Here is a 57,671-nt window from a genome sequence, read left to right as displayed (position 1 = left end):
ACCGTGCACGGTCTCGTTCCCGCCGATCCCCGCACCAGCTGACAACCGGGCGGGCCGCAGTCGAATCGGGCGGCCACCGAATCAGGCGAGAACCGCCGCACCCGCACCGATCAGTGCGAGCGCCAGGACGGCGAGTCCGGCTACCGCACCCCATCCGATCCATCGGATCGAATCGCGCGTGCGCGCCCGCAGCCATTCCGGCAGGAACAGGATTCCGGCGGCGGCGAGCGTGCCCGCCACCAATCCACCGAGGTGGCCCCACAGCGAGATGCCGGGCAGGGACACGCTGATGAGCAGGTTGATCGCGATCAACACCAGCATCTGCACCGGACTCTGCCGCAGCCGCAGCAGAATCACGGTCATCGCGCCGAACAGACCGTAGATGGCGCCGGAGGCACCGGCCGTGGCGGAATCGGTCGCCAGCCACATGACCGCCGCGGATCCACCGAGCAGCGACACCAGATAGATCGCGAGGAAGCGCGAACGTCCCAGCACGAGTTCGGTATCGCGGCCGAGAATGTAGAGCGCGAACATGTTGACCACAAGATGCAGCGGCCCGTAGTGCAGGAATCCGGAACCGAGGACGCGAATCCACTGCCCCTGGGCAACCCACTGCGGTGCGAGCACCCAGTCGAAGAACAGCCGCGACAGATGATTGTCGGTGACACTGTGCGCTTGACTCGCGGTGACGGCGAAGACCGCGACGTTGATCGCGATCAGCGCATAGGTGACATACGGCGTGCGGCGAGCGGTGGCGAACGGACCGCCGACGGTCGGCTGTACCGGCCGAATATCGGTGCGGCCCTGCGCGACACACTCCGCACAATGCTGTCCGACGGCGGCCGGTTGCAGACATTGTGGGCACGCCGGCCGCCCGCACCGCGTGCATGCCAGTCCGGTGGTGCGATCGGGATGGCGGTAGCAGGTCGGTACGGGCGGTTGCGGATTCACGAAACTCCGATGGGTCAGCTCAGGGTGATGCTCGAGATGACGACCGGCTCCTTCGGCCGGTCGTTGCGGTCGGTCGCGATGGTCGCGATGGCGTCGACGACCTTGCGCGAATCGGCGTCCACCACTTCGCCGAAGATGGTGTGGCGACGGTTCAGGTGCGGCTGCGGACCGACGGTGATGAAGAACTGCGAACCGTTGGTGCCGGGTCCGGCGTTGGCCATGGCCAGCAGGTAGCCACGATCGAAGCGCAGTTCGGGGTGGAATTCGTCGGCGAATTCGTATCCCGGCCCACCACGGCCGGTACCCGTCGGGTCACCGCCCTGAATCATGAAACCATCGATCACCCGGTGGAATACGCTGCCGTCGTAGAACGGTCCGGAGGTGCCGCCGCCGGCGTTCTTCGTCGTGTAGGCCGCGCTGCCGTCGGCCAGGCCGACGAAGTTGCGCACCGTCTTCGGGGCGTGGTTACCGAAGAGCGAGATCTTGATGTCGCCGAGGTTGGTGTGCAGGACGGCCACGGCGGTCTGATTCGGTGAGGTCACGCCGAATATCGTGCCATGTCGGCTGTCCGTACTCGCGGGGCGCGCCTAGCCGGTGTGCGCCGCGTCGTCGGTGGAGGCCGCCGTCTCGGGCGCGGTCGCTTCGCCCGCATATCCCAGCCGCGGCGGTTCGGCGGCCGGCTCCGGAAGCTGCGGGCGACGCGAGGCGGCCACCCATGCGGCACCGCCCGCGGCGGCGGCAACGCCCGCCGCGATGAGCCGATTACGCAACCGACCGGATTTCCGGGAACTCCCCAACTGCATGGCACCATGCTGTCACAGGCACGGGCCGCCCGCAGTAGCGCCAGGTGAGAGGTTCACCGGCTGACGGACCGCTTGAACTGACGCAGCGCCAGCGGCACGAAGATCGCCAGGATCGCCACCACCCAGATCAATGTCGTCGCCACCGGATGCTGCAGCGACCACACATCCGGCGTCGGATTCGTCGGACTCGTGTTGCCGAACAGATCGCGCGTCGCCTGCGTCACCGCCGATACCGGATTCCATTCCGCGACGACGCGCAGCGGCGTCGGCAGCACCTCGCTGGGCACGAAGGTGTTGGCGATGAAGGTCAGCGGGAAGATCACCATGAAACTGGCGTTGTTGAACACTTCCGGCGCCCGCACCAGCAAACCGACCACGGCCATGATCCAGGAAATCGCGTAGGCGAACAGCAACAGCAAGGCATAGGCGAGCACGGCCTCGAGGAAGGATCCGTGGATGCGCCAGCCGACGAGCAGACCGGTCACCGACATCACGACCAGGCTCACCACGTTGATGGCGACATCGGCCACGGTGCGCCCGACCAGCACCGCCGACGGTGCCATCGGCAGTGAGCGGAACCGGTCGATGATTCCGCGCTGCATATCCTCGGCCAGGCTGGTACCGGTGAACGTGGCGCCGAAGACCGAGGTCTGGGCGAAGATGCCGGCGATCAGGAATTCGCGGTACGAAGTGCCCTGCACGCTGATCGCCGAGCCGAAGATGTAGGCGAACAACAGGACGAACATGATCGGCGACAGCGTCGAGAAGATCAGCACGTCGGGCACTCGTTTGATCTTGATGACATTGCGCTTGGCAATGGTCAGGCTGTCCCCGGCCACGGTGGCCGCGCGTTCGGCCAGGGTCGGTCTGCGGGTGTCGGCCGCGGCGGTGATCATCTGCTCTGTCCTTCCGTGGCTTGTTCGAGGGTCTGCGCGGCATCGGCCGGGTCGACGGAGTCGGCGGCCTCGTGCCCGGTCAGGGTGAGGAAGACGTCGTCGAGCGAGGGCCGTCGCAGGCCCACGTCCTGGATGCGCACCCGGTGCGCGGACAGCCGCTCGATGGTGTCGACCAGGGCCTGCGAGCCGTCGTCGACGGGAATGGTGAGCCGCCGCAACCCCGGTTCGACGTGGATATCGCCGACCGCCAGCCCGGCCAGTGCCTGCTGGGCGACGGCGAGCGCGTCGACATGCTCGACCGTCAACTCGATCCGATCGCCCCCGACCGTAGCTTTCAGCTCGTCGGCGGTGCCGCGCGCGATGACCGAGCCGTGATCGATCACCACGATGGTGTCGGCCAGCCGGTCCGCCTCTTCCATGTACTGCGTGGTCAGCAGGAGGCTGGTACCACCGGCGACGAGTTCCTCGATCACATCCCACAGGTCCATCCGGGCCCGTGGATCGAGCCCGGTGGTCGGCTCGTCGAGGAACAGCACCGGCGGATTCGCCACCAGAGCTCCGGCCAGGTCCAGCCGGCGCCGCATGCCGCCGGAGTAGCCCTTCACCGGCCGATCGGCCGCCTCACTGAGCCGGAAGCGCTCGAGCAGTTCCCGGGCACGCTGTTTACTGCGCTGAATGCCCAGGTGGTACAGCCTCCCCACCATCTCCAAATTCTCGAAGCCGGTGAGATATTCATCCACGGCCGCGTACTGACCGGAGGCACCGATGTGGGCGCGTAACCGCTGCGGTTCGCGCAGCACATCGATACCGGCGACCGTGGCGCGGCCGGCGTCGGGGGTGAGCAGTGTGGTGAGCACCCGGACCGTCGTGGTTTTCCCGGATCCGTTGGGGCCGAGCAGGGCGGTCACCGTCCCCTCGGGAACCGCTAGGTCGAGCCCGTCGAGTGCGACGAGCCGACCGTACTTCTTGACCAAACCCTCGGCGATGATGGCGTCGGGCATGCTTTTCCCCTGCCGTTCGATGTGGATGTGAGGTTCGCTACTTGCCGTGCAGTATTGCCCACACCACCGACAAGTTCATCCGAATAAACCCATATCGGACATCGACCGAGCGAGGAGCCCCGACCGGGCAGAGAGCGGAGGTGGTCGCATCCCGGGGATCCGGCGGTGCTCGGGGGTGCCGGCGGGATGCGACCGACTCGATACTCCCGCGCCCGGCCCCGAAGGTCGCGAGTAGCGCGCTACTCGAGTGCGGCCCGCACGGCTACCTGCCGTGGCGCTCACGGGCCCCGAGGGTGTGAAAACGCCCACCGTCGTGCGCCGCCACACCCGCACAGCTACCGAATTCGACGCTCACGAAGGCGGCCCGCCGCGCCCGATCGTTTCACGTGGAACAAGTTTATTCCTTTGCGTTACAACGTAATTCACGAATGCCTCCCCGCCGACTATCAACCCTCCGGCAAACCGGATGACGCGCCCCGCAACACGCCAGAGAAAAAAATTCCGAAACTAGCGCCCCTCATGCAGACACAAACGAGAATCGTCGCGTAGGATCAGTCACGTCGGCCCCTCCCCCCCGGGCCGACCCTACGCGGGCCTCGGCTAACTCCCCCCCTTCGCCGAGGCCCGCTTCCAATTCCGGGACTTTTCCGGTCGGCGTCTGCGCCGCCTCCACCCTTGTGCGACAGCGTTTTCGGATCCGACGACAGAGGCGGTCAGCTACCGTTCCGCCGCAGCACGTGCGAACCCAAACGGTTGATTCCGCGCACCCGCACAGTGCGCAGATGCCGCAGCGAGAACTCGGGCTCGTCCGCCAATTGTGTTGCCGCGCCGTCGTCCACCAGGACCGTGCCCGGCCGGGCGACTCCGGTCAGCCGCGCCGCGGTATTCACCACCGACCCGTAGAGATCACCGAAACGTTGCAACACTTGGCCGTAAGCCAGCCCGACCCGCAGTTCAGGGGTGGTTCCGGCACTCGTCGTGGCCTCCTGGATCGCCAATGCGATCCGGGCGGCCGCCACCGCCGATTCGGCCGCGAACATCACCTCGTCGCCGACATTCTTGATGGTCCAGCCGCCGTTCGCGGTGATCGCGTTCGTGGTGACGGATTCGAACGACTCCAGCAGATCGTCCAGTTCGTCGGCTTCCAGATGCCGGGTCAGCCGGGTGTAGCCGACCATGTCCGCGAATCCGACGGCCAACTCCCGCAACGTTTCTCCGGTGCCGTCACCAGCCAGCGACCGCGTCAGCGCCGCCGCGAGATGGCGCCGCCACGCGTAGGCCTGCAGTTGCTGCAGCGCCGACACCACCTCGGCGGTCGCCTCCCGGGCGACCTTGTCCTGGTCCACCGCGGGATCGCCCGCCGTGATCGAACGGATCCGGTCGGCGATCTCCTCCGCGACCAGATCGACCTGCCATTCCGCCAGCCGCGCCATCGACTGCCCGAGGGTGCGCGCGGCCGCCTGCTGCCGGCGCACATCGGCGCCGGCCAGCGCGTCGAGACTTCTGAAGTTCCGGACCGCGTTGACATCGCCGTCGGTGAATTCGACCGCGGCGTCGTCCTCATGAGCCGGGAACCCGAGCGAAACCCACAGCCGCCGCGACAGATCGGCCGGTACGCCCGACAGTTCCGCGACCTCGACCCGGTTGTAGCGGCGAGATCCCTCCAGTAGATAGGGCTCGACCACCGACTGAACCAGCTTCGACAGCTCCGGAGAGGCCATAATTCCGACGATACGGATCCCGCCGAGGCCGGGCCGCCGGCTGATGATTCGTCACAGCCGGTTGTCACAGCCCGGCGAAGCGGGAATCAGACGCGGTCCGGGCCGGGCTGCCAGGTGGCGACCGCCCAGATGACCACGACATTCAACGCGATCACCAGGATCGACCATGCCGGGTAGTAGGGCAGCCACAGGAAGTTCGCGAGGATGGACAACGCCGCCAACGTGATTGCCACGATCCGGCCCCACGTGGTGCCGGCCATCAGACCGAGGGCGGCGATGACCAGCAGGATCCCCAGCACGATGTGGATCCATCCCCAGGTCGTGGTGTCGAATTGGTAGACGTAGTCGATGCCCACGACGAAGAGGTTGTCGTTGGCGACCGCCGAAATTCCTTCCAGGATCGAGAGCACACCGACGGTGATCAGCAGGATCGCCGCGCCGATCGATGTTCCGGCGGCGATGCCCTGACGTACGGGATGCTCCTGCGGGGTTGTGGTCATGGCAGAACTCCTTCCCAGCCGAGAGGTCTTCCCCTGAATGTGCCCAGCGCGGTGCGCAATGGCTTCACCCGTGACGGGTGAGTGTCGGACGCCGTCGCCCCGTGGGACCGGTTCGCGGCCGGATCTCGAGCTCATCCCGGGCGGATGAGGCGACTACCAGCGGTTGTGCCCGAGCCTGGAGACGCGCATGCACCCCGGCCGAGGAGGTGAGTTGGTCGTTGTCGATCCGCTATCAGTTCGTCATCGATGGTGAATTGTCCGAACGGGCGCTGGCCGCATTTCCGGAATTGAGCCGCAGCGAGCATTCGTCGGCTGGGACGACCACACTGTTCGGCACCCTCTCCGACACCACGGCCATGCGTGGCGTGCTGGCACGCATCGATTCGCTCGGGCTGACACTGCTGGGGATGGCGCAACTGCCCGACTCCGCCGGCTGAACTCGTCGGCCTGGGTCGTCGGCTGGGCCCAGGTGGGGTCGCCGCCGCCTACGGTTCCTCGTCCGGATCGGGCGCCCGGTCCTGGATCAGCACGTTGACCCACCGTGTGGTCGGATCGATATCGAGCAGCAGCGCCTTCATCAGCAGCGTCAGCGGAATCGCCAGCAGCGCACCGAGCGCGCCCAGGACCCACGACCAGAAAACCAACGACAGGAACGTCACGGTCACGCTGAGGCCGACGGCATCACCCACGAATTTGGGCTGGATGATCGACTGGATCACGAAATTGATCACCGAATAGACGACGACCACCCACAGCATCAGCATCGGGCCGCTGTCGAGCAGCGCCAGCAGCGCCGGCGGAATCAGGCCGATGACGAAGCCGATATTCGGAATGTAGTTGGTGATGAAGGAGAGCAGCGCCCACAGCACCGGAAGCGGCACGCCCATCAACCACAGGGCACCGCCGTCGAAGACGGCGACGATCAAGCCGAAGACCGTGGAAACCACCAGATATTTCCGGGTGCCGATGGCGAATACACCCAGCGCATAAGCGATTTCGGGCCGCGCCTTGGCCACCACCGCCAATTTTCGATCGATCATCATGCCGTCGATCGCCATGAACAGCAGCAGTGCCAGAACGAAAAACAGATTCGAGAAGATTCCGAGCGCGTTGCTCAGTGCGACCGACAGCAGATCGACGACCTTGCCCACATCCAGACCGTTGAGGGCGTTGTGGATCTGCTCGGTGTCTACCCCGAAATCGGCGAGCGTACTCCGCACACCGTTGAGCATGTCGTCGAGTTTGTCGGAGTATTTCGGTAGTTCGGACGCCAATTGCGCGACCGAGAGCACCAGCGCCCCGATCAGTACGAGCAGAATCAGAACGACCAGGAAAAGGGCCGCCACCATCCCGATCCACGGCCGCCAGCCGCGCCGTTGCACCCAGGTCTGCACCGGCTGAACGGCCATGGTCAGCATCAGCGCCAGGAAGGTGGGACCGAGCACGCCGGCGAACGCCTTCATACCCATGACGGCCACCACGGCCCCGGCGACCGAAAGCATCACGATCAGACCGCGCGGTAGCGACCATGTCGCTCCGGACGCGGGCGGCGGAGCTTTTCGCTCGGCCCGCGCGGGCCGATCTCGTCGCAATTGCATCGGAATTACCTCGCCGCCGCAGACCGGTGTGTCGATTCTCCGACCGACACTACGGCTCCGACCGGCCCGTTACGTCCTGCGCCACGGCCGAATTCGACGGCCCGAGACCGATTCGAAATCATGATGGGACGCACATTTTGACCGAATTCAGCAAATGATTAGTGTACGTTTCAGTTTGGAGAAAGCATGCTTCACCGACACTGCCTTCGGCGAAGGCACAGCTCCGGGAGGCGCTTTGAACGCTTCGCCCAGAACAACGCGATCGCTAGCCGATAGCTCGAACGTTGCCGCCATTCGCAGTGGCCTCCAACTCGGCGTGCCGGAACTCTCCTTCGTACCGCTGTCGCTTCCCGCTGCCCACGCCCGTATCGACGAGGCGGCGGCGACCGGCGCCGGCCAGACCGTATTGATCTGCGCCCCCGCGGGAACCGGCAAGACCGTCCTGGCCGCCGACTGGGTGGCGCGACTGGCACCCCGGCATTCCGCCTGCCGGGTGGGCTGGCTGACCTTCACCGGCCGCCGCGGTGAGTCGGCCGATCTGTGGCGTGCGATCGCCGGAGTGCTCGACCTACCCGTCGGATCACCCGACCGGGACCCCACCGGCCCCCTCGCCGAACCGGCGACGCTGGTGGACCGGTTGACCGACCGAGCCGAACCGACCGTTCTGGTCCTCGACGACGCCCACCTGCTGACCGACCCGTTGGCTCTCGCGGGATTGGAATACGTCGTCGAAAACGCACCGCCCACATTGACAACCATCGTCACCGGCCGGTTCGATCCGCCGCTGCGATGGCACGGACTCGAGTTGAGTGGCCGGCTCACCCGGCTGACGGCGCGCGAACTCGCGCTCGACGACGAACACACCGCGGCCCTGCTCGATCAGCACGGCCTCCACCTGAACGCGGCCGATATCGCCGGCATTCAGCGACTGACCTGCGGCTGGGCCGCGCTGGTACGAATAGCCGCGATCTATCTGGCCGCGAATCCGCAGGACCGGCCCACCGCCTTGGCGGCATTGGCGCGCGCACCGCATGCCATCAGCGACTTCCTCGTCGGCGAGCTGCTGGGGGCGTTGCCGGACGATGCGCTGCATTTCCTGCTCGCCACGGCGGTGCCCGAGGAGTTCAGTGTCGCGCTGGCCACGGAGCTGGTCGGCGAATCCGCCCCGGCCACGCTGGAATATCTGCTGCGCAACAATCTGCCGATCACCTGCGTCGCCCGCCACGGCGAACTGTGGCACAGCTACCACCCCATGCTGCGCGCCTATCTGCTCGCCGAAGCCGCACGCTCACTTCCGGACCGGCTGCAGCGCATTCACCGCAGCTGTTCGAAGTGGTTCATCGATGCCCGGATGCCGTCCGCCGCACTGCATCACGTCCTCGCCGTGCCGGGACATCCACAGCTGTCGCGGTTCATCCGCGAACACGGCCCGAGGTTGGTGTTCGGCGGGGACGGGCCGTCCTTCTTCGCCCGATTGGACGACGTCGGCGAACTCGCCGACGATCAATTCGTCCAACTGCTGCGCATCGCCGAGGCCGTGGGCCGCGGAGACGTGGCAGCCTGCACGGCCTACCTGGATCGCCTCGAAGCAGAGCCCTGTTCGGCGTCCGCACTGGTGCCCGCGTCCTGGCTGACCGCGCTGCGCTGCGCCGTGGCCGCCGATGTCGCGGTGCTGACGGGCGCCGAACCCGCCGCTCCCGATCCGGCGACGCCCACTCCGACCGGGCATGCCGAACTGGACTGCTACATCATCCTGCAGCTGGCCAACGCGCACCTGCACCGCGGCGATATCGCGCGCGCGGAATCCGGTCTGTGGCAGGCGCTCGCGCTGGCCGAACATGCCGGACTGGGTCGCTTCGTCGTGCCGGCGGCAACGCGACTGGCGTTGTGCGGTGGTATCGGCGGCCATCTCACGGTGATGTGCAAGCGGGCCGAACATGCCGTGGAGCTCGCCGAGAAATACGGACTGCGAACACATTCCGCGATGACGCACGCACAGGCGATGATCGCGTACACCCGCTATCTGCAGGGCGATCCGATCGATGTGCACGGCCGGCTACCGCCCGCCACGACGAGCGGCCTGTCTCCCGCGCCGGCCGCCGACCGTCAGGCGCAGGCGATTCTGCGGCTGATCGAATTCGATTCCGCCACAGATCGTTTCCTGGCTGCCGATACGCTGCGGATTCAGCTGCTCGACATGCTCGCCGAACCGACACCGGCGCGCTCCTCGGGCAATCTGGTCCTGCATACGGTCCTCGCCCTGCTGCGGATCCAATCCCGCGTCGGCGCACAGACTCTGGTCGAGCGAGCGGTCGCGGTACTGGGCCATACGCCCGAGGTCGTGCTGGCGCAGGCATGCCTGTCGGAGTATGCGCAGACCTCGTCGACGACACTCGAGCTGCTCCAGCCACTGCTGCGCCGGACCGACGGACTGCCCCCGCTCACCGCCGTCACGGCATGGCTCCTGTATGCCTCCGCGGCCGCCCATCTGGACCGTCCGGTCAAGGCCTACGAGGCGGTGGCGCAGGCGCTGACGCACGCTGCCGACGACCGGATCGTGCGCCCGTTCCTGGAGGTGCCGGGAACCGTTGCGTTACTGGACGGTTCGGTCGGCCGCTTCGGTCACCACGACCGGCTGGTCGATCTGATCCGGTCGCACCCGTCGGCCCGCGGCGCGGCGCACAATCCTGGATTGACCGAAACCGAGATGTCGGTGTTGCGCCAGTTGCCGTCCGGGATGACGACGCTCAATATCGCCGAGGGCATGGGCGTTTCGATCAACACCGTCAAAACACACCTGCGCGGGATCTATCACAAGCTGGGCAGCGGTTCCCGGGCCGAGGCCATCGCGCGGGCGCGCGAGCTCGGTTTGATCTGATCGGAATCTCCGGATTCGCCGAGGAATTCGCCGATCGCGGGCCAGGTCGAGCCGGCCGCGTCGGGACCCACCATCAGGCCCAGATGTCCGCCGGTCACCTCCGCGAATCGCGCGTCGGCGGCACCGGTGAGCAGCTCGACTACGCGGCGGGTGGACCGGGCGGGCACGAGCATATCGGTGCGGCTGCCGATCAGCAGGACCCGGCAGGTCAGTTTCGACAGATCCACGACGAGATCCGAGCGCAGTCGAATCACGCCGTCCGCCAGCTCGTTTCGCAACACCGGACTGCGATAGATCTGCAGCACATCTGCCCGCTACGCGCAGTTACATCTAATACGTCCGAACGAGCCGACGAGAAATCCCGCTCACCGGCCGAACCAGCGAGTCAGCGCGGTCGCCAAACCTTCGGTGCCGTCGGTGGCGGCCCAGGCGACGTAGCCGTCCGGACGGACGAGCACGCCGGCCGCATCGCGGGAGCCGGGCCCGTCCGAGGCGTCCAACGGCTTCGCCGTGACGATCCGGATCCGGTCCTGCCACGGCGCCGCCGCGGCGCGCAACTGCGCGGAGTCGGCGAAATCGAACAGCACACCCCGACCGGTGGTGAAGTGCTCGGCCACGCGGGTCCCGTCGGACAGATCCCGATCGGGAGCGATGGTGCCGATCAGCTCGTGGTCGCCGCCCAGGTGATAGCGGTGCAGCACACCGGAGATCCGCTTGAACACGGTGGTCGCGCCGTCGCCGGTGGACAGTAGTTCCGACATCACCGCCCGCAGCGCCTTGCTGCGCCGGTCCAGTCGCATGAGCGCGACCTGCGCCCGGGTCCATTCCAGCACCCAGGCGCCGATCGGATACCGCTCGGCGGTGTAGGTGTCCAGGAGGCGCTCGTCCATCCGCCCGTCGACGACCGCGGCGAGCTTCCAGCCCAGGCAGACCGCATCGCCGATTCCGAGATTCAGGCCCTGTCCGCCGAACGGTGAATGCACATGCGCCGCATCACCGGCGAGCAACACACGGCCCTTGCGGTAGTCCGGCACCTGACGGGTGTTGTCGGTGAACCGGGTGGCCGAATGCACCGCCGAGACCCGCACGGGCACCCCGGAAACGCGGCGCAGGCTCGCCTCCAGTTCGGCGGCCGTGATCGGCGCGTCGCGATCGATCGGCGGTCCGTCGAGTTCCACGGTCAGGAAGCGACCGGGAGTCGGCCCGTAGACATAGATGCCGTGCTCGGTGTCGTGCCAACCGGGCTGCAGCCCTTCGGTTTCCGACATATCGACCACCGCCTGCCGTCCGGTGATCTCCGGCCCGATGCCCGGGAAGTCGAAGCCGGCGAGTGTGCGGACGGTACTGCGTCCACCGTCGCAACCCACCAACCACGAGGCACGTATCTCCTCGCCGCCACAGCTCCCGGCACCACCACCCTGGGCGGCCCGGCAGCGCACGGTCACGCCGTCGCCGTGGTCGGTCAGATCGGTCACTTCCACGCCCCGGCGCACCACCACGCCGAGTTCCGCGGCGCGCGCACCGAGAATCTCCTCGATGCCCTGCTGGCTCACCAGGACGGCCCGGCCCGCGGGCCCCACCCCGGCGAACGCCGGGTCTTCGGCGTCGATCAGGTCGAACGACAACATGATTCCGGCGAAATGTCCCGCGATCGGCGGCCGGTTCGCGGCCACCCTCCGGACGTCGAACGCCTTCATCCGCTCGATCGCCGCCTGCTGATGCGCCAGCAACTCGGGCAACAGTCCGCGCCGATCGAAGGCCTGAGCCGTCGGCACATTGATCGCGCCGGCCTTGATGGTCCGATCGATCTCCGTCAACCGCTCCACGACCAGCACCTCGACCCCAGCCGGCCGCAGTTCACAGGCCAGCATCAGTCCGACCGGGCCCGCACCGGCGACCACCACATCGAATGTCTCGCTCATGACATCGACCCTGCCGCCGACCGCTTGCAGCGCCCTTGCACCGCGGATGCGCGAACCGCGCAAGTCTCAGGTGAGCGCCACCAATTCGTGCAAGGTGGTGCCGGTGCGGCGGACCGGTTCCGCACCGCCGAGCACGGTGAGTTCGAAGGTGGATTCGAATCGGAAATAGCCCGGATGTCCGATCAACTTGTGCGCCAGCGGTTTCAGCAGCCGGGTGCCCACCAGCGGAATATCGTCGAGGAGATCGTGGGCGTGAATCACCCGATCCACTGTCAGCCGCAATTCGACCCGATCGGGTACGCGCAGTTCGATCCACTCCGGATAGCCGCGCCCGGCGGTCGCGTCGAAACGCGCCGGTCCCTCGCGCAGCGTCGTTTCGCCGGTCGAGAGAACGACGCGGTCGTGGTGGGCCAGCATGAGCGGCGCGATCTCGTGCGCGCCGCGTCGCTGCTGGGTCAGCACGTCGGCGAACAGCAGCGAATAGTCCTCGACGTACAGCCGTCCCCAGTGCCAGCGCTCGATGATCTTGCGCATATCGCCGACACCCCAGTTGTGATCGGCGTACCCGCGACCGGTGACGGACCGCTCGACGCCGTCGATGGTCACGGTACCACTCACCCGTGCTCGCGGCGCGCCGACAACCCAGCCGAAGGAATCACCGCCGCCGAAATGCGTCTCCCCTTTCCCGGGCATCCAGCTCGGCAGTTCGTTGTCGAAGCGCAGATCGAAAACCAAACCGTCCTCGGCCAGTCTGAGGTGATGCGTCGGCAATCCGTCGGGCCGGCATTCGGTGTAGGCCCGGTTGTCTCCGATCCGCACATCACACGATTGCGCGTCGAACGACGCCTGATTGCGGGGATATTTGCGCGAGACCTGCCGACGGGTGCCGTCCGGTTCGTAGACCATCAGCTCGACCCAGGGACGCGCGTGCGGGAAATCCTCCGGGCGGCGTTTGGTGAGGAATCCGACGACGGTATGCCCGCTGTCGAGATGTGCGTCGAAATACCAGTGCTCGAAGGCGAGCGAACTCGCCGCGGGATGCAGTGCGTTGTGGCGCGGTTCGACCGTGGTGAGTTCACCGTCCCGGCGGCCGGGACCGTTCCACGCCTCCACAATGGCTGTGTCGTTCATCGCCGCAACGCTCCGCTCGCATCGAATTCCGCTTCTCTGCCCTGCATTTGGGCCCGGTACCAGTTCTCCCGGTGCCGCACCATCACCTTCTCGTGCACCCGCCCGACCGGCGGTATCCGGCGCACGAATTCCATCGCGGTGATGAGCGGAAACCGCAGCGCCGGAATCAGCAACCAGGGAAAGGCCGGGGGCATACGATATTTGCGCCGTGTGCCGGGCGCCATGTACATCGCCGAATACACGGAGTTGATGCGGTAGTTGTAGGCGGCGCGCAGCCGGCTCACGCCGCGGTGTTCGGGGCGGGGAGCGAACGCGGCGGGATAGGACTCGATCAATTCCGCGCCGTGCGCACCGGCGTCGTAGGAACGCGAGGCGATGGTCATTGCCAGCACCCGCAGCGAGTCGACCACGGTTTCCGGATGCCACTGCAACCGCACGCCCAGCAGATATCCCATGTACTTCTGAAAGTGCAGCAGCGCACGGATTTCCGACGGCGTCGTCTGATATCCCAGCGCCCACAGCCCGAGGCCGGGTGTCACACTGCCCGCGATCAGGGTCAGCAACTGATAGGTCTGGCTGATCGGCAGCCCCCACTTGTCGATATCCCATTCGGGATGGCCGGCCACCCGTGCCCGCACCGACACGTGCATCACCCGGACCTTCAGCGCGGTGGCGCGCCCGGTCGACCCCGGGGTGAGCAGCGCATTCGGCTGCGAGACGTCCATCCAGAATCGGCAGGTCTCCAAATACCTGCGCAGCGCACTGTTTCCGGCATATCCGCCCGCCAGCGACAGCGGAGTCGCGACCGCCGATTCGGTGTACATCTCCAGTGTTTCCGCACCCGCGAAGCTGAACAGCATGGTGCCCCAGCGCCGCCAGATGGCCGCGCCCTGTTCGACCAATTCGGGACGCACCCACTCGGGCACGGTGTCGAATTCGGCGAACAGTTCGCGCATCGAATCCGGCGCCTCGGGCACAGCATCGATTCCCTCGGTTAAGGCCCGGTCCAGCAGTGCGCGGCCCTGTGCCGAACCACCGGGCCCGTGCATCACCTCGGCGACGAAACGTTCGGCGACCGGATCACCGGCGAACAGATCCTCGGTGAGAGCCCGGGCCTGCTCGTCGGTGGGAAAGAGTTCGGCCCCGGTCACTTTCCGCACGATCGCTTCCAAGCGCTGCACGGCGGGCTGCTGCTTCGCCTCCCAATACCGGAAAGCGCTGGGGCATTTCAGGGTTCGTATCTGTGTCGTCATTTCACCGCACCGTTCGGAATCGCAGCATCATGTCGTGGTCCTCGTGATCGAGCAGATGGCAGTGCCAGACGAAGCCGCGCAGATCCGAATCCCGATGCGCGGCATGCTCCGCCGAATGCGCCGCACCCGGCATGGGCGCGGTGAGTCCGGTAAAGGGCGCGTCGGGATCGAATCCGAGTTCGTCGGCGGTCGGAAATCGCACCACGATCCGGGTGACGGTGCCGCCGTCGACTCGCACCACATCCTTACGGCCGCTCTCCCACGGCGCCGGCGGCTGCGGCGGCCCGGCCAGGAAGCCCTCCGGATCGGGAGTCCACCGGGTGCCGATCGCCGGTTGGGGATGAGCGAGTTGGTAATCCACAGTGCGTAGCGGCGTACGGCTCAGGATGCGGAAATCCACCAGGTGGATGTGGATGGGATGGGGATCGGGTGTGATGTTGACGATGTTCCACACCTCGGTCGTGCCCTGCCGCGGCATTTCGATATCCGGATCCGAATAGCGCAGGTTGTTCAACGACATGATCGCGGGCGGCATCCGCAGTTCGTACGGCTGGCTGACCGTGAGGGTCCGCGACAGAGTCGGCACCGGCACCGGCGGCAGCAGCGCGGGCTGTCGCGGTCCACCGCGCAGCGTCTGCGGGACCGGCCCGCGCAACCCCGTGCGATCCTCGGCGCGGAAGCGGCAGAACACCGGCATCGCGACCTCGCCCAGGATCGACGCCTGGAACACCGGTGCTTCGTCGTTGCACAGTTCGACCGTCTCCCCCGGCGCGAGCTCGGCGAAATCCACCAGGAGATCCACCCGTTCGGCCGGAGCGAGTCGCAGATTGCGCACCGGCACCGGCGCATCCAGCAGTCCGTGGTCGTTTCCGATCACCCAGAACCGCATCCGATTGCCGAAGAACAGATTCCACGTACTGAACGAGGCGGCATTGATCGCACGGAACCGATACAGCCCGCGCGCGACCGGCAGCTGTGGCCACACCACCCCGTTCACCACTCCGACGTCGCCGACCGCACCGCCTTCCCACGAACCCGGTGGTACCACCGCGGTCGAGCGCAGACTCTGGCGGCCGTCGGGGGCGAACAACTTCTCCTGCAGCACCAGGGGTATCTCGAACTCCCCCGCCGGCAGTCCGAGCGGATTGTCCGGAGCTCCCGTGTCGAATTCGTCGCGCAGCAGCATCATGCCGGTCAATCCGGCGTACACGTTCGCCCGCGTGATCCCCATCGCGTGGTCGTGGTACCAGAGGTGACCGGCCGACTGCCGCAGCGGGAAGTCGTGATCGAGGTGTTGTCCCGGCATGACCAGTTGTTCCGGGTGCCCATCACTGGCGGGCGGAGTCACTCCGCCGTGCAAATGCAGCGAGGCGGGAACCGTGGTCCGGTAGCTCTCCGACACCCCGTGCAGGGTGGTGTCGATATCGGCCGCGAACGGATGAGCGCCGAGCCGGTTGCGGAACCGGACGGTCAGCGCTCGGCCGGCTTCGTGTTCGACGGTCGGGCCCAGATAGGTCTGATCGTTGTATCCGAAGGCGGGCACCGCGGGCATATCGCGGTGAAAACGATGGCTGGTGGTGGTCGCGACGAGGTCCAGGTGACTGCCGGTGACGACGGGCGGCCGCGGGAGTTCGTCCACGAAAGGCTGCATCGGGGGCGAGTGGAACAACAGCGGGCTCTCGAATCCGCCCGGCGCGGGATCGGCCGTGACTGTCGCCGCGTGCCCGGCCACCGCGGCCGTCAGACCTGCGCCGATACCGCGCAGCATCGCACGGCGGCCGATCGGTCGATTCATCCCTCGCACCTTCCGAGGTGACATCGATCGTCACCCGTCGCAGCGACCATACCATTGAGTACAGTGGACGGTACTCGTTTGAACGGTGCGAGGAGGTGGGCCGTGCGCATGTCGAATCCACAGCGGGCCGGCTCCCCTACGATCGGGTTATGGACCTGGGCGGCTCGGCGGTGAATGGATGACGGCACCGAAGAAGGCCCCGGTCACGTCCAAGAAGGCGGTGTCCGGAAAGGCGGTCTCCAGAAAAGCGGAGGCACAACATCGCAACCGCCGTCAGACGACGCGGCTGTCGTACGACGACTGGGTGAACGGCGCGTTGGATCTCCTCGCGCGCGAGGGTGTGACCGCGATCCGGATTCCCCGGCTGTGCGAGGAACTGGGCGTCACCAAGGGCAGTTTCTACTGGCATTTCGACGATCTCGAACAACTGATGGCCGCGATGGCCGACCGGTGGGGCGAAATGCAGAGTGAGGCGGTCCGGGCCCTCGCCGCCTTGGATTCGATTCCGGTCGAGTCCCGCATCGAACAGATGGCGGCCATGCTGGTGGATCCGCAGCACTGGATGGTGGAGGCCTCGGTGCGGGAGTGGTCACGCACCGACGACACGGTGGCGGCGGCGGTCCGGGCACTGGATCAGCGCATCTTCCGGACCGTGCAGACGGCGATGCTCGATCTGGGTTTCGAGCCGGGACAGGCGCGGCTGCGCGCGGGCGCGATGGTGTATCTGGGGATCGGGCTGATCCACGGCCGCGACAATCTGCCGACCCCGGCACCGGAGGAAGTGCAGGCGGTCATCGACCTGCTGGCCCGGCCGTGAATTTGTGGAGCTGTGGAATTTGTGGAGCTGTGGAATTTGTGGAGCTGTGGGTTTTGTGGAGCTGTGTGATTTGTGGAGCCTAGGGGAATCGAACCCCTAACCCCTGCCTTGCAAAGGCAGTGCTCTGCCAATTGAGCTAAGGCCCCGGTAAGCGTGGCGGCTCAGCGCGCGGTCACCTCGTGCCACAGATCAGCCTCGCTCCGCTTGCGAACCTTGGTGACGGCGAAGACAACTGCGGCAATGGCACCGATCGTCAGAAGAAGTTTCATGCCGTCCACCCTACTGTGCCGCGACCGCCCCGGCAGCCACGGCTTCCGGCATCGACGACGCGGTACCGGCAGCGCTGCGTGAGGTGTATCGGCGCGACAGGAACCGGCTAGAGAGACGGATCGGATCCCCCCGGATCGTGAGAAGAAGAAGTGGAGCCTAGGGGAATCGAACCCCTAACCCCTGCCTTGCAAAGGCAGTGCTCTGCCAATTGAGCTAAGGCCCCCTCGGCCGTCGTCGACGACCAGGTATGCGAATGTGGGCCTAGGAGGACTTGAACCTCCGACCTCTTCGTTATCAGCGAAGCGCTCTAACCGCCTGAGCTATAGGCCCGTAGTGTTCGTCTCGACTCGACATGCTGTCGTGACTGACTCGGTAGAGACTACACAACCCCCCGATTGCTCTCCAAAACGCCTGGTCAAAGCACCCATAAAGCACGAACGGCCGGTCCGGTGAGAACCGGCCGGCCGTTCGTCGCGGAGCGTCAGTCCGGATCGGCCAGCGTCACCTGCACGCCGCCCACCAGATCGGTGCACTGGTTGTAGATGAAGACACCCACCGTCGAGAGCGCGGTGAACAGCACCACGTTGATCAGGCCGATGACGGCCGCGTATCCGAATACGCTGCCGGCGTCGATGATCGTCGTCGCCGACGAGTTGTTGTCGTTCACCATGTCGGTGAAGGTGCTGTTCAGGCGGTCCCACACACCCATGCCGGAGAGCACGATGTAGAGGAATCCGACGGCCAGCATCCACACGAAGAACATGGCGACGCTGATCACCAGCGAAACCTTCAACGTCGACCACGGGTCGATATGGCGCACCTGCACGGTCGCGCGCAACGGCTCACCGCTGGTCACCGCCTGGGCGACCGCCGCCTGCGCGGCCGGCGAGACGGTCGGCGCCGCGGTCTTCACCGCCATCGGAACCGACTGTGCCGCACCGGCGTCCGCCTGCGGCAGCGGATGCCGCAGATCCGACAGATCGGGCAGATCCTTGATCAGTTCCGGACGGGCGATGCTGCGGGTCGGTCCGTCGATGCCGACGGATTTCACCATCGCCGCTTCCTTGCGCGCCGCCTTGGCCGCGAGGTCGGTGGTGGTACGGGCGTTCTTCACCCCGCCGCCGAGTCCGGTCTGGGGGTTCGCCCGGCCCTGCACGGGAGCCTGGCCGGGACGATTCAGGTTCGACTGCGGCTCCCGCTGCGGCAGCTGCGACCAACCCTCCTCGAAGCGAGAACCACCACGACCCTCACCGGCCTCGGCGGCCTCCGGCGCCGCAGCGCCGGATTTCGCGGAATCGCCCTGCGACTCGGGGTTTGCGGGCGAACTACCCGAGCCGTTGTCGGCCGACGACCCGGACCGCGGCGCCGGCCGCGGCGGAATCGGTGACGGTGCGATCCGCTCGGTCACACCGTTGGCGTGGTTTCGCTCGTCGTTCGGCTGATTCGGAGTGGTCAATGCAGAATCCTTCGATCCGTCGTGGCGCCGCTGCTTGTGGAGAAATTACCGCTTCCAGAACCTAACGCTAATCCGAGCCTCAGGCCTCTTCTTCCTCGGAAACCTGGTCGGGCTCATCGGCGTTACGCGCGATCGCGAGCAAGGTATCGCCCTCGCCGAGGTTCATCAAACGCACGCCCTTGGTCTGCCGGCCCGCCTTGCGTACCTGCCTCGCGGCCGTCCGGATGACACCGCCCCCGGATGTGATCGCGTAGAGCTCGTCGTCATCGTCGACGATGAGCGCTCCCACCAGGCTGCCACGCTTCGGGTCGTACTGAAGCGTCAACACACCTTTACCGCCGCGGCCCTGCGCGGTGTACTCCTCGATCGCGGTGCGCTTGGAGTACCCGCCCGCGGTCGCGACCAGCAGATAGGTGCCGTCCCGAACCACGTTGAGCGACAACAGCTCATCGTCGGCGTTGAAGCGCATACCCTGCACGCCCGAGGTGGCGCGGCCCATGGGACGCAGCACCTCGTCGTTGGCGGTGAACCGGATGGACTGGCCGTGCGCGGACACCAGCAGCAGATCGTCGTCGGCCGAACACAGTGCGGCGCCGACCAATTCGTCACCGTCGCGCAGGTTCACCGCGACGATGCCACCGGTGCGGTTGGAGTCGAAGTCGGTCAGTTTCGACTTCTTCACCAAGCCGTTGCGCGTCGCCAGCACCAGGTACGGGGCATCCTCGTAGTTCTTGATCCGGATGACCTGCGCGATCTTCTCCTCCGGCTGGAATGCCAGGAGGTTGGCCACGTGCTGGCCGCGCGCGGTGCGGTTGGCCTCGGGCAGCTCGTAGGCCTTGGCCCGGTAGACCCGGCCGAGGTTGGTGAAGAACAGCAGCCAGTCGTGGGTCGAGGTCACGAAGAAGTGCTTGACCAGATCGTCCTGCTTGAGGCCGGCGCCCTGCACGCCCTTGCCGCCGCGCTTCTGGCTGCGGTACAGGTCGGTCTTGGTGCGCTTGGCGTAGCCGGTCGCGGTGATGGTGACCACGACGTCCTCGCGAGCGATCAGATCCTCGTCGGCGACGTCACCGTCGGCCGCGACGATCTTGGTGCGGCGGTCGTCGCCGTACTTCTCGACGATTTCGGCCAGTTCGTCGCGCACGATGGCACGCTGACGTTCCGGCTTCTCCAGAATGTCCTTCAAATCCGCGATCTCGGCCTCGATACGGGCCAATTCGTCGACGATCTTCTGCCGCTCCAGGGCCGACAGGCGCCGCAGCTGCATATCGAGGATGGCGGTCGCCTGGATCTCGTCGATCTCGAGCAGTTCCATCAGGCCGGTGCGCGCGGTGTCGGTGTTGGCCGAACGCCGAATCAGGGCGATGACCTCGTCGAGCATGTCCAGCGCCTTGACCAGGCCGCGCAGGATGTGCGCCCGCTCTTCGGCCTTGCGCAGCAGATAGCGGGTGCGCCGGACGATGACGTCCAACTGATGATCGACGTAGAGCCGGATCATCTGGTCCAGCCGCAGCGTGCGCGGTACGCCGTCGACGATCGACAGCATGTTGGCGCCGAAGCTGGTCTGCAGCTGGGTGTGCTTGTAGAGGTTGTTCAGCACCACCTTCGCCACGGCATCGCGCTTGACCGTGACCACGATCCGCATACCCGCGCGGTCGGAGGACTCGTCGTGGATATCGGAGATACCCGCGATCTTGCCGTCCTTGACCTGCTCGGCGATCGAGTTGATGAAGTTGTCGGTGTTGACCTGGTACGGGAGCTCGGTGATGACGATCGTGGTGCGACCCCGATTGTCCTCTTCGATCTCGACCACGCCGCGCATCCGGATGGAGCCGCGACCGGTGGTGTAAGCGTCGTGGATACCCTGGCTTCCGACGATCAAGCCGTAGGTCGGGAAGTCCGGTCCCTTGACGCGCTCCATGCACGCCGCGAGGGTGGTCTCCTCGTCGGCGTCATAGTTGTCCAGCGCCCAGTAGATGGCATCCGCCAGCTCGTTCAGGTTGTGCGGCGGGATATTGGTCGCCATACCGACGGCGATGCCGTTGGACCCGTTCATCAACAGGTTCGGCACCCGGCTGGGGAGGACCACGGGCTCCTGGGAGCGGCCGTCGTAGTTCGGCGTGAAATCGACCGTCTCGTGATCGATCTCGCGGAGCAGTTCCATCGCCAGCGGAGTGAGCCGGCACTCGGTGTACCGCATGGCGGCGGCACCGTCGTTACCGCGGGAACCGAAGTTGCCCTGGCCGTCGACCAGCGGATACCGCAGCGACCACGGCTGCGCCATGCGCACGAGGGTGTCGTAGATCGAGGCGTCGCCGTGCGGGTGGTAGTTACCCATGGTCTCGGCGACCGGGCGCGCGGATTTCACGTAGCCGCGGTCGGGCCGGTAGCCGTTGTCGTACATCGCGTAGAGCACGCGCCGGTGCACCGGTTTGAGGCCGTCGCGCACATCCGGCAGCGCGCGGCCCACGATCACGCTCATCGCGTAATCGATGTAGCTGCTCTGCATTTCGTTCTGAATGTCGACCGGCTCGATCCGGTCGCCCGCACCACCGTTGGGCGGCAGCGTGGTCTCGGTCATGAAGTCTCCTTAGAGGGCCTGTGCATAGGGCTCGGCATGTGGACGGGCGCGCAGTGTGCTGCGCAGCGCCGGCTACACGTCGAGGAAGCGAACGTCCTTGGCATTGCGGGTGATGAAGCTGCGACGCGCCTCGACGTCCTCACCCATCAGCACGGAGAACAATTCGTCGGCCGCGGCCGCGTCGTCCAACGTCACCTGACGAAGCACCCGCACCGAGGGATCCATGGTGGTCTCCCACAGTTCCTTGGCGTTCATCTCGCCGAGACCCTTGTAGCGCTGGACACCGTCGTCCTTGTTGATCTTCTTGCCGGCGGCCAGACCGGCCTCCAGCAGACCGTCGCGCTCACGGTCCGAGTAGGCGAATTCCGGCTCGGAGCGCTGCCACTTCAGCTTGTACAGCGGCGGCTGGGCGAGATACACGTGACCGTGTTCGACCAGCGGGCGCATGAAGCGGAACAGCAGGGTGAGCAGCAGCGTCGAGATGTGCTGGCCGTCGACGTCGGCGTCGGCCATCAGCACGATCTTGTGATACCGCAGCTTCGAGATGTCGAACTCGTCGTGGATACCGGTGCCGAAGGCGGTGATGATCGACTGGACCTCGTTGTTCTTGAGGACCTTGTCGATGCGCGCCTTCTCGACGTTGATGATCTTTCCGCGCAGCGGCAAGATCGCCTGGTACATCGAGTCGCGGCCGGATTTCGCCGAGCCACCGGCGGAGTCACCCTCGACGATGTAGATCTCGGACTTGCTCGGATCCTTGGACCGGCAGTCGGCCAGCTTGCCCGGCAATCCGCCCAGATCGGTCGCGCTCTTGCGCCGGACCAGCTCACGAGCCTTGCGGGCGGCGACGCGAGCCTGCGCCGAGGACACCGCCTTCTGCACGATCGTCTTGGCATCGGCCGGATTGGCCTCGAACCAGTGCGCCAGATGTTCGTTGCAGGTGCGCTGGACGAACGACTTCACCTCGGTGTTGCCGAGCTTCGTCTTGGTCTGTCCCTCGAACTGCGGCTCGCTGACCTTGACGCTCACGATGGCGGCCAGACCCTCGCGGATGTCGTCGCCGGTGAGGTTGCCGTCCTTCTCCTTGAGGAGCTTCTTGTCCTTGGCGTACTTGTTGACCACTGTGGTCAGCGCCGCGCGGAAGCCCTCTTCGTGCGTACCACCCTCGTGGGTGTTGATGGTGTTGGCGAAGGTGTGGACGGATTCGGAGTAACCCGAATTCCACTGCATCGCGACCTCGAGTTCGTGGCCGGTGCCCTTGCTGGTGAACGAGACGACCGTGTTGTGGATCGGCTGCTTGGTGCGGTTGATGTGCTTGACGAAGTCCTCGAGGCCGCCCGGGTAGTGATAGGTCCGGGTCTTGACCTTGTGCTCGGGCGCGGCCGCGCCTTCGTCGTGCTTGGGTGCCTCGGCGGTCTCACTGACCACCTCGTCGGTGACCTCGGCATCGCTCACCCGCTCGTCGGTGAGGGTGATGGTCAGGCCCTTGTTCAGGAAGGCCATCTCCTGCAGCCGGCGCGAGATTGTCTCGAAGTTGTAGGTCGTGGTCTCGAAGACGTCCGGATCCGCCCAGAAGCGCTGCGTGGTGCCGGTCCGGTCGGTGGGCTCACCCTTGACCAGCTTGCCGGGCTTGGCGTCCTTGTACTCCTGGCTCCAGTGGAAGCCGTCGCGGTCGATCTCGGTCACCATCCGGCTGGACAGCGCGTTCACCACCGAGATACCGACACCGTGCAGACCACCGGATACGGCGTAGGCGTCCGAGTCGAACTTGCCGCCGGCGTGCAGCTGGGTCATGACGACCTCGATGGTGGGCACGCCCGTCGCGTGCATCGCCACCGGGATACCGCGGCCGTCGTCGACGACCTCGACGCCGCCGTCGGCCAGCAGGGTCACGTCGACTCGGCTGGCGTAGCCAGCCATCGCCTCGTCGACGGAGTTGTCCACAACCTCCCAGATCAGGTGGTGCAGACCGCGCTCACCGGTGGAACCGATGTACATACCGGGGCGTTTGCGGACCGCCTCGAGTCCCTCGAGAACGGTGATGTTGGAGGCACCGTAGTCCTTGTTGCCCGCTTTCGCCTTGGACGAGCCGCTTGCGTTGGAGTCGTTGGCAGCCACTGCTCGGTAGCTCTCCTTACTTGCTGATCCCTCGATGCGACGTCGGACAACACACACAGCCCGAGCCCCGTATGGCCTCTGCTCGAGATTTCGAACTGCTCGAGAATTACGGGTCCTCGCGCGTGCTGCACGGAACGCGCCGAAGGTATCGCCGCTAGTTACTCTTCCATCCTACTGGTACCCCCGGCACAGGATGCACCTATGACACCCCTGAGAGCGTCGTGAGTGCGTGAAATCGGTCGCCGCCGGGTCCGGTTATGGGCGAACCCGCTCCCGTGAGCCTCAGCGAAAGCGACGGGCACTCGGATCCCGCGGCGCGAAGTTACGCCGATGTGGTTCGGTCGGCCGCCGGACTGCGCACCGGTTCCACGTGAAACTCGGCGCCCGCGGATCAGCCGTAGGTGTCGCGCGGACCCCGCCCCTTGATATGACGCTCACCCTTGCGCCAACTCGGCGCGGCGGGACCGCTGATCTTCAGCGAGGTGACCACGCCCTGACCGACCGCGGCATTGATCTTCGCCAGTAGCTGCGACTGCAGCATTCGCAACTGAGTGGCCCAGGCGGTGGATTCGGCCTGGATACTCAGCACGCCGTCGGTGAGCGATACCGGGTCGGCGTGTGCCGCGATGTCGTCGCCGACCACGGCCGACCACCGGCCGAAAACCATTCCCTCGGCGACCTTTCCGGACCACCCGCGACTCTTGGCGAGCGATCCGGCCAGTGCGGACAGCAGTTGCGGATCCCGGTCGTCGGGCCGCGCACCGGACCAACCGGAACGCCGGCGCAATGCTCGAACCCCGCCCTTACGCGGTGATGCGCGCCCCTGGCCGACCGCCTTACCGCTGGCGCGAGCCGCGGCGCGCGCCTCCTCCAGGGCACGACGAGCCAGGTCCACACCACGCAGTTCCGGTTCGGGGCCGGTGGACGGCGGGGAGCCGTCTTCGCGCCCGGGGTCTGCGGCCACTTTCGACTCCTTTCCGGTCACTACGTTGCGGCAAGGCTAGCCGCTGGGTCCGACAGCTTCAGCCGATGTGCCGGCCTTCGGCGCTCTCGTCCGCGAGGGTCTCGTCCGCGAGGGTCGGCGGCTCGACGATGCGCGAGGTCCGCCCGTCCGCGACGCCGTCGGTCTCGACCCGGACCGGATTCGCCTCGAGTTCCAGCGGCACGTCCTCGGGCACCGCGGCCGTGATCAGCACCTGTTCGGCCCCGGCGGCCACCGCGGCCAACGCGGTGCGACGACGTCGGTCCAATTCCGCGAAGACATCGTCGAGCAGCAGGACCGGATCGGTACCCGCGCTGCGTAGCAGTTCGAAGGCGCCCAGCCGGAGGGCCAGCGCGAACGACCACGATTCCCCGTGGCTGGCAAAGCCTTTCGCGGGTGCCGAACCGAGCATCAGATCCAGATCGTCGCGATGCGGGCCGACCAGGCAGACCCCGCGCTCGAGTTCCTTGCCGCGCGCGGATGCCAACTCGCTCAACATATTCGCCTCCAGCGCCTCGACATCGTCGGACTGTGGAGAACGCTGTGGATCGAGGAACTCCTCGGGCAGCGCGGAACTGCGGTAGCGGATGGCCGCGGTCCGCGATTCCGGGGCGATGGACCGGTAGGCCTGCTCGAGATAGGGGTGCAGTTCGTGCACCAGCCGCAGCCGCTGCGCCAGCAGTTCGGCGCCGTGCGCGGCCAGATGCCCGTCCCAGACGTCGAGGGTGCTCAGTTCGGCCGGCGCGCCCGAACGCGAACGCGCCTGTCGCCCCGCTGTTTTCAGCAGCGCGGAGCGCTGCCGCAGCACACGGTCGTAATCCGAGCGCACCGCCGCCAGCCGCGGCAGCCGGGCGGTGGCCAGTTCGTCCAGGAAACGGCGTCGTTCGGACGGGTCGCCGCGGACCAGCGCCAGATCCTCCGGCGCGAACAGCACGGTCTGGAGGATCCCGAGGATCTCGCGCGTGCGGCGGACCGGTGACCGATTGATCTGAGCGCGATTGGCGGCTCCCTGGTTCAACTCCACATCGATGCGCAGTTCGCGGCCACCGTTGACGACGGTGGCGCCGATCCGAGAGCGCTGCTGCCCCAACCTGATCAGCGGGGCATCGCCGGCAACCCGGTGGGAACCGAGTGTGGACAGATAACCGACGGCCTCGACGAGATTGGTCTTACCGTTGCCGTTGGCCCCCAGGAAAACGGTTCTGCCTGTGGGTAATTCGAGGTCCGCATGCTCCCAGGAGCGGAAATCACGCAGCGTGAGCGTTCGAATGTGCATGGATGAACCCACCGTCACCAGGCACTTTGTGACGGACGGGTCGAAATGCACACGCGCCCGGGGTTTTTCACAGGTTTATCAACATCTCCACAGGTCGGGTTGAACGAGTGCCGCCTCGCCGGTCGTATCGTGGCCGGCGAGGCGGGGAGGATCGGAACCGAATCGATCAGCCGGGCAAACGAACCGGCATCAGCAGGTAGATGTAGTTGCTCGACAGCGCCGCGAACGCACCGGACTCCGAAAGCTCCGGCTCGTCGTCGGTGGTCGGGCACATCACCGCGGGGCGGCTGGGTGTGGTGAAACCGAAGGTCACCCGGTCCGAATGCAGCGCCGACAGGCCGTCGTTGAGGTAACTGGGGTTGAACGCGATGGTCAGCGGCTCACCGCGGAACTCGGCCTCCAGCCACTCCTCGGCGCGACCGGCGTCGTCACCTCCGGCGGACAGCTGCAGGCCCTGGTCGGAGAATTCGAGCCGCACCTGGGCGCCGCGCTCGGCGACCAGGGCCACACGTTTGATGGCCTCGATCAGTGCGCTCACCTGCAGGGTCGCGATCGAGGTGTGCTCCTTGGGGAGCAATTGGCGGAACTTGGGGAATTCCGCGTCGAGCAGTCGCGTGGTGGTCCGGCGGCCGCCGTTGACGATCCCCAGCAGTCCGTCGGTCCCGGTGCCGAAGGCCAGCTGGACGGGCGCGTCGGAGGCTCCGAGCGTCTTCGCCGATTCCGACAGCGTGCGAGCCGGGACCAGGACCGCAGTCTCCACATCCGGGCGACCGGGCTGCCACTCCAGATGCCGCACCGCCAGGCGGAAGCGGTCGGTGGCTGCCAGAACCACCTGGGAGCCCTCGATTTCGACGCGGATGCCGGTCAGCATCGGCAGCGTGTCGTCGCGGCCGGCGGCGACGGCCACCTGGCCCACGGCCTCGGAGAACAGATCCACACCCAGTTCGCCGGTCTGCGGCGGCAGTTCGGGCAACTGGGGATAGTCCTCGACCGGCATGGTCGGTAGCGAGAACTTGGCGCTGCCACACGCGATCAGCACCCGGGTGCCGTCGACCGAGACGTCGACCGGCTTGTTGGACAGCGCCTTGGTGATGTCGGCCAGCAGGCGGCCGGAGACCAGCACCTGTCCCGGGCCGGCCACCTCGGCGGCGACGCGCATCTGCGCGGAGACCTCATAGTCGAATCCGGAGACCGTGAGACCGTCCTCGTCGGCCACCAGCAGCACACCGCCCAGGACGGGCACGGGCGGGCGAGACGGCAGGCTACGGGCCACCCAGGCGACGGATTCCGCGAAATCCTCGCGAGCGACCCGAAACTTCATACTTGCAAGCTCCATCGCTCGGTATGTCCTCTCCCAGTCTCGATCGGTCGTGATCTGTTCGACGCCGTGGTGATCAGCGTGGTTCATACAACAGCGTGGTTCGCGCGGCAATGCGGTCGAAACGACTCGCCCGTACGCACCGCAGTGTGGCACAGGCGACCGACATCAAACCGTACCCGCGCATGCGGGCGATGACTACGTCACCCCCTCGCCCGGTGCGTCGTCCGCCGGGATGGACCGGACCCGTTCCGCTCCCCGCTTCGTTCGGTTGTGGAGTGCCACGAATCGATCCGTCCGCCTCCGAGCCGAGTTTCCACACACCCTGTTTTCAAGAAGAAATCTAAAGAAGAAGAACTGAAGTAGTAGTAGGCACTGTGGATTCTGTGGACGCGGCCCGTCCGCCCAGCTCAGGTGGCGTGGCGGCGTGGGGATGTCCGGCGGGTGACTCGAGGATGAACAGTGGGCCGCTGTGGAGGCCGCGAAACTGTTCAACTTCCATCCTCGAGCCATCCTCGAGTTCTTCCATGGCCCGAGACCTGTTGTACACACGTGTGTGCCGATCGGTGCACTACCGGGGGATTCCTCGAGGACCTGACAGGGAGTCCTCGAGGAATCCACATGCCGATTCGGCCGTCTTCGCAGTTCGGACCCCGTGGACGAATTCGGCTGTGGGAACTGTGGACCGAGGGCTGTGAGCGAATGCGTGCACAGCCCCGCGCATCGACTGTGCGCAACCTCGAGGACAAACCTGGGATTCCTCGAGGACTCCACAAGGACTCCTCGAGGAATCCACAACACGAAAAAGCCGATCCACCCAGGTCAACCGGGTGGATCGGCTTGTGTAGCGATTCAGCGCGAGCGCTGTTTGATTCGGGCTGTGAGTTCTTGGACCTGGTCGTAGACCCGGCGCCGCTCGGTCATCTCCTTGCGCACTTTCTTTTCCGCGTACATGACCGTCGTGTGGTCGCGACCGAAGGCCTGGCCGATCTTCGGTAGCGACAGGTCGGTCAGTTCCCGGCACAGGTACATCGCGATCTGGCGAGCCTGGGCCAGCGGCCGAGCCTTACCCGGACCGGTCAGCTCCTCCAGCGTGGTGTTGAAGTATTCCGCGGTCACGGCCATGATCGTCGACGCCGTGATCTCGATCGTGGTGGTGTCCGGCATCAGATCGCGCAGGACGACCTCGGCCAGCGACAGATCTAGCGGCTGTCCGTTGAGGGAGGCGAAGGCCGTTACCCGGATCAACGCGCCCTCGAGTTCACGGATATTGCGCTCGACCCGGCTGGCAATCAGTTCCAGCACGTCGTGCGGCACATCGAGGCGGTCCATCCGCGCCTTCTTGCGCAAAATCGCGATCCGGGTCTCCAGCTCCGGCGGCTGCACGTCGGTGATCAGGCCCCATTCGAACCGGGTACGCAGTCGCTCCTCGAGCGTCGCCAGTTGCTTCGGTGGCCGATCGGAGGACACGACGATCTGCTTGTTCGCGTTGTGCAGGGTGTTGAAGGTGTGGAAGAACTCCTCCTGGATACCTTCTTTACCCTCGATGAACTGGATGTCGTCCACCAGCAGGATGTCGGTCTCGCGGTAGCGCCGCTTGAACGCCACCTTTCGGTCGTCGCGCAGACTGTTGATGAAGTCGTTGGTGAATTCCTCGGTCGAGACGTACTTGACGCGCATCCCGGGGAACAGCCGCTGGGCGTAATGCCCGGCCGCGTGCAGCAGATGCGTCTTTCCCAGACCGGAAGCCCCCCAGACGAACAGCGGGTTGTACGCACGGGCCGGCGCCTCGGCGATCGCGACCGCCGCCGCGTGGGCGAATCGGTTCGAGGCGCCGATGACGAAGGTCTCGAAGGTGTATTTGGCGTTCAGGCTGGCCGAGGAGTTCGCGGGGGCGGGCGGCGGCGGTTCCGGCGACTTCGTGAAATACGTCGGCCAGGAATTGCGCGCGCTCACCACCGGTTCGTCGGCCTCTTCGGCCGCGCCCGGCCGCTGACCGACCTCCGGCTCCGGCGCGAAAAGCGACTCCTGTCCGGGATGGCCGCCCGGCCGGGGCAGCTCGGGATCGTGACGCAACGGTTCGGTCTCCCGCCGCAACGCCTCCTGGGGATGCAGTTCGTGGTCGCGGCGCAGGGTGTCCGCCTCACGCCGCAGCGAATCCGGACCGTGCAGGCCGTCCCGGCCGGGCAGGCTGTCCGGGTCCCGCCGCAGGACGTCGGCTTCGCGGCGGAGTACGTCCGGGTCGTGGCGGAAGGCTTCGGCGTCCCGGCGCAGATCGTCGGGATCGCGACGCAGACTTTCCGGATGCCGGACCAGCGCTTCGTCGTGCAGATGCGCTTCCGGGTCCCGGCGCAGCGGGGAGGACGGTCCGAGGCTGTCCGGCAATTCCCCGGCCATCGGCGCGGACGGATATTCACCCTGGGGATAGGCGGTCCGGGCCTGGTAGTCGGCTGGGGAAAGATAGCGTGGGGTGGGGAAATCGTCGGCGTCGGGATACTGCGGTGGCGCCGGGAAGCCGACCGGTTCACGGGGCTTGTCGCGCATCCGCTCCGGACGCGACGTCAGGCGAGCATGTCGGGCGCCGGCGCCGGGGCGGTCCGGCGGCGGATTGGCCGGCGCGGCGATCCGGACACCCAGACCCTCGACCTGCGGGCCCAGCCGACGGGCCAGCGACCGCAGAATCGGTTCGCGCAGATCGCGTTCGATGGCCTCCTGGGCCAGGGAAGAAGGCACCGAGAGCAGGGCAAAGCCTTGTGCGACCGTCAGCGGCTTGACCAAGCCGAGCCACGCCTTCTGGGCGTTGGTCACCGGCGGAATGGCTCCGTCGGTGGAGCCGGCGGTGAGCTCGGCGACCACTTCGGGCCAGACCGCGGTCAACACGTTCTGCTCGTCGTCCACGTATTATTTCCTCCCCGGAGCAAGTCGACAGGAGCTCCAACGGTCGGCGACCACTGACAAGCCTGGCCGTCAGCCATACGAATATGCCACTCCAGGGGTCTTTCCACACAATTATCCACAGATGTGGAGAACTCGGATGATACGTGGCTCGCTGCGACAACCCCCCCGGTCAGCGCCTGGACCTGCGCTTCTGCAGCTATCTTCTAGCTATGAATCGTAGTGGGTCCGCGGTGGCTGTGACAAGGGCGGTTCACGACCGCGCCGTCCGCACGGCGCGTCGCGTCCGTTCGGTGCGTCGCGCGGAGCGAACGGATATCGTCGACCGGGAAAGCAGTGGCGGGCGTCTCATGAGGGACCCCGAGTTTGACCCTCTCCTGGCTGATCAGTACCCTCGTACAGTCACCCGTTGACGCGGTGTTGGCTGCCTGCTGCCCGGTCGAATCGTCGATCCAGCGGGACCACCGCACAATGGGCGTTGTGCCGATGAAGACCAGTTTTCATCGCGACCGCATACGTTTCACCGAACAGCTTCGGGCGCCGCCTGGCGCCCACCAACTCGAGGAGTGTTGACCGTGGCCAAGGGCAAGCGGACGTTCCAGCCGAACAACCGTCGTCGTGCGCGGGTCCACGGCTTCCGACTCCGGATGCGTACCCGTGCCGGGCGCGCGATCGTGTCGGCGCGCCGTCGCAAGGGCCGCGCCTCTCTGACGGCCTGATCGCACGGCATCGGCATCGCCGCCATGCCTGACTCGTCGATCGTCTCGCTGCTTCCGTTCACCCGTTACGTGGTCGGACACTCGGGTGTTGCCTGAGCCGTACCGGCTGCATCATCGTGCCGACTTCTCCCGGACGGTGCGACGTGGCCGACGAGTCGGGAGACGGGACATCGTCGTGCATGTGGTGATGCCGTCGGCGTCGGAGGAACCGAGATCCGACGATGCCGTGAGGTCCGACGATGCGGCGGCTAGGCCGCTCGCACGCTTCGGTGGTCCTCGTTTCGGATTGATCGTCAGCAAGGCGGTGGGCACCGCGGTGGTTCGACACCGCGTCGCCCGCCGCCTGCGTCATATCTGCGCCGGGGTCGTCGCAGATCTACCGGCGGAGGCCGATGTCGTGATCCGCGCCCTCCCGGGTGCCGCGGTGGCGACCTCGGCGGAGCTGGATCAGCAGTTGCGGTCCGCGCTGCGGAAAATGTCGTTCGATCTCTCCGCCGCGCGGGTGGCTTCGAGTGATGCGTCATGAACCGCCTACGCGTAGTGACGCGGCTTCCGGCGAATCTCTTGATCTTTCTGATCGAGCTGTACCGGACGTACGTCTCCCCCACCCGCATGCCGGTATGCCGATTCACCCCGACCTGTAGCGAGTACGCGGTGACGGCTCTGCGTACGCGCGGGCTGTTCGTAGGTCTCGGATTGACGGCCGTGCGTCTGGCCAAATGTGCGCCCTGGCACCCTGGTGGGTGGGACCCGGTTCCGGAACGGAAACGGGCTGCTGCCGAAGCGGCTCACGAGACGAGTCGGGCCCACGACGAGGCGGCCGAACACAAGTCTTGTAAAGGGTCGCCGCGCGCGGTGACCGGCGACACGACCGACGGGAGTACATAGAGCCGTGCTCGACTTCATCTATTACCCGGTGTCCTGGATCCTTTGGTTCTGGCACCGGATCTTCGGGTTCGTCTTCGGACTCGGAGATTTCGACAAGGGCGCCAGCAACGGGTTCGCCTGGGCGCTGGCAGTGGTGTTCCTGGTGTTCACCCTGCGCCTGGTGCTGTACAAGCCCTTCGTCAAACAGGTGCGCACCACGCGGCAGATGCAGGAACTGCAGCCGCAGATCAAGGAACTGCAGCGCAAATACAAGAACGACCGCCAGAAGATGGCCGTCGAGATGCAGAAGCTGCAGAAGGAGCACGGCTTCAACCCGCTGATGGGCTGTCTGCCGGTGCTGGCTCAGGTGCCGGTGTTCATCGGTCTGTACCACGTGCTGCGGTCCTTCAACCGCACCGGTAGTGGTATCGGCCAGCTGCACATGACGCCCGAGCAGAACGCGATGACGCCGAACTACGTGTTCAGCGCGCACGATGTGCAGTCGTTCCTGAGTGCCCGCATCTTCGGTGCGCCGATCTCCGCCGCGATCACCTCGCCCAAGGCGACCCTGGACGCGTACGCCGATTACGGCGGCATTCCGCACGTGTGGAATATGGTCGTCGTCGCGGTGCCGCTGATGATCATCGCCGGCCTCGCAACCCACTTCAACGCCCGCGCCTCGGTGGCACGCCAGAGTGCGGAGGCTGCGGCGAATCCCCAAGCCGCGCTGATGAACAAACTGGCGCTGTGGGTGTTCCCGCTCGGTGTCGTCGTCGGTGGCCCCTTCCTGCCCATCGCGATCCTGCTCTACTGGGTGGCCAACAACATCTGGACCTACGGGCAGCAGCATCTGGTCTTCGGGCGCATCGATAAGGAAGAGCAGCAGAAGAAGGAAGAGGCGATCGAGCGGAAGGCGCAGAACGCCCCGAAGCCCGGCGCCAAGCCGACCGCCAAGAAGAAGTCCGGGGCCGCCGAGCCGTCGGCCGTCGACGGGGACAAGCCCGCGGCCGCGACGAACGGCACCTCCGCCTCCACGACGTCGGAGTCCACCACTCCGACTTCTTCGGCCAAGGCAGGTTCGGCCTCCGGCAAGTCGGGCTCGTCCGGTAAGTCACCCGGGCCGGGTAATCGCAAGCGGTCCGGCAACAGAGGTCGGGCGAATCAGAAGCGACGTCGCTAGCGGATCCGGATACGACGGAAGATTCAGATTGAAGGAAACGACATATGACTGTTGAGACCGATGGAGGGGACGCCACTGTGGCCCTCGGTGTGCAGGATGATGCGTCAGCGGTAGACGACCGCGATGAGGCGACGACCGAACCGGATCCGACCGATGCCGAAGAGGCGTTGATCGAAGAGGGCGAGATCGCGGGCGACTATCTGGAGCAGCTGCTGGACGTTCTCGACTTCGACGGCGATATCGATCTGGATGTCGAGGGCGACCGGGCGGTCGTCAGCATTGACGGCGGGCGGGACCTGTCGAAGCTCGTCGGTCGGCGCGGCGAGGTTCTGGACGCGTTGCAGGAGTTGACCCGACTGGCCGTGCAACAGGCGACCGGTGTGCGCAGCCGCCTGATGCTCGATGTGGCCGGCTGGCGGGCGAAGCGTCGCGAGGAACTGAGCGCGCTCGGAACCGATGCGGCGCGACGGGTGGCGGAATCGGGCAAGCCCGAATCGCTGGCCCCGATGACTCCGTTCGAGCGCAAGATCGTCCACGATGCGGTGGCGGCCGTGGACGGTGCCGCCAGTGAGAGTGAAGGTGTCGAACCCAACCGGCACGTGGTCGTGATCCCGGCCTGAGAAATTGGATGGGTAAGGTAGGGCCCCCGGTTCATCGAACCGGGGGCCCTACTCTTTGTGATGAGTTGCGTGTGATGGATTTCGACGGTCCGGAAGGATGTTTCACGTGGAACGAGGCGCGGGTGCCACTCCTCAGCACTCCCCCGGCGGTGACTCGGTCGATCTGACGCCGCCCGCGGTGGCGGCCGAGGTATTCGGCGATCGTCTTCCGCTGGCCGAGCAGTACTGCGCCGCGCTGGCGACCGCGGGCGTCGAACGCGGTCTGATCGGTCCGCGGGAGGTGCCGCGGCTCTGGGACCGCCACATCCTCAACTGTGCGGTGCTGGGCGAGTTGATTCCTCTCGGAGCTTCCGTCGTCGACATCGGCAGCGGCGCCGGACTTCCGGGAATTCCACTCGCCATCGCGCGTCCGGATCTGCGCATCACACTCGTCGAGCCGTTGCTGCGGCGCACCAAGTTCCTGGCGGAGTTCGTCGAATCGGCGGGGCTCGAGATCACCGTGGTGCGTGGTCGCGCCGAACAGCCGGACGTTCGAAAGGAAGCGGGCGGTGCGGATTACGTGACTTCCCGTGCGGTCGCTCCCCTCGGGAAATTGGCCAAGTGGTCCCTGCCGCTGGTTCGCGAGCACGGCCATATGTTGGCGCTCAAGGGATCCAGCGTCGCCGAGGAACTAGAGCGGGATCAGGTTGAACTGGCACGCGCGGGTGCGGGCCACGCGAAGATTCTCGAATGTGGTGTGGGCATCGTGTCGCCGCCGACCGTCGTGCTCAGTGTCGAGCGTGTGCCCCGCGCGGAGAAGCGGGCGAACAAGGAAGCGAGTCGACGCGCCCGGCGCGCACAGTAACTTTCGTTGTTTCACATGAAACAACGCCTCGCGAGGCCGCTCGAGACGGTCGCAGCGAGTCATTCCGTGCGTGTCGGATAGTGATTGCCGCGGTTCAACTTCCGTATTCTGGCCGGTGCTGGCAAGCTAGTTGTCGTCGAGCGTGAGCGCGCGGTTTCGCGGTTCCCGGCAGCTCCGCGTTCTGCTTGTTCGAGCCATGCGGCGCCGGTGCTGCCTGGGCACGTGTCTGAAGTTCTCGGGGTTAGGAGCCTGTATGTCGAACCGTCCGGCGAATGTTTCACGGGAAACAACATCCCGGGTGCCCGGAATGCTGGACAGTGGCGGCCTCGAGGGAGATGAATTCGCCAAGACCGCATTCGGAAACATCTCCGCCGCCGAAACTCCGATCGCGGCCGAAGCGCATCGCGCCAGCCAGGTCCTGCACCCCGGCTCACTCAACATCCCCAAGCCGCGCGAACAACGCATCATCACCATCGCCAATCAGAAGGGCGGCGTCGGTAAGACGACGACGGCCGTGAATCTCGCTGCCGCGCTGGCACTGCAGGGGATGACGGTGCTCGTCATCGATCTCGATCCTCAGGGCAATGCCAGCACCGCACTCGGCGTGGAGCACCACTCCGGCGTGCCGTCGAGCTACGAACTGCTGATCGGTGAGATCTCGGTGCAGGACGCGATCCAGCGGAGCCCGCACAACGAACGCCTACTGTGCATTCCGGCGACGATCGACCTCGCCGGCGCCGAAATCGAATTGGTCTCCATGGTCGCTCGTGAGGGCCGATTGAAAGCGGCCATTCAAGAAGCCAACCTGGCGGGCTACGACATCGACTACGTGATGATCGACTGCCCGCCTTCTCTCGGCCTGCTGACTGTCAACGCGATGGTGGCGGCCAAGGAAGTGATGATCCCGATCCAGTGCGAGTACTACGCCCTGGAGGGTGTCGGCCAGCTGCTGCGCAATATCGGTCTGGTGCAGGCACATCTGAATCCGGAGCTGCACGTCTCGACCGTCGTCCTCACCATGTACGACGGCCGGACCAAACTCGCCGACCAGGTTGCCGAAGAGGTCCGCGGCCACTTCGGTGACGCGGTGCTGCGCTCGGTGATTCCGCGCAGCGTCAAGGTTTCCGAGGCGCCGGGCTACGGCATGACCGTGCTCGATTACGATCCTGGTTCCCGCGGCGCGATGAGTTATCTCGACGCGGGGCGGGAGATCGCGGCCCGCTCGGCCGTCATCCAGAGCCGAGTGTCGCCGGGCCAGGAAGGCGCGTCGGTCGGTACGGCTGGTGCAGCACAGGAAAGGGGTCGGTAGGCCGATGAGTCAGGCGAAGAAGGGTGGCTTGGGGCGCGGGCTAGCCGCGTTGATTCCGACCGGTCCGGCCGATGTGCAGGGACTCGGAAGCGCGGCAGCCAATGCGGTGATCGGACTCGATCCGATCGGGCCGCATCCCGCGTCGGCCTATCTGCATCGGGTGCCCGATGCGGCCGAGGAGTCGAGCGCCGGTGCGGTGTACCGGGAGATTCCGCCGGATCAGATCGAGCGCAATCCGAAGCAGCCGCGGCAGGTCTTCGAAGAGGATGCGCTCGCCGAACTCGTCCATTCGGTGCGGGAATTCGGTCTGATGCAGCCGATCGTGGTGCGGGTGCTGGAGTCCTCCCCCACTCCGCGCTATCAGCTGGTGATGGGTGAACGGCGATGGCGAGCCTGCCAGGAAGCCGGCCTGGAGACCATCCCGGCGATCGTGCGGGAGACCACCGACGACGCCATGTTGCGCGATGCGCTGCTGGAGAACATCCACCGGGTGCAGCTGAATCCGCTCGAAGAGGCGGCGGCCTATCAGCAGCTGCTGGAGGAGTTCGGCGTCACCCACGAAGAACTGGCGAACCGAATCGGCCGATCCCGACCGGTCGTCACGAATATGATTCGCCTACTGAAGTTGCCGATTCCGGTGCAGCGACGAGTCGCGGCCGGCGTGCTCTCCGCCGGACATGCTCGCGCGCTGCTCGGGTTGGAAGCGGGCGCCGAGGCGCAGGAGCGGTTGGCCGAACGCATCGTCGCCGAGGGGTTGTCGGTTCGTGCGACCGAGGAGGCCGTCACTCTCGCGAACCGCTACCCCGAAGAAGAAGCGAAGCCGACCCTCAAACGGCGGCAGATCTACGCACCGGGGTTGGACAAGGTTGCCGAGCGATTGGCCAATTCGTTCGACACCAGGGTCACGGTGAGTATGGGCAAGAAGAAGGGCAAGATCGTCGTCGAGTTCGGTTCGGTCGACGATTTGGAGCGCATTGTCGGGCTGATGGAGCAACAACAGCTCTGACGAGACAGAACCCTGGGGTTCGGCGAGAAACGTCACTGTGACACCGCTGTTTTTCGCGCCGATCCGAATGTGCCGCGATCGATAAGGGATGGGAAATGAGGCGTTCGCTTTGATCGCATATTCTTGCTGGCGAGAAGATGTTGATGCGGCGTGAGCATAGATGAATCGGAAAGCTGGAGGCTGAGCAGAGCGGTGTCGACCAGCGTGACCGCACTAACCCTCGGCGGACTGGACAAACTTCCCGCACATGCGCGTCGATGCGTGTTCTGGGAGATCGACCCGGCCGTGGCGGCAGACTCTCGTGAATTCAGCGATCCCGTCTTCGAAAAAGAGGCGTGGTTGTCGACGGTCATGCTCGAATGGGGGTCCTGCGGGCAGATCGCGTTGGTCGATGGCCAGCCGGCCGGATGTGCGCTGTATTCGCCGCCGAGTGTGGTGCCGCGCGCGGCGTTGTTCCCCACCTCCCCCGTGAGCCCGGATGCGGTCCTGCTGACCACGCTGCGGGCCGAACCGCCGCACAACGATGGAGATATTGCCCATCGGCTGATTCAGGCCGTAGTCGGCGATCTGATGCGCCGAGGTGTGCGAGCGATCGAGGCCTTCGGAATTCGCACCGATCCGGCCGCGACCGCGCTGCCGGCGCGCGGAGTGCGATCCATGTTCTTCATGGAGCGCATCGACTCGCCGGGCCACGGCATCGCCTCGGCCCCGCGGCCGAAGGCCAATAGGGCCTGCTCTCCCGAGAGCTGCATGATCGACGCGGATTTCCTCGAGGACGTCGGATTCTCGGTGGTGGCCCAGCACCATCGTTTTCCGCGACTGCGGTTGGAACTCGACAGCGATCATCTGTGGAAGGAAGACGTCGAGCGCGCCCTGGACCAGCTGCTGGCCGCCGCCGCGATGCAGGCCCAACCGAGCGTTCCCTGCCATTGACCGAAAAAGAAGGCGCCCCCGGAATCCGATTCCGGGGGCGCCCTCTTGCGGTATGCGGGAACTACATCCGGTCGGCCGCGGCCAATTCCTCCGCCAACAGCTCGGCGAATGTGTAAGTGCCGGTGGGCTGATCGTCCTGGCCGAGCAGATACAGCCGCTTGACCGAGATCAGAATGGCTTCCGCGATCACATCGCGCATCCGGGGATTGGTCAGCACCGAGGCGTCGTATTCATTTGTCAGGTAGCCGATATCGACCTGTACGGTCGGCATCTTCGTCAGACGCAGCAGGTCCCAGGTGCGGGCGTGGGTGCGGCAGTCCTGCAACGAGGTTCGTGCCACGATTTCGCGCTGGATGAATCCCGCCAGCACCTGGCCGATCATCGATACCGAACCGTGCGAATTCCCGAAGTGGAAACTGGCCACGCCGCCCGCGGACGAACTGAGATTCGCCGCACAGCGCAGCGAGATCATCAGATCCGCGTCGAAGGTGTTGGAGGTCTCGGCGCGCTCGGCGTCGGTCGGGTTGGCACCCCACGGGCGGGACAGGAACGTCTCCATGCCGGTGGCGGCCATCCGGCCCTCGAGGCGGCTCGCCAGATCCCAGAGGATCTCGGACTCGTACACGTCGCCGAATTCCGTCGGCACGGCCAAACCCTTGTCCTCGCCGCCCATCCCGGGGTCGATGACGATGCGCTTTCCGGTCAGCTGCGGGCCGGCCCGGTGGACGACCTCCTCCTCGGCGATGCGATGCGGATTGCCGCCGGTGACCCGCGCTCCGAGCAGTTCCAGTGAGCGCAGGGTGTCCGGACCGCAGATGCCGTCCGCGGACAGGCCGATCTCGCGCTGGAAGGCCGTGAGCGCATCGTGGGTATGCGGGCCGAAGTAGCCGTCGATGCGATGGACGTAGAAGCCCAGATCCTGCAGGCGCCGCTGCAGGGTGGCGACATCGTCGCCGTACAGCGGCGCCGAGAGCTGATAGATCAGGGTCCGGGCGCCGAGGCGGTAGGACGCCTCCTTCAGCGCGCGATAGGTCGCGGGCCCGACGACGCCGTCGACCAGCAGGCCTCGCTGCTGCTGGAAAGCGCGTACGGCCGAATCGAGTTCACGATCGAAGACGGCGTCGGAATCCTTCCAGTACTCCCCCTGCCCACCGGACCGGTCGGTCCCGTGCGGGTGTGGATGGAATCCCAGACTTGCCAGGTTGCTCCGGACCTCAGCGACGGCTGGACCAGTATCGCCGTGACGAAGTCGGTGCATGCGTGAGAGCCCTTTCCTTCCGCCAACCCGGGTACCCACTTATGCGATGGCACACACCCTCGCACGACCGGAGCGTCGGTCGATTGTCTCAGACCCGAGCCGTATTTCGGCAATTCTCCGGGTGCCGAAATAGTACACAGCCATCGGGTCCCGGAGTGCCCCCTGGTTCGAACCGCATCGGGGCCCCGGGCCGGACACGCTCGCGACGTGCGGTAACCCGGGGCCTCGAACGGGACGACTCAGATGATGCCCTCGAGTTCGCGCAGCAGGGCGGCCTTACCCTTGGCACCCACGATGCGCTTGGCTTCCTTGCCACCGGAGAACAGGATCATCGTCGGCAATGCCATCACACCGTAGTCACGGGAGCTCGTGGGGTTGGCGTCGGCATCGACCTTCGCGACGGTCAGCTTGTCACCGTGCGCCGCGGCGATCTCCTCCAGCACCGGGGCGACCATCTTGCACGGACCGCACCAGGAGGCCCAGAAGTCGACGAGCACCGGCTTGTCGCTACCGAGCACATCCTGTTCGAAGGTGGCGTCGGTGACGGTCTTGGTGGCTGTTTCGGACATGCGGAACTCCTAGCGGTGTGCGATGACGCGATATTCGAAAGGCTTCGGGGGTGGATCAGCCGGCGGTCACTTCCACCGGGTTGCCGGCGTGATCGAGCGTGTTGCTGGTGATGTCGCCCTTCTCGGCGAGCCAGCGCTCGGCGTCGATCGCCGAACGGCAGCCGGTGCCGGCGGCCGTAATGGCCTGGCGGTAGGTGTGATCGACCAGATCGCCGGCCGCGAAGACGCCGTCCGCCGAGGTCGTGGTGCTGGGCTCGCGTACCTTCACGTAGCCCTCGGCATCGAGATCGACCTGGCCGCGGACCAATTCGCTGCGCGGGTCGTGGCCGATCGCCACGAACAGGCCGGTGGCCGCCAGCTCGGAGGTTTCGCCGGTCTTGGTGTCGCGCAGGGTGAGACTGGTCACGGCAGTGTCGCCGTGCACCTCGACCACCTCGGAGTTCAGACGGAAGCGGATCTTCTCGTTCGCCTTCGCGCGCTCGAGCATGATGCGGGAGGCGCGGAATTCCTCGCGGCGATGCACGATGGTCACGCTGGAGGCGAATTTGGTGAGGAAGGTCGCTTCCTCCATCGCGGAGTCGCCACCGCCGACCACGACGATGTCCTGGCCCTTGAAGAAGAAGCCGTCACAGGTCGCGCAGGCGCTGACCCCGCGGCCCAGCAGCTCCTGCTCCCCCGGCACGCCGAGGTAGCGGGCCGCCGAGCCCATGGCCAGGATGATCGCGTAGGACTGATAGACCTCGCCGCCGACCGTGACCGACTTGATCGGGCCGGAGAGTTCGATCGCCTCGACATCCTCGGTACGGATATCCGCGCCGAAGCGCTTGGCCTGCTCACGCATCTCTTCCATGAGATCGGGGCCCATGATGCCGTCGCGGAAGCCGGGGAAGTTCTCCACCTCGGTCGTCGTCATCAGCGCACCACCGAACTGGGTGCCCTCGAACAGCAAAGGTTCGAGCTCGGCCCGGGCAGCGTAGACCGCGGCGGTATAGCCGGCGGGGCCGGAGCCGACAATGATCAGATCGCGTACAGGCGTGCTCATGATGCCCTTCCGAAGTGTGTTCAACAGGCGTGTCGATCAACAACAGGGTAAACGTAGATGTTCCCGCCGCCGACCTGCTGTGGCCGAGGCCGCGCGCTGTCAGCCGATATCACGCGTATCGAGGATCTGCGGATCCGCTGGGCTGCAACCGGTCCGCACGACCAGTGCGGTGATCTTGGGTGGACGCGGGCCGGTGAGCAGAATCAACACGGCCGATTCACCGCGATATGTGACATTCGTCGAGCCGAGCACCGTGCGGTCCGGGACCGCGGCCTTCACACACCCGGCCATCGCGCCGGGGCCCGACAGCGGGCCGGTGACGTCGTTGCGGCCCATGGCACTGAGTACGGCCGCAGGGGACAGCTCGTCGTCGAGAGCGACGCTGGTGCCGTGTTCGGCGGGCAGTGCGTTCGGCTTCACCGTGCGATCGGTCGCCGCGTCGACGGCGACCAGGGTTCCGGCGATGACGGCCACCGCCGCCGCGGCCGCGGTGAACCAGCGCAATCGCTTCGTGCGGTGACCGTCCAGAGAAATCGGCTCGTCCGGTGACACCGTGCCCGGGACGTCGGCGTCCGGCGGCAGCGGCTCCTCGGGAACCGGCTCCGGCGGTATCGCGTCGAGAGCCGGCATCGGACGGGTCGAGGGTGGCTCACCGTCCGAGCCGTCACGGTGGAGCTGATGGACGGTGGCGACCGGTTGCGGCTGCTCGCCGCGGGACAACTGGTCCAGCAGCGCGTCCAGCCGGGCCGCGACCTCGGTCGGTATCGGGTGCAGGATGCGATCGTCCAGGCTCAGCGCGCGTAATTCGGCGCTCACGCCGTCGAGCGAGTGCAGAAAACGGACGGCGTCGGGATCCCGGCGAACTTGTGGCCACAACAGCTCGGCCTGCTCCGGAGGGACGTTGTCGGCGTGCAACTCGGCCAGCAGATCGGTGGAGAACGGAGGGCGCGGCACGGAACGGGCTGCCATCACACCTCCTGTGTCCGCTTCGTCGCCCCACACCCCGGAACGGCGTCGCCGCGCGGCGAATTCGCCCTTGTCGTCCATCGCCTCTCCGGGTCCGGCCTCATGATGTAGCGCCTGTCATCGCAGCGATGCGGAGGCAGGCACAACGAATATTTGTCCGTCTGTTTGTAAAGACGCTTCTCGGCTACGTCCGGTTCCCCGGATTTCGCAGGAATTCCAATTCCTGTTCCAGCCGTTTTCGGCCACGGGCGCAGCGACTTTTGATCGTCCCCTCGGCGACGCCCAGCAACTGCGCCGCTTCCGCTACGGTATACCCTTCCATGTCGATCGCAACCAGCGCTGCTCGCTGATCGGGCGGCAGCGTGAACAGGGCCGCGGCAACGACCATTTTCACCTCGCGCTGCGCGATGTCGTCGCGTTCCATTGCGGGTTCTGCCACCGATTCGTCCGACAGTGACGTCGCGGGACGGGATTTGTTGCGCCGCATACGATCCAGGCATGCGTTGACCACGATGCGATGCAGCCAGCTGCGTACCTCCGCATCCCCGCGGAAGGTGGCGGCATTGCGATGCGCGGACAGCAGCGCGTCCTGCAGCGAATCGGCGGCATCCTCCGGAGTTCGGCAGGTGCGCAGTGCCAATTGCCAGAGCCGGCTGTAATGGCGGCGGAACAGAATGCCGAAAGCGTCGCGGTCTCCGGCGACATGGGCGGAAAGCAATTCGAAATCGGTGGTTTCGTCCGGATCGATCGAGCGACGACGAACAGCAGACGACTCCGGTGTCCCCCCACTGGCGATCGCTTCGAACGACACACAAACCCCTTGGACAGCGCTCACGGCGGCGCGAAGTCCTACACCGGACCGGCCGCAAATTCCGCATCATCCAGGACCGAGACACCAGATCCCAGGAAGCTCCCCTGCTGAGAGCGCGCTGTGAATCATAACGTTTATTACGAATCGGTAGCAACCAGAGCGAGGTGTTATCACGGGCCGGAACAACCGCCGGCCGCGACGGCAGCAATCAGGAAGCTGCCTCGAAGTGAATGTCGCCGATCGACGACTGGAACTGGCCGCCGTTGTTGGCCAGCTGGGTGATCCAGATCAGGATGTAGCGGGCCGGCTGGTCGGACTGCACCGGGATCGTGGTGGTGCCGTCGGCCAGGGTGGCCTGGCCGACGAGCTGGGTCTGATCCAGGGTGGGAACCGCGGTGGGCGAGGTACGCACCTCGACCACCGTGCCCGGCGACGCGGAATCGATGACGACCTTGCTCACCTTGCTGGGCCCGGGCAGCGTCGCGAGCACCCCGATCCCCTTCTTCAAGGCCGGGAACTGCTGGAAGTACTGATCGGTGTGCCAGGTGGTGGTCGGATTGCCGTCCAGCAGGGCCGACACGTTGCCGGGACTGTCCGGGGTCCCCTCCGGGGAGTACACCGAGACGCCCGTCGCCTGCAGCGGAAGTCCGGCGGCCGTGGTCGGCGCGGGTCCCGCCGACTGCGCGGCCGGCGTCGTCGGTGCGACGCTGGCCGTGGTCAGGCCCAGTTTGCGCTGTTCGTTGAGCGGTTCGTCGGCCGAACCCGGCGCGAAGATACTCAGCAGCCACCAGATGATCACGCCGACGACCAGCGCCGCGAGCACACCCAGAGCGACCAGGATCCACAGCATGCGCTGCGACCGCTCGCGCTCGGCGGCGAGCAGTTCCGGATCGGCGAGGCTTTCGTCCGGATTCGCGACCGCGCGCTGGCCCAGGCGCAGGACCGGGATGAAGTCGGTCTTCTGGTCGACGACCGAGGCCTGCTCGAGCACGTGTTGTACGGTCGCCGCCGTACGCACGCCCTTATCGGCCTCGAGCGAACGGACGGCCACCGCGGAGATCTCGAACGGCACTTCGGGGCGAATCTGGCGCGGTTCCACCGGAGAGCCGTCGCTTCCGAAATCGGCCAGCTTCAGCCCGCCGACGGTCGCCGCCGAACCGGTGACACCGCCGGTGCGGATCGGCCAGCGGGCGGTGATCAACGCGTAGAGCATCGCGCCGAGGCCGCGCACATCCGATTGCGCGTCGGAATCGGCCAAGGTGCCCGGGAAGGCCAGCACCGCATCGCCGGACGCGCTGATGCGTACCCGGTCCGGATGGTCGATCGAGAGCGATCCGCCGCCCCGATGGGCCAGTTCGGCCGCCGCGGCCAGGGCGCGGATGGCCCGCGCCGCGCCGATCGGCGAGGGCTGGGTCTCGGCCATCTCCCGCAGCGAACGGCCGGGAGTCCACTCCGCGACCACGATGCCGCCGGAACTTCCGCGCACCACGTCGAGCACGCGGGCCAGGCCGGACGAGTTGATCCGGCCCAGGCGCAACGTGCGCGAGAGGATGGCCTGCGGGCCGTCGTGGCCGGGATTGTCGGCGGCCTTCTGATCGGCATCGACGAAGGTGAGCGCGACCTCGCGGTCCAGTTTCACATCCAAGGCCTGCCAGAACCGCAATCCGCGCGCGCCGCCGTGGTCGGCGAGCAGCCGATAGCGGCCACCCGCCACGGAGGCGCCCGGAATCAGTTTGGGACCGCGCGGCACCCGCCGGGCCGGTGGTTCCACCCGCATCGGGGGCATCTCCGGCGAACCGACCGGCAGCATGCCGGTGTCGTAGGCCGGATCCCGCGGCGGCACCGCCGCGGGCGGCACTGCTTCCGCGCCGTTGCCGCCCACCGCGTCCGCGGCGTTCGGCGCGTCGGGGGCATCCCCGTGCACACCGGCCTCGGCGTCGGGCGCCGCAGCGGCGTTCGACGCTTCCGTATGGTCGGATGCGGAGTCCCGAGTGCGGTCGGCCGGCGGAACACTCCCGGGTGGGACGTCGTCGGTGCGCACTGCGCCTGCCGCGTCGGCAGCCTCGGCGGAAGGCTGGCCCTCCGCCGCGTCGTCGCTCACCCTCGCTCCTCCTTCGCCCTGATATGTCGAAGTTTGTGGCGCCGGTGCAGCACCGGCATTTGCGTTTCTCTGCCGAACAGGGTACGGGAACTCGCCCTGACCGGTGCGGTCAACCGCACCAGGACGGATTACCGGCAACACCATCGTCTGGGCGTCGGTATACGGGTCGTAGCGGTAGTAGTACGGAGCTGCGAGATCCGGGCGCGGCAGCACCATCGTGTCGTGCATATCGGCCGCGGTGTCGTCCAAGCCGAGGTCGGGCGCCGGCGGCGTGAAGCCCAGGCGGCGCGACACCGCGACCGTGAGCGCGACGATCTCCGGCACTCCGGCGAGGCGCATCAGGCCGAATGCGACGCCGAACATGACGATCGCGTCCAGGCCGACCCGGAGGACCGAGGCGAGGCCGCCGTCGAGTCGTGAAAGGCCCAGCACCTGATCCATGATCAGCGTCACCGCCGCGCCGGCCACCGAGGCCAGCACGACCCGGGTGACGGTGCGGCCGACGTTGGCCATGCGCAGGTCGCCGAGACTGCGGTGCAACAGCCAGCCGCCGATCACCGCGCCGGTCACGAAGCCCAGGCCGTTGGCCACGCCCAGGGCGATGACCACGTGATCGTCACTGAAGAACACCGGCGTGAGCAGCGACAACACGATCTTGACGCCGGTGATGCCGAGGATGATCCAAGTGGGCGTCCAGGCCTGTTCCCGCGCGTAGAACACCCGCAGATGAATCAGCACCAGCGCGTACGGAATCAGCGTGAACGCCGACCAGGAGACCGCTTCGCCCAGACGACCCGCATCCGAACTACCGAAATGGCCGTATCCGTACAGCGCCTGGCCGATCTGCGGACCCGCGATGGTGAGAAAGGTGACCACCGGGACCAGCGAAATCATGGTCAGACGGGTGGCGACGCCGAGGTCGTCGACGACCGCCGGATTGTCGTCGGCGGCGGCATTGCGGCTCAGCCGCGGCATGATCGCGGTCAGCAGGGTCACGCCGAGCACGCCGTACGGCAGCTGAAGCAGCAGCCAGGCGTTCTGATAGATGGTCGGGCCCGCGACATCGGCGTGCGAGGAGACCCGGGTGGCGATGGTCCAGCCGATCTGGCTGATGAACACGTACAGGATGATGGCCGCGCCCATTCCGGCGAACTGCTTGAGCCGGGCGTCCACCCCCCACAGCGGGCGCAGATCGATCCCCAGCCGCCGGATGGCCGGCAGCAGGCTCACCATCTGAACGATGACACCGACGGTCACACCGACGCCGAGGACCAGCAGCTTCGGATCGCTCATTCGGACCGGATCGAGGCTGATCTCACCCGGCGTCACCGCGTACAGGGTCAGAATCGCCAGCACGACCACGTTGTTCAGCACCGGCGCCCAGGCGCCGGGTTTGAACACCTGATGTGTGTTCAGGATCGCCATGAGCAGGCCCGACATCCCGTAGAAGAGGATGGCCGGCAGCAGTAGGAAGGCGAGCGCCGTGGTCAGCGCGGTATTCACCTTGCCGTCGTGGGACAGGAAGATGTGGGTGGTCATCACCGGCGCCGCGGCGACGGCGAGGACGGTTCCGATGGCCAGCACCGTGAATGCCGCGGTGACCAAGCGGCGGACGAAGGCGGCGCCGCGGTCGGCGTCCTCTTTCTCCGCGCGGACCAGGGTCGGCACCACGATGGCGGTGAGCACCGCGCCGAGCAGTAGCTCGGAAATCATGGTCGGGATCGTGCTGGAGACCGTGAACGCACTGGCGATGGCCGGGCCGAGCACGGTGACGAGCAGCAGCTGCTTGACGAAGCCGGTGATACGGCTGACCAACGTGGCGACTGCGATGGACCCGGAATCGCGGACCAATCGCGAGGTCGACGACTCTTCCGGTTCCTGCTCGATCACGGCCTGCTGGGCGGTGCGAGGACCTGCCGAATCACCGCGCGCGCGTGTCGGCCGTGGCGTATCGGGGCGCGCCGCAGCCGGACGCTCCGCTGCCGGCCGGCGCCGCGGCTCGGCCGCCTCGGAGGGCGGGATCTGGCGCGGCATCGCCCGCTCCGCGCGGGGCGGGCGAGGGACTCGGTCGACCGGACCGCTCGGCGGGCCCGGCGGATAGGACCGTCGCGGATCCGCACGAGGCACGTCCCGGCGCGGGGTCTCCCGATTCTGAGACTCGCGGTACTCGGGGTCCCGGTACTCGGGGTCCCGGTACCGGGATTCGTGGTCGGAGGGATCGACCGGCGGGCGCGGGCCGCGCTGCGGTGGACGGGGCCGTCCCGGCGGCGGGGTGTCCTGCTGCGGGCGAGCACCGCGATGATCCGTCGGGGGCACTTGACGGAACGGCTCGCTCGGCGGGGCGTTGGGGGGTAGCGGCGGGCGCGGCGCATTCGGCGGCGTCTGGCGGATGGGCGCGCTCGGCGGGCTCTGCCGGCGCGGCGGATTCTGCGGTCCCGGATATCGGGACCCGTCGGGCGGGTTCGGCGGTCCCGGACGGGGCGCTGCTCCCGGCGGAACCTGGCGCGGGACGGCACCTGGTATCGGGCGCATGGGTGCGCTGGGCGGCGTTTGCCGGCGCGGCGGCGGTGTGGGCCGGGCCCCGTTCGGGCCGGGTATCCGGCCGGCCGGGGGTACCTGTGGAATCGGGCCGCTGAGCGGTCGCCGCGGATCGGCCGGATCGGGGCGGGCCTCGTTCGGCAAGCGATGCGGCGGCGCGCCGTTGGGCACGACACCGTTGGCGCCCGAGGGCGGCATCGAGGGATCGGGACTCAGCCGACGCGGTCCACGCTCCCACGGCGCGGCGGGTGCGCGTCGCGGAAACTGCTCGTCGTCGGCCTGATCGGGCACGACGGGGCCGTCGTACTCGGTCACCGGACCTCCGGTCTGCTCGGCATTCGGGCCGGCCCGTGAACCACCCGGTCGGCACGACGAGCCGCTGCGCGATGGTCGCTCACTGTGCCTCGTGACCTGCGGGACACCCGTACCCGGTCGGCACAGTAAGCCGCTGCGCGATTGTTGCTCACTGTGCCTCCTCTTCCTGCAGTACTCGTTTGCGGGCGCGCAGGTATCGGTTCAGCCTGCGTCGTTTTCCGGGGTCCAAACCCTTGTCGGCCGGATCCGGCTGTCCCCGGAAGCGGCGCCACAAGCGGCGACCGGCGAGCAGGAACAGCAGTGCACCGGCACATGCGGTAATTATCGCCAACGCTTGACCGTAAGCGTTCGAACGTACCGAAACCGAGGTGGCGTTGCCGAGAGGCACTCCGGCCGGTGTGGTAAGGGATATCGGAATCACCAGGTTACGGCTGTCGCTCACCTTGGTCGGGATCTGGAACGACCGAGTACCCTCCGCCGGAAGCTGCTGCTCACCGATATCGGTGATATTCGTCTCGGCGGGCGCCCCGATCTTGAACCGGATCCGGATCGCGACCGGCAGATCGTTGCGTGCGACCAGCAGCAACGGGCTCTGCTCCGAGGCCAGCGTGTAGACCCCGCCCGGCGGCAGCACACTCACCGAGGAGAACAAACCGTCCATGGTCCGGGTGGTCTGTTCGAGTCGTCGTTGCGCGACGGTATCGGCTTGCGAATCGGTGCCGGTGCGATCCGAGAGCGTCAGCACCCGGATCAGATCGTCGCGCAGCGGCGTGAGGAACGTCCGCGGCGTCGGCTCCTGCTGAGGGATCTCCACCAGGGCGCTCATCAGATCGTCGATCCGATGTTCCTGCTGCCCGACCGGCGCGACGAATTGGTCCGGCACCGCCTGCGCCACCGCATCACCGGAGTAGTCCAGGTCGTACGGGCGCGGATCGACCGGCTGGGCCAGCAGATCGGCGAACGAACGCGGTGTGGCCAAACCGCTGCGGAACATCAGCTCCAGATGCGAGAGCAACGCTCCCGCCTCGTCGCGGTCGGCGCCCCACTGTTGCGGCGGCATCAGCAGGGTCGCCCGGGGGCGGGTCTCGGTCGTATTCAGCACCGGCCAGGTCAGCGCGCCCAGTGCGTCCTGCAGTCGAGCGGTGCGGGAGTCGTTGGTGACCGCGTAACGCACCCGGTCGGGAGTGAACGCCGGAGTCGGCGGATTCGATCCGACCGCGGCCAGCGCGGTCGCCGACCACATGTCGAAGGTGGCGACCTTCAACCCGGAATCGGGCGCCGGCGGCGTGAGTTCGGGTTTGGCCGGCGCGGCGGCCGGCAGGCGAACCATCTCCGGCACCACCGGTGCGATATCCGCGGCGACGGAGGCGGTACTGCGCACCGTCGCCTCGCCGCGCCCGGAACCCGTTGCGGCGCTGACGGAACCGCTCTCGGCCACGGCATTTCCCGAGAGAACGGCGGTCGTGAAACCGCGCTCGGTCAGCATGGCCGCGGCATCGGCTCCGATGGCTCCGGAGGCGGGCAGGCTCACACCGCGCACGGATTTGACCGACAGCAGCGAATCGACGATATCCGCGGGTGCGGTGATCGCGCGGGCGACCAGATCGGCATCGTGTACGCCGGCCAACGCGGTCGGGTCGACCTGCGCGAACGGCAGCGCCACCGTGCACATCGTCGGCGCCAGCGCACGTAGCCGGTCGAGCCAGGTCCGCGCGGCCTGCGGTCCGGTTCCGTCGCGCGTCGGCCCGTCCGGATCCGACGGCGAGGCCAGCACCCGGTATCCCTCGGTCATCCTCGACACGGTGAGCAGCAGATCCGGGTCCACGGCCAGGCACAGCGATCCGGCCAGCCCGGCGCCCGAGCGGCCGGAATCGTGCGAGGGGTCGGGCCGCAGCGCCGACTCCAGCGCCGAGAGCAGCTGATCCAAGCGGCCACCCGCGGCGAGTTCGCCGGCCAGTTCGTCGTCGGTGAGCAGCGCCTTGCCGTCCACCGACCCGGGAATGCCCGCGACCATGCGGGGCCGGTCGGCCAGGGGCCACAGCATGGTGGTGGCCACCGGCGGCTGCGGTGCGGCCGGAACCGGCTGTGCGCCCTCCGCGGCGGCATCGGAGCCGTTCGGCAGGGCGGGCAGGCCGAGCACCGGCAGCAGGAACCGCGCATCGTCGAGATGTGCCTGATTGCCGTAGGCCGGTTCGCCGTTCACATTCAGCAGCAGCGGATACACGCCTGGTTCGGTGATGCCGAGCGAGTCGGTGACCGGCGGATTGGCGGCCGCGTTGGACATGCCCTCGCGCACCCCGATCCGCAGGGTGAACTGTTTGCGCTGCCCGGGCCCCAGCTGATCGGCGACGTCCTGGAATTGTGCGCTGACCGGAAAATTCGATTGATCCTGACGCAGCGTGGACCGCAATTCGCTGGGTTCGGCGATGGCCGCCCCGCGCTGCACCCGCACGCTGACGTCGTCCACCACGCGATCGCCGATGTTGGTCACCGTGCCGGTCAGCGCGAGGACGGAATCGCTGGTGGTGGTGATCGTGCTCGGCGACACCGAATCGAGCGTGAGCTTGAGGAATTTCGGCGCGGCGGTCGAACCTCCCGACCCGGAGGGCTGCGCATGGCTCGACCCGGCCGACGGCACGCTCAATACGGCGAGCGCCAGCGAGACGAGCAGTAGCACCCAGCGGTGCCCACTGCGACTCGCACGCGTCATTGTCTGCCGCTCTCCATCCGATCTATCAGCCGATTCGCGACCTCGGCCAGACGCCGCTCGTCGGCGTAGGCGAGCCGGGAATCGAGTTCGCTCAACGGCACCCAGGCCACCTTGGTGACCTCGACGTCGGCATCGGAGAGCTCACCCCCCAACGACCGCATCAAGTAATGGTGCACGGTCTTGTGTACCCGACGGCCTTCGGTGACGAACCAGTAGTCGATGCTTCCCAGCTCCGCGACCACCCGGCCGTTGATACCGGTTTCCTCGGCGACCTCCCGGACGGCGGTCTGTTCGGCCGTCTCCCCCTCCTCGATGTGGCCCTTCGGCAGCGACCACAGCAGCCGGCCGCGGCGGTCGGTGCGCCCGATGAGCGCGGCGCAGCGCTGTTCGGCGGGGCCGTCGAGTCCGTCGACGACCAATCCGCCCGCGGAGGTTTCCCGGACGGTGCGCATGCGAGGTTTCGCCGCATTACCGGCCGAACCGCGGCGCCGGGGCTGGCGGCGTCGACTGTTCGCGCGATCGGCCGGAGACACCGGGTCAGTCTAGCCGCGCCGGATCGATGCACTGAACGTGTTCGATGCCGAGTGTCATGCCGCGCCGCGGTGGTGTCGTCCGGCCGGTCCGGGCGGGTACCGGCGGGTGCGTACCAACTAAGCTGCGTTTGGCGTGGTTTCGCCGAAGTCCGTTGACGCAGAAGTGGAGGACGGCACACAAGTGAAAGGAAGGGCCGTGTCCGACCCCGACCATGATCGCCGGACGCGATTGCTTGCCGCGGCGGCGATCACCCTGGGCCGGCTCTCGGATGTGCTGATTCCGCTGGGCGGCCTGTTCGCCGCGCGCGGGCACGAGCTGTACCTGGTCGGCGGTAGCGTGCGCGATGCGGTGCTGGGCCGGCTCGGCACCGATCTGGACTTCACCACCGACGCGCGGCCCGAGGTCGTGCAGGAGATCGTGCGTGGCTGGGCCGACAACCTGTGGGACACCGGCGGTTTGGCGTTCGGCACGGTGAGCGCGTCGAAATCGGGCTGGCAGCTGGAGATCACCACCTTCCGCAGCGACAGCTACGACCGCGTGTCCCGCAACCCGGAGGTGACCTTCGGCGACAACCTCGAGGGCGATCTGGTTCGCCGCGACTTCACGGTCAACGCCATGGCCGTGCGCATCGGCGGGGCCGGTGAGCTGGAATTCGTCGATCCGCTCGACGGCATGGACGCGCTGCTGGCCGGAGTGCTGGATACGCCTGCGGCGCCGGAGGATTCGTTCAACGACGATCCGCTGCGCATGCTGCGCGCCGCCCGCTTCGTCTCCCAGCTCGGCTTCGAGGTGGCGCCGCGGGTGCGAGTGGCGATCGCGCTGATGGCCGACGAGATCCGCCGCATCACCGCCGAGCGGGTCCGTACCGAACTGGACAAGCTGATCGCGGGTGAACATCCGACCGACGGCATCGACATCATGTGCGAGACCGGGCTGGCCGAACGCGTGCTGCCCGAGGTCCCGGCGATGAAACTGGAGATCGACGAACACCATCAGCACAAGGACGTCTACCAGCATTCGCTGACCGTGCTGCGCCAGGCCATAGACCAGGAGCAGGGCGATCCGGATCTGGTGCTGCGCTGGGCCGCGCTGCTGCATGACATAGGTAAACCGCCGACCAAGCGCAACGAGCCCGGTGGCGGCGTCAGCTTCCATCACCACGAGGTCGTCGGCGCGAAGATGGTGCGAAAGCGCATGCGCGCCTTGAAATATCCGAAGCAGTTCACCGAGGACGTGGCGCGGCTGGTGTATCTGCACCTGCGGTTCCACGGCTACGGCAAGGGCCAGTGGACCGACTCGGCGGTGCGCCGCTACGTCACCGATGCCGACGACCTGCTGCCGCGGCTGCACAAATTGGTGCGCGCCGATTGCACCACCCGCAACAAGCGCCGCGCCGCACTGCTGCGCTCGACCTACGACGACCTGGAAGCCCGGATCGAGCGCCTGCAGCAGGAGGAGGATCTGCAGCGGGTGCGCCCGGATCTGGACGGCAACGCGATCATGGAACTGCTCGGCCTGGAGCCGGGGCCGCAGGTCGGCCGTGCCTGGCGCTATCTGAAGGAACTGCGGCTGGATCGCGGCCCGCTCACTCGCGACGAGGCCGAGGCCGCGCTGCTCGAATGGTGGAACGCCGGCGGACAATAGCGTCCGGAATCGGCGGACCGAAACGCCTCAGAACACGATCAGCGTCGTGCCGGCGACGATCGCCGCCCGCATCTGCCCGAGGTCGAACGAGCCGGTGATCTGCGGCAGTTCGAGCCGGAAATGCACCCGGTCGCCCTGCCGGTCGGCCCGCACGATGCGGACGTCGTTGGGCAGGTCCGAGAGGGTGACCGGCGCCACCGTCACCCAGCGCCGCGGCACCCGGACGCCCGACCAGGCGGCCTGATGGACCGCGATCGTGACGAGGTTGTCACTGATCGCGGCGTCGACCAGCGCCTGGAATTTCCGGGTGCGATGACGCGCGCTGATCAGTCCGCTCGGATGCACCTCGAACCGCCAGTCCAGCCGCTTCTCGTTGAGCCACTCGACCAGGGCCACGGTCGTCACGGTGCCGGTGACGTCGAGTCCCGCGGTGCGCACCTTCGTCGGGACGCCCGGGATCAGCCGCACCCCGTGCGCGATCACCGTCATCTCCTCGATCGGATGCCCGTTCCAGCGCAGCTCGGTCAGCACCGTTTTGGTCTGGAAGTGGGCGCCGCGGCGGCGCACCTTGAGGGTTTGCAGAATCGCGGTCAGATCGTGTCCGAGCAGGGTCGCGGTGACCTCCCGGCCGCCGAAGCGACTCAGAATCCCCTCGCTGAGCAGCGTCATCAGCACATCCGGCATGAGTGCGGTGACGGTACCCGCGCCGAGATCCGCCACCGGGTCGAGCCAGGCGGTGGTGAAAGCCGTCCACTGATCCAGCAACTCCGGGTCGAACAGCCGCCGGCCGAGGTCTACTGCACGCGACGGCGACCAGGATTTGGGATCGAAATAGGTGGCCATGATTGATTCGAGAGTACTGGCCGCCGGTGAATACGCCAGGGGCTGTGGATGACATTTCCCGATCGGGCGGCGGCGCGGACCTACGGATCGGCGGGTTCCGGGTCGTTCAGCGTCGCGTGCATCAGGTAGACGTTGTAGCTGTCCCAGGCCGACATCGTGAAGTAGAGGTCCTTACCCGTCGACCAGGGGTGGATGAATCCGCCGTAGGCCTTCGGGTAGTCGTTCGTATCGGCCAGCAGCGTGCCGTCGGTCCAGGTCCCCTGCGGTTCGGTCGCGGTGCGCAGCACGATCGCATGCCGAGCCGGGTCCAGGTACACCATCTGCCACTGTTTGCTCGACTCGTCGTAGCGCACCGACAGTTCGCCCGCGATGCCGGGTATGAGCGGCGTCGCGCGGTTCTCCTGCGCCGGCGCCCAGGTCCCGTCGACCCAGTACTGATACGCGGACTTGTTCAGTACCTCTTGCTTCGGCACCCGAGCCAGGCCGATCATGCCGATGCGGCCGTTGGGCGTGCCGAACATGTAGACGTAGTCGCCGTGCGGCACCATCGTCGTGACCTGGAAGCGATCGATGCCGAACATGTTGTCCCACTTGGTGTACTGATCCTTGACCCAGGTGCTGCCGCCGTCGTCGGAATAGGCCAGACCACCGTTGTTGGTCCACCACATCCCCGGAATCTTGCTCCAGTGATTGACCGACATGTAGCTCATGTACTGCCGGTCGCCGAGCGCGAATCCGGAGGTCGGGATCACGGTGGTCTCGAAGTTCTTGATCTTGCGGCTGTTCAGCAGTTCGGCGGCGTGGCAGCGGCTGTCCTGCACCATGTCGTCGATGATCAGGCCCTTGGACAGGTCCCGTTCGGAGCTGAAGCCGAGCACGTTCGACCGCCAGTCCGGTCCGCCGACCTGGCCGTACTCCCAGCCCTTGCCGAAGGTGTCGCCGAACACCACCGCGACCTGGCCGGGCTTGGTCTCCCACATGATGCCGAGGTCGGTCCCGTCGACCTGCCAGCGCATATCGGTGCGGTTGACCGAGCCGTGGCCGGTCACCTGATTGACCAGCTTCACGTTCTCGACCGTGCGCGGTGCGGGTGCTTCGACGACCGCGCCCGGGTCGATCGACGGGTGCACCGGACGCGGCGGGGTCTCCGGTGCGGGCGGCTCGCCCCCGGGAATCGGGATCGGGATCGGTTCGGGTTCCGGATTGATATTGATGTTCGGCAGATTGAACGGACCGGAATTCGACCCCGAGCCCGTGCCGGAGCCGGACCCGGAACCGGTGCCCGAGCCGTTGTTCGAGCCACCGTTCGAGCCACCGTTCGAGCCGGATGCCGAACCGGAGTCGGGTGCGGGCTCGCCCGGCGCGGAAGGGTCCTCGGCCGGCGGTGGTTTCGGCGTATCGCGAATATCCGGGCACGGGTTGCGGCACGGGTCCGCGGGCAGAGGCTGCGGCACGATGCGGGTGTTGTCCGGTCGCGGGCCCGGCACCGGCACGGGCACGATCTCGGGCACCGGCACCGGAATGTCGATTCGCGGCGGAAGGATCGGCGGCGCGGGCGCATTCGGATCGGGCTGGCGGGCCAGCGGATCGAATCCCGTTTCGCCGCAGGCATTCTTCGGCGGTGGCGCCCACGGCGCGAGTTCGGCCGAGGCCGGGACGGGGGCGACCGTGCCGAACAACAGCAGTCCGGTGACCGCGGGCGTGAAAATCGCCGAGGCGCAGCGCTTTCCGTTGCGGGTGGAGCCGCGCGCCGCCGCCGGTCTACCGGCAGCCGCTCTCCCCGTCGCGTTGTTCCCGAACACCGCACTCCTCGACTACCACTCGCACCGCTGGTGACATGCACTGTCAGTCACCGCATCAGCTGGGACCGAGCACAGCGGCTAACAATCTAACCGATCACTCGGGATGCGTCTGCGAACGTCCGGAACCGCGTGGCGCAGGCCGGCGACTGTTGACCGCGATCGCCGCGATACCCAGCGCATACAGTCCGGCGCCGGCCGCCACCACGCCGAGAGAACGGCCGTCGGCGGGAATGATCAGGGCCGTCACCGCGACGGCGACCACGAACGTGATGTTGAAAATCGTGTCCTGCAGGGCGAATACCTGTCCGCGCCGGGCGTCGTCGACATCGATCTGCAGGGTGGCGTCGCCGGTCAGTTTCACCATCTGCCCGGCCAGGCCGAGCAGGAACGCGCCCACCAGCAACAGTTGATGGGCACGGTGTTCGGCCGCACCGGTGGCGACGGTGATCGGCGGGACCAGTGTCGCCTGCACCAGCAGCGCCGCCGACAGACCGGCGACCACCGTGCGCGGGCGCCCGAGCCGCGGAATCAGCAGCGGCGTCAGTACCGCGGCGGCCAGCATGCCCGCGGCGACCGCGGTGATCGCGACCCCGAAGCCGACCAGTCCCGAACCGGCCGAGATCCCGGATTCGTTGGGACGACGCAAAACCAGCACCATGAGCAGGGTGTTCGCACCGAAGACGATGCGGTGGGTGCCGACGCCGATCATCGCGGTGGTGCAATCCCGTGATTCGGCGACCGCCCGGGCACCGGTGCGCAGACCGGTCAGCACGGCCCGCACGGATTCGGCGGCCGCACTGCGCCCGGGTGTTTCTATGCGATGTTCGGGTCCGAGTCGGTGTCGCGCGAAACCGATCGCCGCCACGGCCGAGATCACCGACCCGCAGGCACTGGCCGCCACCGCCACCGCGCTCGCGACATCGCCCGCTCCTATCGCGCCGATGATCGCCACCGCGACCGCGGCTCCCGCACCGGCGCATCCCGATGCCACCGTCGCCAGGACCGAATTCATCGGCACCAGCCAGCGCTGTTCCAGCACCCGGGGCAGCGACGCCGAGATGCCGGCCAGGACGAAGCGGCTGATCCCGACCACCGCCAGCGCCAGCAGCAACAGCGGCGTATCCCGGATTCCGGCCCACAGTCCGACGGCGGTCACCACGATCAGCACCGCGCGCAGCGCATTGGCGACCAACAGCACCATCCGGCGGTCCCAGCGGTCCAGCATCGCTCCGGCATACGGCCCGATCACCGAATACGGCAGCAGCAGCACCGCGAACCCGCCCGCGATCGCCAGCGGATCCGTGGCACGTTCGGGATTGAACAGAATCGCTCCCGACAGTGCGGCCTGAAACATTCCGTCGCCGAACTGTCCGGAGAACCGGATCAGCGCCAGCCGCGGCATTCCGGGCCGGCGGACGGCGGCGGCCACGGCGGCCCGCCGCGCAGCGTCGGGTCGCATTTCGGTTCACCTCCGGATCAATGTGCGGGGCCGGTGCACAGCCACGGTAGAATCTACCCGGCGGCCTCGACAGCAGCTCGAGAGGAGGACCCCCGTTGTCCACACTCACGACACCACACATCGATGTTCATCGCGCCGGCGATCGCATGAAAACCCGTGTGGCATGGCTGGATTCGAAGCATTCGTTCTCGTTCGGCGAGCATTACGATCCGGAGAACACCCATCACGGGCTGCTGCTGGTGAACAACGAGGACATCGTGTTGCCGGGTGAGGGATTCGAAACTCATCCGCATCGCGATATGGAAATTGTCACCTGGGTTCTGAACGGTTCTCTGGTGCATCAGGATTCGCTGGGACATGCCGGTGTCATCTATCCCGGATTGGCGCAGCGAATGAGTGCGGGAACCGGAATTCTGCATTCGGAAAAGAATGATTCGTGGCGACTCCCCCCCGAACAGGGCGGCACGTCGCCGCATTCCGAACCGGTTCATTTCGTGCAGATGTGGGTAGTACCGGACGAGCCGGGAATTACTCCGGGATATCAGCAACTGGAAATCAACGACGAACTGGACCGCGGCGGCCTGATCACGGTCGCCACGGGGATGCCGCGCTACCGCGATCGAACCGCGATCGCGATCAGCAGCAGCCATTCCGCCCTGCACGTCGGGCGCATGCCCGGCGCGGCGGGAACCGGTGCGGGGCAGGCGATCACCCTGCCCGAGGCGCCCTACCTGCATGTCTTCGTCGCCCGCGGCGAGGTGGAGATGGAGGGGGTCGGAACCCTCTACGAGGGCGACGCGGTGCGGATGACGCGCAGTGGCGGGCAGCGCATCGTCGCCGAAGTTCCGGCGGAAGTCCTGGTGTGGGAAATGCACGCACGTCTCGGCGGCCAATAGAGTCGGCAGACGCGGCCGTCGAGGGCCCGTGCGTCCGAGGAGAGGACAGCGATGACCGAGAATCCACCGCCCGGGAACTTTCCCCCGCCGGAACCGTATCCGCAGTCGGGCGGCGAACAACCCGGACGCTCGGGCGAGTACCCCGGTCGTTCCGGCGAGTATCCCGGCCACTCCGGCGAGTATCCCCAGCAACCGGGGCAGTACCCACAACAACCCGGCCAGTACGGCCAGCAGCCGGGGCAGTACGGCCAGCAGCCGGGACAGTATCCGGGCGGATATCCCCCGCCGCCGGCCGGCGGCTACCCCGGCCCGCCGGGACAGGGCACGTGGGAGCAGCCCAAGGGCAAGGGGCTGGCCATCACGGCGCTGGTCCTCGGCATCATCGCCCTGCTGACCTGCTGGACAGTGGTGGGCGGAATCCTGTTCGGCCTGGTCGCCCTGATCTTCGGCATCATCGCGACGGTCAAGGCGCGGCGCGGAACCGCGGCCGGGGGTGGTATGGCGATGGCCGGCCTGGTCCTGGGCCTGCTCGGGCTCATCGCCGGA

Annotated in this window: 48 protein-coding genes and 3 tRNA genes (2 of these 51 only partly in view); 16 read left to right on the top strand and 35 right to left on the bottom strand. The window is 66.8% G+C overall.

Annotated features, from left to right (window positions below; translation table 11 throughout):
- On the top strand, nucleotides 1–42 hold the end of the coding sequence (locus ACPCUW_RS08655) for a PH domain-containing protein (protein ID WP_423424234.1). Its footprint begins 477 nt before the window's first position; only the last 42 of its 519 coding nucleotides appear in the window; its start codon lies off the left edge, out of view; its stop codon occupies nucleotides 40–42.
- A 39-nt stretch (nucleotides 43–81) separates the two neighbouring features.
- Here the strand turns inward: ACPCUW_RS08655 and ACPCUW_RS08650 are convergent, their stop codons facing one another.
- The 7 genes from ACPCUW_RS08650 to ACPCUW_RS08620 all read right to left on the bottom strand — a co-directional run bounded on the left by ACPCUW_RS08650 (nucleotide 82) and on the right by ACPCUW_RS08620 (nucleotide 5,872).
- Nucleotides 82–951: a rhomboid family intramembrane serine protease gene (locus ACPCUW_RS08650; protein WP_082940399.1), complete on the bottom strand. Its 870-nt coding sequence runs from the start codon at nucleotides 949–951 to the stop codon at nucleotides 82–84.
- A gap of 14 nt (nucleotides 952–965) precedes the next feature.
- Nucleotides 966–1,493, bottom strand: a complete 528-nt coding sequence (locus tag ACPCUW_RS08645; protein ID WP_423424233.1) for a peptidylprolyl isomerase — start codon at nucleotides 1,491–1,493, stop codon at nucleotides 966–968.
- A 45-nt stretch (nucleotides 1,494–1,538) separates the two neighbouring features.
- Nucleotides 1,539–1,754, bottom strand: a complete 216-nt coding sequence (locus ACPCUW_RS08640; RefSeq protein WP_036525358.1) for a hypothetical protein — start codon at nucleotides 1,752–1,754, stop codon at nucleotides 1,539–1,541.
- Nucleotides 1,755–1,807: 53 nt separating this feature from the next.
- The gene (locus tag ACPCUW_RS08635; RefSeq protein ID WP_081879640.1) at nucleotides 1,808–2,650 is read right to left on the bottom strand and encodes an ABC transporter permease; all 843 of its coding nucleotides are present in this window, start codon (nucleotides 2,648–2,650) and stop codon (nucleotides 1,808–1,810) included.
- The gene (locus ACPCUW_RS08630) at nucleotides 2,647–3,651 is read right to left on the bottom strand and encodes an ATP-binding cassette domain-containing protein (protein WP_195072695.1); all 1,005 of its coding nucleotides are present in this window, start codon (nucleotides 3,649–3,651) and stop codon (nucleotides 2,647–2,649) included. The genes ACPCUW_RS08635 and ACPCUW_RS08630 overlap by 4 nt, the downstream gene beginning before the upstream one ends.
- Before the next feature lie 713 nt (nucleotides 3,652–4,364).
- Nucleotides 4,365–5,372 carry an adenylate/guanylate cyclase domain-containing protein gene (locus ACPCUW_RS08625; RefSeq protein WP_063015281.1) on the bottom strand — a complete coding sequence of 336 codons (1,008 nt, stop codon included), beginning with the start codon at nucleotides 5,370–5,372 and terminating at the stop codon, nucleotides 4,365–4,367.
- Between the two features lie 86 nt (nucleotides 5,373–5,458).
- The gene (locus tag ACPCUW_RS08620; protein WP_030516695.1) at nucleotides 5,459–5,872 is read right to left on the bottom strand and encodes a DUF7144 family membrane protein; all 414 of its coding nucleotides are present in this window, start codon (nucleotides 5,870–5,872) and stop codon (nucleotides 5,459–5,461) included.
- Between the two features lie 206 nt (nucleotides 5,873–6,078).
- Between ACPCUW_RS08620 and ACPCUW_RS08615 the strand changes: the two genes are divergently transcribed.
- Complete coding sequence (locus tag ACPCUW_RS08615; RefSeq protein WP_423424232.1) at nucleotides 6,079–6,309, top strand: hypothetical protein; 231 nt, start codon at nucleotides 6,079–6,081, stop codon at nucleotides 6,307–6,309.
- 48 nt (nucleotides 6,310–6,357) lie between these two features.
- Here the strand turns inward: ACPCUW_RS08615 and ACPCUW_RS08610 are convergent, their stop codons facing one another.
- Nucleotides 6,358–7,470, bottom strand: a complete 1,113-nt coding sequence (locus tag ACPCUW_RS08610) for an AI-2E family transporter (RefSeq protein WP_423424231.1) — start codon at nucleotides 7,468–7,470, stop codon at nucleotides 6,358–6,360.
- Between the two features lie 316 nt (nucleotides 7,471–7,786).
- Between ACPCUW_RS08610 and ACPCUW_RS08605 the strand changes: the two genes are divergently transcribed.
- A complete protein-coding gene (locus ACPCUW_RS08605) occupies nucleotides 7,787–10,348 on the top strand; it encodes a LuxR C-terminal-related transcriptional regulator (protein ID WP_423424230.1) in 2,562 nt (853 codons plus the stop codon).
- On the opposite strand, the gene ACPCUW_RS08600 is transcribed toward ACPCUW_RS08605, so the two are convergent.
- From ACPCUW_RS08600 to ACPCUW_RS08580, 5 genes are all read right to left on the bottom strand, one after another.
- Entirely contained in the window at nucleotides 10,282–10,653 is a 372-nt protein-coding gene (locus ACPCUW_RS08600; RefSeq protein ID WP_423424229.1) for a hypothetical protein, read from the bottom strand. The two genes, ACPCUW_RS08605 and ACPCUW_RS08600, sit on opposite strands and share 67 nt — an antisense overlap.
- Before the next feature lie 60 nt (nucleotides 10,654–10,713).
- Nucleotides 10,714–12,270, bottom strand: a complete 1,557-nt coding sequence (locus ACPCUW_RS08595; protein ID WP_423424228.1) for an FAD-dependent monooxygenase — start codon at nucleotides 12,268–12,270, stop codon at nucleotides 10,714–10,716.
- A 66-nt stretch (nucleotides 12,271–12,336) separates the two neighbouring features.
- The gene (locus tag ACPCUW_RS08590; protein ID WP_423424227.1) at nucleotides 12,337–13,401 is read right to left on the bottom strand and encodes a lipocalin-like domain-containing protein; all 1,065 of its coding nucleotides are present in this window, start codon (nucleotides 13,399–13,401) and stop codon (nucleotides 12,337–12,339) included.
- A complete protein-coding gene (locus tag ACPCUW_RS08585; RefSeq protein WP_423424226.1) occupies nucleotides 13,398–14,654 on the bottom strand; it encodes an oxygenase MpaB family protein in 1,257 nt (418 codons plus the stop codon). The genes ACPCUW_RS08590 and ACPCUW_RS08585 overlap by 4 nt, the downstream gene beginning before the upstream one ends.
- A 1-nt stretch (nucleotide 14,655) precedes the next feature.
- The gene (locus tag ACPCUW_RS08580) at nucleotides 14,656–16,449 is read right to left on the bottom strand and encodes a multicopper oxidase family protein (RefSeq protein WP_423424225.1); all 1,794 of its coding nucleotides are present in this window, start codon (nucleotides 16,447–16,449) and stop codon (nucleotides 14,656–14,658) included.
- Nucleotides 16,450–16,627: 178 nt separating this feature from the next.
- On the opposite strand from ACPCUW_RS08580, the gene ACPCUW_RS08575 reads away from it, so the two are divergent.
- On the top strand, nucleotides 16,628–17,266 hold the full coding sequence (locus ACPCUW_RS08575; RefSeq protein ID WP_423424224.1) for a TetR/AcrR family transcriptional regulator: 639 nt from the start codon (nucleotides 16,628–16,630) through the stop codon (nucleotides 17,264–17,266).
- 73 nt (nucleotides 17,267–17,339) lie between these two features.
- On the opposite strand, the gene ACPCUW_RS08570 is transcribed toward ACPCUW_RS08575, so the two are convergent.
- From ACPCUW_RS08570 to dnaA, 11 genes are all read right to left on the bottom strand, one after another.
- Nucleotides 17,340–17,412, bottom strand: a tRNA-Ala gene (locus ACPCUW_RS08570).
- Between the two features lie 15 nt (nucleotides 17,413–17,427).
- Nucleotides 17,428–17,535 (bottom strand): DLW-39 family protein, encoded by a 108-nt coding sequence (locus ACPCUW_RS08565; protein ID WP_218018595.1) that lies wholly within the window; start codon nucleotides 17,533–17,535, stop codon nucleotides 17,428–17,430.
- 151 nt (nucleotides 17,536–17,686) lie between these two features.
- A tRNA-Ala gene (locus tag ACPCUW_RS08560) sits at nucleotides 17,687–17,759 on the bottom strand.
- 33 nt (nucleotides 17,760–17,792) lie between these two features.
- Nucleotides 17,793–17,866 (bottom strand) — tRNA-Ile (locus ACPCUW_RS08555).
- A 151-nt stretch (nucleotides 17,867–18,017) separates the two neighbouring features.
- The gene (locus ACPCUW_RS08550; protein ID WP_104391940.1) at nucleotides 18,018–18,992 is read right to left on the bottom strand and encodes a DUF3566 domain-containing protein; all 975 of its coding nucleotides are present in this window, start codon (nucleotides 18,990–18,992) and stop codon (nucleotides 18,018–18,020) included.
- A gap of 79 nt (nucleotides 18,993–19,071) precedes the next feature.
- Nucleotides 19,072–21,570: a DNA gyrase subunit A gene (gyrA, locus tag ACPCUW_RS08545; protein WP_423424223.1), complete on the bottom strand. Its 2,499-nt coding sequence runs from the start codon at nucleotides 21,568–21,570 to the stop codon at nucleotides 19,072–19,074.
- 72 nt (nucleotides 21,571–21,642) lie between these two features.
- Nucleotides 21,643–23,688, bottom strand: a complete 2,046-nt coding sequence (gyrB, locus tag ACPCUW_RS08540) for a DNA topoisomerase (ATP-hydrolyzing) subunit B (RefSeq protein WP_063015272.1) — start codon at nucleotides 23,686–23,688, stop codon at nucleotides 21,643–21,645.
- Between the two features lie 391 nt (nucleotides 23,689–24,079).
- Nucleotides 24,080–24,652, bottom strand: a complete 573-nt coding sequence (locus ACPCUW_RS08535) for a DUF721 family protein (RefSeq protein ID WP_063015310.1) — start codon at nucleotides 24,650–24,652, stop codon at nucleotides 24,080–24,082.
- A gap of 58 nt (nucleotides 24,653–24,710) precedes the next feature.
- The gene (recF, locus tag ACPCUW_RS08530) at nucleotides 24,711–25,946 is read right to left on the bottom strand and encodes a DNA replication/repair protein RecF (RefSeq protein WP_423424222.1); all 1,236 of its coding nucleotides are present in this window, start codon (nucleotides 25,944–25,946) and stop codon (nucleotides 24,711–24,713) included.
- A gap of 166 nt (nucleotides 25,947–26,112) precedes the next feature.
- Nucleotides 26,113–27,282 carry a DNA polymerase III subunit beta gene (gene dnaN, locus ACPCUW_RS08525; RefSeq protein ID WP_063015308.1) on the bottom strand — a complete coding sequence of 390 codons (1,170 nt, stop codon included), beginning with the start codon at nucleotides 27,280–27,282 and terminating at the stop codon, nucleotides 26,113–26,115.
- 834 nt (nucleotides 27,283–28,116) lie between these two features.
- The gene (gene dnaA / locus ACPCUW_RS08520) at nucleotides 28,117–30,162 is read right to left on the bottom strand and encodes a chromosomal replication initiator protein DnaA (protein ID WP_195072684.1); all 2,046 of its coding nucleotides are present in this window, start codon (nucleotides 30,160–30,162) and stop codon (nucleotides 28,117–28,119) included.
- Between the two features lie 572 nt (nucleotides 30,163–30,734).
- Between dnaA and rpmH the strand changes: the two genes are divergently transcribed.
- From rpmH to ACPCUW_RS08475, 9 genes are all read left to right on the top strand, one after another.
- Nucleotides 30,735–30,878, top strand: a complete 144-nt coding sequence (rpmH, locus tag ACPCUW_RS08515; protein ID WP_006550910.1) for a 50S ribosomal protein L34 — start codon at nucleotides 30,735–30,737, stop codon at nucleotides 30,876–30,878.
- Between the two features lie 85 nt (nucleotides 30,879–30,963).
- Nucleotides 30,964–31,404 carry a ribonuclease P protein component gene (gene rnpA, locus ACPCUW_RS08510; RefSeq protein WP_082940710.1) on the top strand — a complete coding sequence of 147 codons (441 nt, stop codon included), beginning with the start codon at nucleotides 30,964–30,966 and terminating at the stop codon, nucleotides 31,402–31,404.
- On the top strand, nucleotides 31,401–31,766 hold the full coding sequence (yidD, locus tag ACPCUW_RS08505; protein WP_081879322.1) for a membrane protein insertion efficiency factor YidD: 366 nt from the start codon (nucleotides 31,401–31,403) through the stop codon (nucleotides 31,764–31,766). The genes rnpA and yidD overlap by 4 nt, the downstream gene beginning before the upstream one ends.
- Before the next feature lie 4 nt (nucleotides 31,767–31,770).
- Nucleotides 31,771–32,925 carry a membrane protein insertase YidC gene (yidC, locus tag ACPCUW_RS08500; protein WP_423424221.1) on the top strand — a complete coding sequence of 385 codons (1,155 nt, stop codon included), beginning with the start codon at nucleotides 31,771–31,773 and terminating at the stop codon, nucleotides 32,923–32,925.
- Nucleotides 32,926–32,969: 44 nt separating this feature from the next.
- Nucleotides 32,970–33,545: a protein jag gene (locus ACPCUW_RS08495; RefSeq protein ID WP_030514049.1), complete on the top strand. Its 576-nt coding sequence runs from the start codon at nucleotides 32,970–32,972 to the stop codon at nucleotides 33,543–33,545.
- Nucleotides 33,546–33,642: 97 nt separating this feature from the next.
- A complete protein-coding gene (gene rsmG, locus ACPCUW_RS08490; protein ID WP_081879323.1) occupies nucleotides 33,643–34,389 on the top strand; it encodes a 16S rRNA (guanine(527)-N(7))-methyltransferase RsmG in 747 nt (248 codons plus the stop codon).
- Between the two features lie 307 nt (nucleotides 34,390–34,696).
- On the top strand, nucleotides 34,697–35,698 hold the full coding sequence (locus tag ACPCUW_RS08485; protein ID WP_104366055.1) for a ParA family protein: 1,002 nt from the start codon (nucleotides 34,697–34,699) through the stop codon (nucleotides 35,696–35,698).
- 4 nt (nucleotides 35,699–35,702) lie between these two features.
- Nucleotides 35,703–36,704: a ParB/RepB/Spo0J family partition protein gene (locus tag ACPCUW_RS08480; protein WP_423424220.1), complete on the top strand. Its 1,002-nt coding sequence runs from the start codon at nucleotides 35,703–35,705 to the stop codon at nucleotides 36,702–36,704.
- Nucleotides 36,705–36,896: 192 nt separating this feature from the next.
- Nucleotides 36,897–37,637 (top strand): hypothetical protein, encoded by a 741-nt coding sequence (locus tag ACPCUW_RS08475; protein ID WP_030514053.1) that lies wholly within the window; start codon nucleotides 36,897–36,899, stop codon nucleotides 37,635–37,637.
- A gap of 61 nt (nucleotides 37,638–37,698) precedes the next feature.
- Here the strand turns inward: ACPCUW_RS08475 and ACPCUW_RS08470 are convergent, their stop codons facing one another.
- The 8 genes from ACPCUW_RS08470 to ACPCUW_RS08435 form a co-directional block, all read right to left on the bottom strand.
- The gene (locus ACPCUW_RS08470; RefSeq protein WP_030514054.1) at nucleotides 37,699–38,895 is read right to left on the bottom strand and encodes an N-acetylmuramoyl-L-alanine amidase; all 1,197 of its coding nucleotides are present in this window, start codon (nucleotides 38,893–38,895) and stop codon (nucleotides 37,699–37,701) included.
- A 239-nt stretch (nucleotides 38,896–39,134) separates the two neighbouring features.
- Nucleotides 39,135–39,464, bottom strand: coding sequence for a thioredoxin (gene trxA / locus ACPCUW_RS08465; protein ID WP_030514055.1), 330 nt, complete (start codon nucleotides 39,462–39,464; stop codon nucleotides 39,135–39,137).
- A gap of 55 nt (nucleotides 39,465–39,519) precedes the next feature.
- Nucleotides 39,520–40,506: a thioredoxin-disulfide reductase gene (gene trxB, locus ACPCUW_RS08460; RefSeq protein ID WP_423424219.1), complete on the bottom strand. Its 987-nt coding sequence runs from the start codon at nucleotides 40,504–40,506 to the stop codon at nucleotides 39,520–39,522.
- A 99-nt stretch (nucleotides 40,507–40,605) separates the two neighbouring features.
- A complete protein-coding gene (locus ACPCUW_RS08455) occupies nucleotides 40,606–41,475 on the bottom strand; it encodes a hypothetical protein (protein ID WP_423424218.1) in 870 nt (289 codons plus the stop codon).
- A gap of 181 nt (nucleotides 41,476–41,656) precedes the next feature.
- Nucleotides 41,657–42,220, bottom strand: a complete 564-nt coding sequence (sigM, locus tag ACPCUW_RS08450) for an RNA polymerase sigma factor SigM (protein WP_030514058.1) — start codon at nucleotides 42,218–42,220, stop codon at nucleotides 41,657–41,659.
- 271 nt (nucleotides 42,221–42,491) lie between these two features.
- On the bottom strand, nucleotides 42,492–46,418 hold the full coding sequence (gene murJ / locus ACPCUW_RS08445) for a murein biosynthesis integral membrane protein MurJ (protein ID WP_423424216.1): 3,927 nt from the start codon (nucleotides 46,416–46,418) through the stop codon (nucleotides 42,492–42,494).
- A 967-nt stretch (nucleotides 46,419–47,385) separates the two neighbouring features.
- Nucleotides 47,386–49,947, bottom strand: a complete 2,562-nt coding sequence (locus ACPCUW_RS08440) for a DUF6049 family protein (protein WP_423424214.1) — start codon at nucleotides 49,945–49,947, stop codon at nucleotides 47,386–47,388.
- Entirely contained in the window at nucleotides 49,944–50,480 is a 537-nt protein-coding gene (locus ACPCUW_RS08435; RefSeq protein WP_064923396.1) for an NUDIX hydrolase, read from the bottom strand. The genes ACPCUW_RS08440 and ACPCUW_RS08435 overlap by 4 nt, the downstream gene beginning before the upstream one ends.
- A gap of 196 nt (nucleotides 50,481–50,676) precedes the next feature.
- On the opposite strand from ACPCUW_RS08435, the gene ACPCUW_RS08430 reads away from it, so the two are divergent.
- Complete coding sequence (locus ACPCUW_RS08430; protein ID WP_063017413.1) at nucleotides 50,677–52,125, top strand: CCA tRNA nucleotidyltransferase; 1,449 nt, start codon at nucleotides 50,677–50,679, stop codon at nucleotides 52,123–52,125.
- A gap of 27 nt (nucleotides 52,126–52,152) precedes the next feature.
- On the opposite strand, the gene ACPCUW_RS08425 is transcribed toward ACPCUW_RS08430, so the two are convergent.
- The 3 genes from ACPCUW_RS08425 to ACPCUW_RS08415 form a co-directional block, all read right to left on the bottom strand.
- Entirely contained in the window at nucleotides 52,153–52,968 is an 816-nt protein-coding gene (locus ACPCUW_RS08425) for a hypothetical protein (RefSeq protein WP_423424210.1), read from the bottom strand.
- Between the two features lie 80 nt (nucleotides 52,969–53,048).
- A complete protein-coding gene (locus tag ACPCUW_RS08420) occupies nucleotides 53,049–54,677 on the bottom strand; it encodes a DUF4185 domain-containing protein (protein ID WP_423424263.1) in 1,629 nt (542 codons plus the stop codon).
- A gap of 187 nt (nucleotides 54,678–54,864) precedes the next feature.
- Complete coding sequence (locus ACPCUW_RS08415) at nucleotides 54,865–56,229, bottom strand: hypothetical protein (RefSeq protein ID WP_423424209.1); 1,365 nt, start codon at nucleotides 56,227–56,229, stop codon at nucleotides 54,865–54,867.
- Between the two features lie 95 nt (nucleotides 56,230–56,324).
- Here ACPCUW_RS08415 and ACPCUW_RS08410 point away from each other — a divergent pair, with 95 nt between their 5' ends.
- Nucleotides 56,325–57,125, top strand: a complete 801-nt coding sequence (locus ACPCUW_RS08410; RefSeq protein ID WP_423424208.1) for a pirin family protein — start codon at nucleotides 56,325–56,327, stop codon at nucleotides 57,123–57,125.
- A gap of 51 nt (nucleotides 57,126–57,176) precedes the next feature.
- A protein-coding gene (locus ACPCUW_RS08405) for a DUF4190 domain-containing protein (RefSeq protein WP_423424207.1) crosses the window boundary here: on the top strand, nucleotides 57,177–57,671 show its 5' portion. Its footprint extends 177 nt past the window's final position; only the first 495 of its 672 coding nucleotides appear in the window; the start codon lies at nucleotides 57,177–57,179; its stop codon lies beyond the right edge, outside the window.

Origin of the sequence: Nocardia sp. AB354, from assembly GCF_049538315.1 — a bacterium.
GTDB classification, from domain to species: Bacteria; Actinomycetota; Actinomycetes; order Mycobacteriales; family Mycobacteriaceae; genus Nocardia; species Nocardia nova.
Note: the sequence above shows the minus strand (reverse complement) of the source record. Positions and strands in the feature narration are given on the sequence as shown.

Excerpts from the sequence above, each read along its gene's own strand:
- ACPCUW_RS08640 (WP_036525358.1), bottom strand. The coding sequence starts at position 1,754 with ATGCAGTTGGGGAGTTCCCGGAAATCCGGTCGGTTGCGTAATCGGCTC.
- ACPCUW_RS08635 (WP_081879640.1), bottom strand. The coding sequence starts at position 2,650 with ATGATCACCGCCGCGGCCGACACCCGCAGACCGACCCTGGCCGAACGC.
- ACPCUW_RS08630 (WP_195072695.1), bottom strand. The coding sequence starts at position 3,651 with ATGCCCGACGCCATCATCGCCGAGGGTTTGGTCAAGAAGTACGGTCGG.
- ACPCUW_RS08625 (WP_063015281.1), bottom strand. The coding sequence starts at position 5,372 with ATGGCCTCTCCGGAGCTGTCGAAGCTGGTTCAGTCGGTGGTCGAGCCC.
- ACPCUW_RS08620 (WP_030516695.1), bottom strand. The coding sequence starts at position 5,872 with ATGACCACAACCCCGCAGGAGCATCCCGTACGTCAGGGCATCGCCGCC.
- ACPCUW_RS08610 (WP_423424231.1), bottom strand. The coding sequence starts at position 7,470 with ATGCAATTGCGACGAGATCGGCCCGCGCGGGCCGAGCGAAAAGCTCCG.
- ACPCUW_RS08595 (WP_423424228.1), bottom strand. The coding sequence starts at position 12,270 with ATGAGCGAGACATTCGATGTGGTGGTCGCCGGTGCGGGCCCGGTCGGA.
- ACPCUW_RS08590 (WP_423424227.1), bottom strand. The coding sequence starts at position 13,401 with ATGAACGACACAGCCATTGTGGAGGCGTGGAACGGTCCCGGCCGCCGG.
- ACPCUW_RS08585 (WP_423424226.1), bottom strand. The coding sequence starts at position 14,654 with ATGACGACACAGATACGAACCCTGAAATGCCCCAGCGCTTTCCGGTAT.
- ACPCUW_RS08580 (WP_423424225.1), bottom strand. The coding sequence starts at position 16,449 with ATGAATCGACCGATCGGCCGCCGTGCGATGCTGCGCGGTATCGGCGCA.
- ACPCUW_RS08575 (WP_423424224.1), top strand. The coding sequence starts at position 16,628 with ATGACGGCACCGAAGAAGGCCCCGGTCACGTCCAAGAAGGCGGTGTCC.
- ACPCUW_RS08565 (WP_218018595.1), bottom strand. The coding sequence starts at position 17,535 with ATGAAACTTCTTCTGACGATCGGTGCCATTGCCGCAGTTGTCTTCGCC.
- gyrA (WP_423424223.1), bottom strand. The coding sequence starts at position 21,570 with ATGACCGAGACCACGCTGCCGCCCAACGGTGGTGCGGGCGACCGGATC.
- recF (WP_423424222.1), bottom strand. The coding sequence starts at position 25,946 with ATGCACATTCGAACGCTCACGCTGCGTGATTTCCGCTCCTGGGAGCAT.
- dnaN (WP_063015308.1), bottom strand. The coding sequence starts at position 27,282 with ATGGAGCTTGCAAGTATGAAGTTTCGGGTCGCTCGCGAGGATTTCGCG.
- yidD (WP_081879322.1), top strand. The coding sequence starts at position 31,401 with ATGAACCGCCTACGCGTAGTGACGCGGCTTCCGGCGAATCTCTTGATC.
- ACPCUW_RS08495 (WP_030514049.1), top strand. The coding sequence starts at position 32,970 with ATGACTGTTGAGACCGATGGAGGGGACGCCACTGTGGCCCTCGGTGTG.
- rsmG (WP_081879323.1), top strand. The coding sequence starts at position 33,643 with ATGTTTCACGTGGAACGAGGCGCGGGTGCCACTCCTCAGCACTCCCCC.
- ACPCUW_RS08485 (WP_104366055.1), top strand. The coding sequence starts at position 34,697 with ATGCTGGACAGTGGCGGCCTCGAGGGAGATGAATTCGCCAAGACCGCA.
- ACPCUW_RS08480 (WP_423424220.1), top strand. The coding sequence starts at position 35,703 with ATGAGTCAGGCGAAGAAGGGTGGCTTGGGGCGCGGGCTAGCCGCGTTG.
- ACPCUW_RS08470 (WP_030514054.1), bottom strand. The coding sequence starts at position 38,895 with ATGCACCGACTTCGTCACGGCGATACTGGTCCAGCCGTCGCTGAGGTC.
- trxA (WP_030514055.1), bottom strand. The coding sequence starts at position 39,464 with ATGTCCGAAACAGCCACCAAGACCGTCACCGACGCCACCTTCGAACAG.
- trxB (WP_423424219.1), bottom strand. The coding sequence starts at position 40,506 with ATGAGCACGCCTGTACGCGATCTGATCATTGTCGGCTCCGGCCCCGCC.
- ACPCUW_RS08455 (WP_423424218.1), bottom strand. The coding sequence starts at position 41,475 with ATGGCAGCCCGTTCCGTGCCGCGCCCTCCGTTCTCCACCGATCTGCTG.
- murJ (WP_423424216.1), bottom strand. The coding sequence starts at position 46,418 with ATGCCGCGCCAGATCCCGCCCTCCGAGGCGGCCGAGCCGCGGCGCCGG.
- ACPCUW_RS08440 (WP_423424214.1), bottom strand. The coding sequence starts at position 49,947 with ATGACGCGTGCGAGTCGCAGTGGGCACCGCTGGGTGCTACTGCTCGTC.
- ACPCUW_RS08425 (WP_423424210.1), bottom strand. The coding sequence starts at position 52,968 with ATGGCCACCTATTTCGATCCCAAATCCTGGTCGCCGTCGCGTGCAGTA.
- ACPCUW_RS08415 (WP_423424209.1), bottom strand. The coding sequence starts at position 56,229 with ATGCGACCCGACGCTGCGCGGCGGGCCGCCGTGGCCGCCGCCGTCCGC.